The 57,671-nt window shown below is 67.8% G+C and carries 45 protein-coding genes and 3 pseudogenes (1 of these 48 running past the window's edge); 21 read left to right on the top strand and 27 right to left on the bottom strand.

All coding sequences use genetic code 11. The annotated features are described in order from the left end of the window. The 3 genes from CFB82_RS22405 to CFB82_RS22395 form a co-directional block, all read left to right on the top strand. A protein-coding gene (locus CFB82_RS22405; RefSeq protein WP_089485323.1) for a lysozyme inhibitor LprI family protein crosses the window boundary here: on the top strand, positions 1-165 show its 3' portion. Its footprint begins 225 nt before the window's first position; 165 of the gene's 390 nt are visible here — the last part of the coding sequence; its start codon lies off the left edge, out of view; the stop codon is at positions 163-165. A 93-nt stretch (positions 166-258) separates the two neighbouring features. Then, complete coding sequence (locus CFB82_RS22400; protein WP_089485322.1) at positions 259-837, top strand: hypothetical protein; 579 nt, start codon at positions 259-261, stop codon at positions 835-837. A gap of 50 nt (positions 838-887) precedes the next feature. Continuing rightward, a complete protein-coding gene (locus CFB82_RS22395; RefSeq protein ID WP_089485345.1) occupies positions 888-1,427 on the top strand; it encodes a GNAT family N-acetyltransferase in 540 nt (179 codons plus the stop codon). On the opposite strand, the gene CFB82_RS22390 is transcribed toward CFB82_RS22395, so the two are convergent. Beyond that, positions 1,422-2,342, bottom strand: a complete 921-nt coding sequence (locus tag CFB82_RS22390) for a LysR family transcriptional regulator (protein WP_089485346.1) — start codon at positions 2,340-2,342, stop codon at positions 1,422-1,424. The genes CFB82_RS22395 and CFB82_RS22390 overlap by 6 nt on opposite strands. A 153-nt stretch (positions 2,343-2,495) precedes the next feature. Here CFB82_RS22390 and CFB82_RS22385 point away from each other — a divergent pair, with 153 nt between their 5' ends. Then, positions 2,496-3,671, top strand: coding sequence for an FAD-dependent oxidoreductase (locus CFB82_RS22385; RefSeq protein WP_089485321.1), 1,176 nt, complete (start codon positions 2,496-2,498; stop codon positions 3,669-3,671). A 26-nt stretch (positions 3,672-3,697) separates the two neighbouring features. Here CFB82_RS22385 and CFB82_RS22380 read toward each other — a convergent pair whose 3' ends face one another. The 3 genes from CFB82_RS22380 to CFB82_RS22370 form a co-directional block, all read right to left on the bottom strand. Beyond that, positions 3,698-5,044, bottom strand: a complete 1,347-nt coding sequence (locus CFB82_RS22380; protein ID WP_089485320.1) for a glutamine synthetase family protein — start codon at positions 5,042-5,044, stop codon at positions 3,698-3,700. Positions 5,045-5,196: 152 nt separating this feature from the next. Continuing rightward, positions 5,197-5,754, bottom strand: a complete 558-nt coding sequence (locus CFB82_RS22375; protein ID WP_089485319.1) for a helix-turn-helix domain-containing protein — start codon at positions 5,752-5,754, stop codon at positions 5,197-5,199. 17 nt (positions 5,755-5,771) lie between these two features. Further along, positions 5,772-7,061, bottom strand: coding sequence for an NAD(P)/FAD-dependent oxidoreductase (locus tag CFB82_RS22370; RefSeq protein WP_089485318.1), 1,290 nt, complete (start codon positions 7,059-7,061; stop codon positions 5,772-5,774). Positions 7,062-7,345: 284 nt separating this feature from the next. Between CFB82_RS22370 and codB the strand changes: the two genes are divergently transcribed. The 3 genes from codB to CFB82_RS22355 are packed head-to-tail and all read left to right on the top strand — an operon-like array spanning position 7,346 to position 10,657. Beyond that, positions 7,346-8,641 carry a cytosine permease gene (gene codB / locus CFB82_RS22365; RefSeq protein ID WP_373558842.1) on the top strand — a complete coding sequence of 432 codons (1,296 nt, stop codon included), beginning with the start codon at positions 7,346-7,348 and terminating at the stop codon, positions 8,639-8,641. Positions 8,642-8,685: 44 nt separating this feature from the next. Next, positions 8,686-9,939, top strand: a complete 1,254-nt coding sequence (gene codA / locus CFB82_RS22360) for a cytosine deaminase (RefSeq protein WP_089485316.1) — start codon at positions 8,686-8,688, stop codon at positions 9,937-9,939. 40 nt (positions 9,940-9,979) lie between these two features. Further along, entirely contained in the window at positions 9,980-10,657 is a 678-nt protein-coding gene (locus CFB82_RS22355; protein WP_089485315.1) for a TetR/AcrR family transcriptional regulator, read from the top strand. Between the two features lie 72 nt (positions 10,658-10,729). Here CFB82_RS22355 and CFB82_RS22350 read toward each other — a convergent pair whose 3' ends face one another. Next, the gene (locus CFB82_RS22350; protein WP_089485314.1) at positions 10,730-11,152 is read right to left on the bottom strand and encodes a hypothetical protein; all 423 of its coding nucleotides are present in this window, start codon (positions 11,150-11,152) and stop codon (positions 10,730-10,732) included. Positions 11,153-11,390: 238 nt separating this feature from the next. Here CFB82_RS22350 and CFB82_RS22345 point away from each other — a divergent pair, with 238 nt between their 5' ends. Both CFB82_RS22345 and CFB82_RS22340 read left to right on the top strand, forming a co-directional pair. Beyond that, positions 11,391-11,618: a DUF2945 domain-containing protein gene (locus CFB82_RS22345; protein WP_089485313.1), complete on the top strand. Its 228-nt coding sequence runs from the start codon at positions 11,391-11,393 to the stop codon at positions 11,616-11,618. After that, the gene (locus CFB82_RS22340; protein ID WP_089485312.1) at positions 11,615-12,193 is read left to right on the top strand and encodes a DUF488 domain-containing protein; all 579 of its coding nucleotides are present in this window, start codon (positions 11,615-11,617) and stop codon (positions 12,191-12,193) included. Before CFB82_RS22345 ends, CFB82_RS22340 begins: the two co-directional genes overlap by 4 nt. Before the next feature lie 47 nt (positions 12,194-12,240). On the opposite strand, the gene CFB82_RS22335 is transcribed toward CFB82_RS22340, so the two are convergent. Continuing rightward, entirely contained in the window at positions 12,241-13,536 is a 1,296-nt protein-coding gene (locus CFB82_RS22335) for a right-handed parallel beta-helix repeat-containing protein (protein ID WP_089485311.1), read from the bottom strand. Between the two features lie 620 nt (positions 13,537-14,156). Between CFB82_RS22335 and CFB82_RS22330 the strand changes: the two genes are divergently transcribed. Together CFB82_RS22330 and CFB82_RS22320 are read left to right on the top strand one after the other, a co-directional pair. Further along, the gene (locus CFB82_RS22330) at positions 14,157-14,894 is read left to right on the top strand and encodes a sulfite exporter TauE/SafE family protein (protein ID WP_069252172.1); all 738 of its coding nucleotides are present in this window, start codon (positions 14,157-14,159) and stop codon (positions 14,892-14,894) included. A gap of 298 nt (positions 14,895-15,192) precedes the next feature. Beyond that, positions 15,193-16,572 (top strand): amino acid permease, encoded by a 1,380-nt coding sequence (locus CFB82_RS22320; RefSeq protein WP_089485310.1) that lies wholly within the window; start codon positions 15,193-15,195, stop codon positions 16,570-16,572. A 68-nt stretch (positions 16,573-16,640) separates the two neighbouring features. On the opposite strand, the gene CFB82_RS22315 is transcribed toward CFB82_RS22320, so the two are convergent. The 5 genes from CFB82_RS22315 to CFB82_RS22295 form a co-directional block, all read right to left on the bottom strand. Then, positions 16,641-17,219 carry an NnrU family protein gene (locus CFB82_RS22315; protein WP_069252174.1) on the bottom strand — a complete coding sequence of 193 codons (579 nt, stop codon included), beginning with the start codon at positions 17,217-17,219 and terminating at the stop codon, positions 16,641-16,643. Positions 17,220-17,528: 309 nt separating this feature from the next. Next, a complete protein-coding gene (locus tag CFB82_RS22310) occupies positions 17,529-18,311 on the bottom strand; it encodes a TfoX/Sxy family protein (RefSeq protein WP_256990427.1) in 783 nt (260 codons plus the stop codon). Then, positions 18,281-19,390 (bottom strand): malate/lactate/ureidoglycolate dehydrogenase, encoded by a 1,110-nt coding sequence (locus tag CFB82_RS22305; RefSeq protein WP_089485309.1) that lies wholly within the window; start codon positions 19,388-19,390, stop codon positions 18,281-18,283. The genes CFB82_RS22310 and CFB82_RS22305 overlap by 31 nt, the downstream gene beginning before the upstream one ends. 55 nt (positions 19,391-19,445) lie before the next feature. Beyond that, positions 19,446-20,900 carry a M20 family metallopeptidase gene (locus CFB82_RS22300; protein ID WP_046548379.1) on the bottom strand — a complete coding sequence of 485 codons (1,455 nt, stop codon included), beginning with the start codon at positions 20,898-20,900 and terminating at the stop codon, positions 19,446-19,448. Positions 20,901-20,980: 80 nt separating this feature from the next. Next, a complete protein-coding gene (locus CFB82_RS22295; protein ID WP_089485308.1) occupies positions 20,981-22,051 on the bottom strand; it encodes an NAD(P)H-dependent flavin oxidoreductase in 1,071 nt (356 codons plus the stop codon). A gap of 429 nt (positions 22,052-22,480) precedes the next feature. Here CFB82_RS22295 and adiC point away from each other — a divergent pair, with 429 nt between their 5' ends. Together adiC and CFB82_RS22285 are read left to right on the top strand one after the other, a co-directional pair. Further along, positions 22,481-24,013 carry an arginine/agmatine antiporter gene (adiC, locus tag CFB82_RS22290; protein ID WP_069252177.1) on the top strand — a complete coding sequence of 511 codons (1,533 nt, stop codon included), beginning with the start codon at positions 22,481-22,483 and terminating at the stop codon, positions 24,011-24,013. Positions 24,014-24,016: 3 nt separating this feature from the next. Beyond that, positions 24,017-26,356: an Orn/Lys/Arg decarboxylase N-terminal domain-containing protein gene (locus tag CFB82_RS22285; protein ID WP_089485307.1), complete on the top strand. Its 2,340-nt coding sequence runs from the start codon at positions 24,017-24,019 to the stop codon at positions 26,354-26,356. A 199-nt stretch (positions 26,357-26,555) separates the two neighbouring features. Here the strand turns inward: CFB82_RS22285 and CFB82_RS22280 are convergent, their stop codons facing one another. Together CFB82_RS22280 and ftrA are read right to left on the bottom strand one after the other, a co-directional pair. Continuing rightward, positions 26,556-28,982, bottom strand: coding sequence for a DKNYY domain-containing protein (locus tag CFB82_RS22280; RefSeq protein ID WP_089485306.1), 2,427 nt, complete (start codon positions 28,980-28,982; stop codon positions 26,556-26,558). 91 nt (positions 28,983-29,073) lie between these two features. Next, on the bottom strand, positions 29,074-30,048 hold the full coding sequence (ftrA, locus tag CFB82_RS22275) for a transcriptional regulator FtrA (RefSeq protein ID WP_089485305.1): 975 nt from the start codon (positions 30,046-30,048) through the stop codon (positions 29,074-29,076). A 110-nt stretch (positions 30,049-30,158) separates the two neighbouring features. On the opposite strand from ftrA, the gene CFB82_RS22270 reads away from it, so the two are divergent. Both CFB82_RS22270 and CFB82_RS22265 read left to right on the top strand, forming a co-directional pair. Further along, positions 30,159-30,578, top strand: a complete 420-nt coding sequence (locus CFB82_RS22270; protein ID WP_069252181.1) for a rhodanese-like domain-containing protein — start codon at positions 30,159-30,161, stop codon at positions 30,576-30,578. Positions 30,579-30,679: 101 nt separating this feature from the next. Continuing rightward, the gene (locus CFB82_RS22265; protein ID WP_011354384.1) at positions 30,680-31,006 is read left to right on the top strand and encodes a superinfection immunity protein; all 327 of its coding nucleotides are present in this window, start codon (positions 30,680-30,682) and stop codon (positions 31,004-31,006) included. Positions 31,007-31,021: 15 nt separating this feature from the next. On the opposite strand, the gene CFB82_RS22260 is transcribed toward CFB82_RS22265, so the two are convergent. From CFB82_RS22260 to CFB82_RS22230, 7 genes and pseudogenes are all read right to left on the bottom strand, one after another. Then, a complete protein-coding gene (locus tag CFB82_RS22260) occupies positions 31,022-32,197 on the bottom strand; it encodes a cytochrome P450 (RefSeq protein ID WP_089485304.1) in 1,176 nt (391 codons plus the stop codon). Positions 32,198-32,298: 101 nt separating this feature from the next. After that, complete coding sequence (locus CFB82_RS22255; protein ID WP_011354382.1) at positions 32,299-32,565, bottom strand: YodC family protein; 267 nt, start codon at positions 32,563-32,565, stop codon at positions 32,299-32,301. 337 nt (positions 32,566-32,902) lie between these two features. Further along, the gene (locus CFB82_RS22250; RefSeq protein WP_089485303.1) at positions 32,903-33,763 is read right to left on the bottom strand and encodes an isocitrate lyase/PEP mutase family protein; all 861 of its coding nucleotides are present in this window, start codon (positions 33,761-33,763) and stop codon (positions 32,903-32,905) included. A 175-nt stretch (positions 33,764-33,938) separates the two neighbouring features. Then, a pseudogene (locus CFB82_RS22245) lies at positions 33,939-35,605 on the bottom strand (ankyrin repeat domain-containing protein). A 198-nt stretch (positions 35,606-35,803) separates the two neighbouring features. Then, positions 35,804-36,229, bottom strand: a complete 426-nt coding sequence (locus CFB82_RS22240; protein ID WP_089485302.1) for a GNAT family N-acetyltransferase — start codon at positions 36,227-36,229, stop codon at positions 35,804-35,806. 52 nt (positions 36,230-36,281) lie between these two features. Further along, positions 36,282-37,142: a MurR/RpiR family transcriptional regulator gene (locus CFB82_RS22235; RefSeq protein ID WP_089485301.1), complete on the bottom strand. Its 861-nt coding sequence runs from the start codon at positions 37,140-37,142 to the stop codon at positions 36,282-36,284. Positions 37,143-37,197: 55 nt separating this feature from the next. Then, complete coding sequence (locus CFB82_RS22230) at positions 37,198-37,551, bottom strand: YgiW/YdeI family stress tolerance OB fold protein (RefSeq protein WP_039366549.1); 354 nt, start codon at positions 37,549-37,551, stop codon at positions 37,198-37,200. A gap of 231 nt (positions 37,552-37,782) precedes the next feature. Here CFB82_RS22230 and CFB82_RS22225 point away from each other — a divergent pair, with 231 nt between their 5' ends. Both CFB82_RS22225 and CFB82_RS22220 read left to right on the top strand, forming a co-directional pair. Next, positions 37,783-38,445 (top strand): response regulator, encoded by a 663-nt coding sequence (locus CFB82_RS22225; RefSeq protein ID WP_069252188.1) that lies wholly within the window; start codon positions 37,783-37,785, stop codon positions 38,443-38,445. Further along, positions 38,442-39,818 (top strand): ATP-binding protein, encoded by a 1,377-nt coding sequence (locus tag CFB82_RS22220; protein WP_089485300.1) that lies wholly within the window; start codon positions 38,442-38,444, stop codon positions 39,816-39,818. The genes CFB82_RS22225 and CFB82_RS22220 overlap by 4 nt, the downstream gene beginning before the upstream one ends. Positions 39,819-39,960: 142 nt before the next feature. Here CFB82_RS22220 and CFB82_RS22215 read toward each other — a convergent pair whose 3' ends face one another. Continuing rightward, positions 39,961-40,467 (bottom strand): hypothetical protein, encoded by a 507-nt coding sequence (locus CFB82_RS22215; RefSeq protein ID WP_089485299.1) that lies wholly within the window; start codon positions 40,465-40,467, stop codon positions 39,961-39,963. 176 nt (positions 40,468-40,643) lie between these two features. On the opposite strand from CFB82_RS22215, the gene CFB82_RS22210 reads away from it, so the two are divergent. The 3 genes from CFB82_RS22210 to CFB82_RS22200 all read left to right on the top strand — a co-directional run bounded on the left by CFB82_RS22210 (position 40,644) and on the right by CFB82_RS22200 (position 42,266). Beyond that, a complete protein-coding gene (locus CFB82_RS22210; RefSeq protein ID WP_089426978.1) occupies positions 40,644-41,090 on the top strand; it encodes a MarR family winged helix-turn-helix transcriptional regulator in 447 nt (148 codons plus the stop codon). 35 nt (positions 41,091-41,125) lie between these two features. After that, positions 41,126-41,494 carry an antibiotic biosynthesis monooxygenase family protein gene (locus CFB82_RS22205; protein WP_089426977.1) on the top strand — a complete coding sequence of 123 codons (369 nt, stop codon included), beginning with the start codon at positions 41,126-41,128 and terminating at the stop codon, positions 41,492-41,494. Between the two features lie 571 nt (positions 41,495-42,065). Then, positions 42,066-42,266, top strand: coding sequence for a membrane protein (locus CFB82_RS22200; RefSeq protein ID WP_046548390.1), 201 nt, complete (start codon positions 42,066-42,068; stop codon positions 42,264-42,266). A 479-nt stretch (positions 42,267-42,745) separates the two neighbouring features. Here the strand turns inward: CFB82_RS22200 and blaPEN-bcc are convergent, their stop codons facing one another. Beyond that, positions 42,746-43,684, bottom strand: a complete 939-nt coding sequence (gene blaPEN-bcc / locus CFB82_RS22195) for a PEN family class A beta-lactamase, Bcc-type (protein ID WP_089485298.1) — start codon at positions 43,682-43,684, stop codon at positions 42,746-42,748. A gap of 128 nt (positions 43,685-43,812) precedes the next feature. Here blaPEN-bcc and penR point away from each other — a divergent pair, with 128 nt between their 5' ends. Then, on the top strand, positions 43,813-44,703 hold the full coding sequence (gene penR, locus CFB82_RS22190) for a beta-lactamase transcriptional regulator PenR (protein WP_046548392.1): 891 nt from the start codon (positions 43,813-43,815) through the stop codon (positions 44,701-44,703). Between the two features lie 496 nt (positions 44,704-45,199). On the opposite strand, the gene CFB82_RS22185 is transcribed toward penR, so the two are convergent. From CFB82_RS22185 to CFB82_RS22170, 5 genes and pseudogenes are all read right to left on the bottom strand, one after another. Continuing rightward, positions 45,200-45,451 carry a hypothetical protein gene (locus CFB82_RS22185; protein WP_069252195.1) on the bottom strand — a complete coding sequence of 84 codons (252 nt, stop codon included), beginning with the start codon at positions 45,449-45,451 and terminating at the stop codon, positions 45,200-45,202. 96 nt (positions 45,452-45,547) lie between these two features. Beyond that, positions 45,548-47,770 (bottom strand): amylo-alpha-1,6-glucosidase, encoded by a 2,223-nt coding sequence (locus tag CFB82_RS22180; protein ID WP_089485297.1) that lies wholly within the window; start codon positions 47,768-47,770, stop codon positions 45,548-45,550. A gap of 155 nt (positions 47,771-47,925) precedes the next feature. Then, entirely contained in the window at positions 47,926-56,532 is an 8,607-nt protein-coding gene (locus tag CFB82_RS22175; protein WP_089485296.1) for an autotransporter-associated beta strand repeat-containing protein, read from the bottom strand. A 593-nt stretch (positions 56,533-57,125) separates the two neighbouring features. Then, positions 57,126-57,320 (bottom strand): annotated as a pseudogene (locus CFB82_RS42380) (YdcF family protein); the annotation flags it as partial. A 136-nt stretch (positions 57,321-57,456) separates the two neighbouring features. Continuing rightward, a pseudogene (locus CFB82_RS22170) lies at positions 57,457-57,671 on the bottom strand (transposase); the annotation flags it as partial.

Genomic DNA, 57,671 nt, shown 5'->3' with positions numbered 1-57,671 from the left:
TGGCTGAAGCAGCGCGACGCCCAGTGCAGCGAGACGCGCAACAACGGCTACCTCGTGGATCTCCAGTGCGCGACCGACATGACGCAGTCGCGCCTGTCGTTCCTGCGCGAGCGCGAACGCGAATGCTCGAGCACGGGTTGCGTGACGTCGAAGCTCGGCGACTAAGGGCGTCGTGCGTGCCGCGCCGCGAAGCGTTTCGCGACGCGGCGCTTCATGCGCTTGCCATCCCTGCGCTTCGGCACCACGAAAGGAGCAGCGATGCGACATGAATTCTCCGAAGTCCTTAACGATCTGGTCGACTACTTTCTCGTCGGCGATCTCCTGCTGCTGAAGCGCTTCAAGGAGCGGCACGGGCTGCCGGACGACGTCGCGACGGCGTTCACCACGAGCGACAGCGGCGACCGCGCCGTGCTGGAAGGGGTCGTCGTTCCGCTGGCCGGCATCGAGAACCATCCGTACACGGTCATCTTCACGCTGGATGGCGACACACCCGAATTGCTGAAGACGGGAAGCCGCCTGCAGCATCGGCGCGGCGGGTACGTGCTGCGCGTCGAACATGGTTCGATCATGCTCTACACGTGGCGGATTCTCGAACGCTTCAACGATGCAACGGTCAATGCGCTGCTCGCGCGTTACCGCGAACCGGGCCGGCCCGTGATCGAAATCGACAACGGCTGGTATGAGGTCGAGATCCTCGGCGGTGAAGTGCCGCGCGACGGCTGGTTCGAGCCTGCGTTTGAATTCGTGCTGAAGAAAACCGACGTGCCGGGCGATGGGTCACAGGTGGATATCAACTACCGTTTCGCGATAGAAGGCAGTCTGGATCCGGCGAATTGAATCCCGCGCGCGACGGCGCGGCATACGGCAACCGATCAGGCGGCGCACACATGACACCGAACACGACGAACATCGACATCCGCCCTGCCACGCCCGCCGATGCCCCCGCCATCGCCGCCATCCACGTCGCATCGTGGCAGGCCACCTACCCGGGCATCATGCCGGCCGCGTTCCTCGCGGGCCTGTCGGTCGAAAAGCGAACCGCTTCGTGGCGCCATGCGCTCGACGCAGGACGGCCGCGTGTCGCGCTCGCGTTTACGGAAGGCGAGCCGATCGGCTGGATCGCGTACGGTCCGACCCGCGACACCGACAAGGATCGCACGTGGGGCGAAATCGAAGCGATCTACCTGCATCCGGCGCATTGCAGGCGAGGCGTCGGCGCGGCGCTGGTCGACCATGCATGCCATGCGCTGCATGACATGGGTCACGAGTGGGTGTCACTCTGGGTGCTGTTCAAAAACCATCGTGCACGGGCGTTCTATGAACGCGAGGGTTTCGTTGCCGAAGACGACATCAAGACGTTCGAGATCGAAGGTACGCCGATCGAGGAACTGCGCTACTGGCGCTCGCTGCCGAAGCAGTCGTCATGACGGCATCGCTACCCACGACACCAAACGCGCCTGCATCAGCTGCAGCAACTCGCGGATCTTCGCGTTGACGGAATTGCGGCTCGAATAGGCGGCCAGCAGTTCGAGCGGCGCAGGCGTCATCTCCAGCGGCACGCGCACCAGCCGCCCGGCGGCCAGCTCGGCCGCGCATCCGCGCTCGACGAGAATCGCGAAGCCGATCCCGTTCACCGCCGCCAGCCCAGCCATCTCGCCGCTATTGACGCGATACCGGCTCGCGACCGGAATCTTGTGAATCCGCCCGTCGCCGTCGGCGAACTGCCACGGCTGCCCTTTCAGCGTGCTCAGCGTCGTGATGCACGGCAATTGCCTGAGCTGCTCCGTCCGGGTCGGCATGCCCGTGCGCTCGATCAGCGACGGCGCGGCCACGACGACGCTCGGCAAGCTCACGAGCGGCCTGACGACGAATGCGCTGTCGTCCAGCTTGCCGCGATTGACGATGATCGACAGGTCGATATCGTCGCGCAACGTCGAGACGCCTGCGAGACTCGTATCGCAATCGATTTCGACACGCGGATGGCGGCTCGCGAATTCCGCGACGATCGGCCCGAGCATACGCGGCCCGATTTCGCCGGGTACGCAAAGCTTCAGCACGCCGCGCAGCTCCGTTTGCTGCGAGGTCAGTTCGAATTCGGCAAGCGTCAGCGCATCGAGCATCGGCTTCGCGCGCTCGTGCAGCAGGCGCCCGGCCTCCGTCATCCGAAGGTGTCGCGTGCTGCGCTCCAGCAGACGCACGCCGAGCCTCGACTCCAGTTGCGCCACTTGGCGGCTCACGTTGGAACCGGGTATCGACAGCACGCGCGCAGCGCCGGCAAAGCTGCCTTCGTCGACGACCGACACGAACACGCGCACCGCGTTCAGATCCAGCTTGCTGCGCATCATTATCCCGTTTCAGGTATCAAAGCTCGCCGCTTTTCACGGCTTATCCCGTTCGGGACCGTAATTTACGATGCGGATCCAGTCAAGGCGTGGCCGCCGACGCGCGAACCCGCGCCGACTCGAGCACGCGCACGAACCTACGGGAGCATCAACATGGATATCGCCATTCTCGGCGCCGGCGTGGCCGGCATGAGCACCGCGCTTGCGCTTGGCCGGCAGGGGCACCGGATACGGCTCTACGAACGCAGGCCGTCCGAAACGACGATGGGCGCCGGCGTCGTGCTCTGGCCGAATGCCGGCTTCGTGCTCGAGCAACTCGGCCTGCTGCCTGACGTCGTAGCGGTGAGCGGCCACTTGCGCGCGATGCGGTGCATGGACCGGCACGGCACCCCGTTCAAGCGCGTCGATATCGGCGAACTCGACCGCCACATGGGTTTCCCGACGCGCTCGATCCTGCGGCGCGACCTGCAGGCCGTGCTGGCGCGTCACGTCGCCGCGCACGACATCGAAGTCTGCTTCGGCCACTGCGCGACGGCGATCGACACCGGCACCGATGGGCGCGCGGTCGTTCGCTTCGAAAACGGCGTGGCGATCACTCCGGAGCTCGTGATTGGCGCGGACGGCCGCATGAACTCCGTCGCGCGACGCTACGTGGTCGGCAATGCCACGCCCGTCTATCAGGGATTCGTCAACTGGATCGGCGTGGCGCACAGCGCCGTACCGCTGGTCGACGAAGTATCGATATTCGACTACTGGGGCCAGCGCGAACGATTCGGCATCGTCGCGCTGGACCGGCATCGCATGTACTGGGCGGCGGCATGCGCCGAGGCTGAAATCGACGATGGCGACGATGGGGCGCCAGACGATCCCGGCCCGCTGCTGGAACGGCTCTTCGACGGGTGGCCCGCGCCCATCGCGGATGTGATGCGCGCGACACCGCCGGGCACCATCGCGAAGATCCGCGTGCATGATCTCGATCCCGTCGACGTATGGCACCGCGGCAATGTGCTGCTGATCGGCGATGCCGCGCACGCGCCGCTCCCCACCTCCGGACAAGGCGCATGCCAGGCGCTCGAGGACGCATGGCATCTCGCCCGCTGCCTCGACGAGCATGGACAAAGCAACGACCTCGACGCAGCGCTCGCCGCGTTCACGCTGCGGCGCACCCGGAAAACCTCGGCGATCACGCTACGTGCACGCGAGTTCGCTCACCGGCTGTTCGGCAATGACACGCACGAAGCCGAGCGACAGGTCGATCCGGTCGCAGAAATCGAAGCGCTCGCGAACGCGTGGGGGGCGGGCCTGCCGATGATGCCGGCGCGGGACTGACAAGACGCGCAAGCGATGGCATTCGATCACAGAAACCACCGATACTCCCTCGCCCCGATCTCATTGCGGAAATCCAGCTCCTCCTGCCGCTTGTTCTCGCAATACACCATCACGAACTCGCGGCCGAGCCCCTCGCGCACGGCCGCGTGATCCTGCATCGACGCGACGGCCGACAGCATCTCCTTCGGAAAGTCGATCCCGCTGCCGCGATCCTCGTTGAGCGGCGCGATCGGCTCGAGCTTCGCGTCGAGCCCGTGCTCCATCCCGGTAAGAATCGCCGCGAGCACCAGGTACGGGTTCGCATCCGCGCTCGCGAGCCGGTGCTCGATCCGCAGGTTGCGCGCATCCGACTCGGGAATCCGGATGCATGCATCGCGATCCTCGAAGCCCCAGCTCGCGCGGCTCGCCGCATTCACCATCGATCCGTAACGCCGGAACGCATTGTGATTCGGTGCGAACACGGGCATGCAATGCGGCAGCAGCGCGAGGCAGCCGGCCACCGCGTGCCGCAGCGGCCGCTGCCCGTCCACCGCGAGCAGGTTGCGCCCCGCATCGTCGTAGAGGCTCACGTGCACGTGCATCCCGCTGCCCGGCGCATGCAGGTACGGCTTACCCATGAAGCTCGCGCGATAGCCGTGCTGTAATGCGACGCCGCGCGTGCTGCGGCAGAACATCGCCGACCAGTCGGCCGCGCGCAACCCGTCGTCGCAATGGCCGAAGTTGATCTCGAACTGGCCCGGCCCGAGCTCGGCGGTGATCACGGTCGCGTCGATTCCCTGCACGCACGCGACGTCGACCATCTCGTGCAGCACGTCGGAGAAGCGCGACAGGCGCTCGATATGCATGTTCGGCTGATCGTCGCGATCATCGGACAGGCGGTCGCGCGGATACTTCGGCATCCCCTCCTCGAGCTGCGCGGCAAACAGGTAGAACTCGAGCTCGAACGCGACGACCGGCCGGATGCCGCGCCGCGCGAGTCGCCTCAGCACGCGCGCGAGCACCTCGCGCGGCTCGAACTCGACCGGCGCATCGGTGCCGTCCGTCGTGATCAGCATCTGGCCGAGCGGCTGCTTCTCCCAGGTCACCGGCTTCAGCGTGCCGGGGATCAGCCGGCGCACGGCATCCGGATCGCCGTCGTTGAAACAGTAGTCGCCGATCTTGTAGAGCCCGCCCTGCGTGCCGAGCAGGATGCAGTTCTGCGGCAGTTTCAGCAGCGAGCCCGCCGCCACCTTCTCGAGCGCATCGATCGGGTAGCGCTTGCCGTAGAAATGCCCGGGCAGGTCGAGGCAGATCAGGTCGACATAACGGATCTCGGGATGCGCCTGCCGGAATGCGCGGACCTCGGCGACCAGCGCGGGAACGACGTCAGCCATGTCTCATCCTTTCCATGTCTTGTATTGCGGTGCCGCGATGCGGCGAACCGGATTCATGCGGCATGCTCGACAACGAATGCCGCATTTAAATCAGTACTGCAAACATGCTGCGTGGCGCGGTGGCCTGCATCACCGCGCGCCCCGCCGACCACTCAGGTGAATACCCAGATCACGCGCGTCGGCGCATCGGTCAAATTGGCATAACGAAAGCGCTTGTGCGCGGGAAGCTGGAATGCGTCGTTCGGGCCGAGCGTGACGGGTGTATCGTCGCCATCGACCCAGATCGTCAGTTCTCCTTCGAGCACGAAACCGCCCTGCTCGTCGCTGTCGTCGACGGGCCGCTCGCCGCTGCTCGCGCCCGGCGCGAGATGGCTTTCGAGGATCGAGAAGCGCGAGCGCATGTTCGGCGACACGAGGATGTCGGTAATGCCGGCCGCGTAATACACGGTGCGCCGCTCGTCGGACCGCGTGACCCACGGCACGCTGCGCGGCTTGCTCAGGCTGTAGAAATACGTGGTCGGCACGCCGAGCGCCTCGCCGATCGCGGTGAGATCCGCCACCGTCGGGCGCGACAGCCCGCGCTCGACCTGCGACAGAAAGCCGACCGAGCGGCCGATCCGTTCCGCGAGATCGTTGAGCGTGACCTTGCGATGCTTGCGCAGGTCGCGGATCAGGATCGCCAGGCTTTCTATCTCTTCCTGTTCATTCATGGTGGGTTCCGGTGCAGTCAGACGGTATCGCGCAGACGGTACCAGGCCTTGCCGATCGCTTCCAGCGGCGCGGCGAGCCGGTCGCCGCCGGGGAAGCGCGGATTGCGGATGCGCTGGTACTGCGCGAGCAGGCGTTCGTCGCCGAGCACCGCGTCGGCCACCGCGCGCGCACCGGCGAGCGTCGGCAGCACGCCGTGCCCCGAGAACCCCTGCAGCCAGAAACGCTGCCCGTGGCGGCCGATGTCCGGCGTGCGGCGCATGCTGATGTCGATATGGCCGCCCCACGCGTAATCGAGCGGCACGCCGGCCAGTTGCGGGAACACGCGTTCGAGGTGCGGGCGCGTGGCCGCCGCGATATCGGCCGGAATGCCGCCGAGATACGTGCAGCCGCCGCCGAACAGCAGCCGGTTGTCGGGGCTCAGGCGGAAATAGTCGGGCACGAACTGGTTGTCGATCACGCAACTGTTCTGCGGCAGCAGCGAACGGGCGACGTCGGGCGGGAGCGGCGCGGTGGCGACCTGGTACGTGCCGACCGGCAGCAGGCGGCGCGCGAGATCGCGATCGAGCCGGTCGACATACGCGTTGCAGGCCAGCACGAGCACGTCGGCGCGCACTTCGCCGCGTGCCGTGCGGGCGATGTGGCCGCCGGCCGTCTCGCGGCAGTCGAGCACGCGGCTCTGCTCGAAGATGCGGCCGCCCGTGCGCTCGATCGTCTGCGCGAGGCCGAGCGCGAGTTTCAGCGGATTCAGGTGGCCGGCCTCGGGATCGTGCAGCGCCGCAAGGTAACGCGTGCCGCCGATCCATTCGGGCATCTCGTCACGGCCGATCACGCGCAGCCGATCGTAGCCCCAGCGTTCGGCCGCCTCGTCACGCGCCTGCTCGAGCATCGCGACACGCCGCGGCCGCACGGCCGCCCACAGGCTGCCGGGCCGGTAGTCGATGTCGAAACCGTGCCGAACGGGCAGTTCGCGCACCTCGGCCGCGGCCCAGCGCATGCTGTCCCACAGCAGGCGCGCGCCGTCGCGGCCGAGCGAATCCTCGAGCGGCTGCATGTCGCACGACCAGCCGAGCAGCGCCTGCCCGCCGTTGCGGCCCGACGCGGCCCACGCGACGCGGCTCGCTTCGAGCACGACGACGCGCTTGCCGGCCAGCGCCAGGCGCAACGCCGTATGCAGCCCGCTGAAACCCGCGCCGACGACGAGCACGTCGGCGTCGATGCGTTCGTCCAGCTCCGGACGATGCGGGATCGGCGCCGGATAGGTGCCGGCGTAGTAGCTTGCGACGTGACGGTCGGACTGCACGAACATGCGGACTCCCGTGAAATTTACGCCGAGAAATTTCATGAAAAATTAGCACGGCAATTTCACGGAGGCAAGCGGGCAAAAAAACGCCGGATCGGCCGATACACGACACGCCTTGCGCGTGAACCGCGCCGGCCCGGTGCATGTTCCCGCCATCCACTCGGACGAAATTTTTACGGTTGTAAAAATTTTGGACTGAGAGAATGACGCGCTGAAACAGAGCGTCACCCATCCAAGCACGGCCCCCGTAACCCCATTCAGACCCACCCCAAGCGCTGACGGGAGACAAGATGCCCACGAACCGGGATGCAAGCCCGATGGACGAATCGGATCACGGCGAATTCTCGCTGAGCGAAGTCCCGCGCGAGAAACGCACCGGATTTCTGTCCATCACGATGGTGTTGTTGAGTTTCACGTTCTTCACGGGAACGATGTTTGCCGGCGGCAAGATCGGTGTCGCGTTCGACGTCGTCAGCACGATCCAGATCGCCGTCATCGGAAACCTGTTGCTCGCCGCCTATGCGGCGTCGCTTGCGTTGATTGCCGCCCGCAGCGGCCTGAACGCGGTACTGATGGGGCGATTCTGCTTCGGGGAAGTCGGCAGCAAGCTCTCCGATTTCCTGCTCGGCTTCGCCGAACTCGGCTGGTACGCATGGGGAACCGCGACGGTGGCGATCGTATTGGTCAAGCTGCTGGGTTGGCCGGCCTCCGTTACCACGCCGTTGATGATCCTCTTCGGCTTCGGATTTTCCATCACGGCCATCATCGGCTATCGCGGCATGGATATGCTGTCGCGCGTCTCCGTGCCGTTGATGTTCGTGCTCCTGATGACGTCGATGTGGATCGCCACCCGCGATATCGGCGGGTGGGCCGGCCTCACGCATATCGCGCCGTCTCATCCGATGCCGTTCTCGGCCGCCGTGACGATGGTCATCGGCACCTTTGCCAGCGGCGCGACCCAGGCCACCAACTGGACCCGCCTCGCACGCAGCGCGCGCAGCGCCGTCTGGGCCAGCATGATCGGATTCTTCGCGGGCAACGGCCTGATGATCATCGCGGGCGCATACTGCGCGATCGTCTATCAGCAAGCCGACATCGTCGAGGTGATGATGCTGCAGGGCCTGTCGATCGCGGCGGTCGTGATGCTGTGCCTCAATCTGTGGACCATCCAGGGGCCGACGATGTACAACGTGGCGGCCGCCGGATGCCATCTGCTGCGCACCGAACGGCGCCGCACGCTCGTACTCGTGGGCGCGGCGATCGGCATCGTGCTCGCGGTCGGCGGGATGTACGAGTTGCTGATTCCGTTCCTGGTGCTGCTCGGCTCGATCATTCCGCCGGTCGGCGGCGTGATCATGGCGGACTACTGGTACCGCCATCGCGGGCAATACCCGTCGCTCGCCACGGCCCGCCTTCCGCGCTTCAACGTGGTCGGCCTGGCCGCGTATGCCATCGGCACCGGACTCGCCTATACCTCGCCGTGGATCGCGCCGATCGTCGGCATCGCGGCGTCCGCCGCCGCCTACATCGTGCTGCTGCAGCTTGCCCGCGCGTTCATGCGCGAGCCGTCCGTTCAGGGTGAATGATTCCGCTGCCCCCTCTTCCGCTTCCCAGAACCACAGGAATCCTCATGAAAATCATCAACGCCAGGTTGCGCGGCCGTAGCGGCCTCTTCACGATCGACATCGATGCGGGCACGATTCGCGGCATCGACCTCCAGCCGTCGCCGCTGACGTCTCAAGGGGACGACGTCATCGATGCGGGCAGCAATCTCGTCATCCCGCCGCTGGTCGAGCCGCATATCCACCTGGATGCGACGCTGACCGCGGGCGAACCCGAGTGGAACATGAGCGGCACGCTGTTCGAAGGTATCGAGCGGTGGGGCCAGCGCAAGGCCACCATTACCCATGAGGATACGAAAGCCCGCGCCCACACCACGATCGGGATGTTGCGCGACAACGGCATCCAGCACGTGCGCACGCACGTGGACGTCACCGATCACACGCTTGCCGCGTTGAAGGCGATGCTCGAGGTCAGGGACGAAGCACGCGATCTCATCGATCTGCAGATCGTCGCCTTCCCGCAGGAAGGCATCGAGTCGTTCGAGAACGGACGTGCGCTGATGGAGCGCGCGATCGACATGGGGGCCGACGTCGTGGGCGGCATTCCGCATTTCGAGAACACGCGCGACCAGGGCGTGAGCTCCATCAAGTTCCTGATGGATCTCGCGGCGCGCAAGGACTGCCTGGTCGACGTTCATTGCGACGAAACCGACGATCCGCACTCGCGCTTCCTGGAAGTGCTTGCCGAGGAAGCGCGGGTTCGCGGGATGGGCACGCGCGTCACCGCCAGCCATACGACCGCGATGGGTTCCTACGACAACGCCTACTGCTCGAAGCTTTTCCGGTTGCTGAAGCGGTCGGAAATCCATTTTGTTTCGTGTCCGACCGAAAGCATCCACCTGCAGGGGCGTTTCGACACCTTCCCGAAACGACGCGGCATTACGCGTGTCGCGGAACTCGATCGCGCCGGCATCAACGTGTGCTTCGGACAGGATTCGATCAAGGATCCGTGGTATCCGATCGGCAACGGCAACATCCTGCGCATCCTCGACGTCGGCCTGCACGTGTGCCACATGCTCGGCTACGAAGACCTGCAGCGATGCCTCGACTTCGTGACGGAGCACAGCGCCCGTGCGATGTCCCTGGGCGATCGCTATGGCGTTGCTGTCGGGCGCCCGGCCAATCTGCTGATCCTCGACGCGGATTGCGACTATGAAGTGGTTCGCACGCAGGCCAAGGTGCGCTTGTCGCTCCGTGCCGGGAAGGTCATCATGCAGCGCACGCCTGAACGCATCACCTATCCTGAAGCAGGCACGCGTTGAGCGGGCGACGTCGCCGGTCCGACATGCCGGAGGAAGCATCGTGAGGCACCCGTCCGAGCCGACTGCGGGAACGCCCGGCCGGCCTCACGGCCGGCGCGAAGCGTTGCGCGACACGCTCGAGGCGACCATTCTCGCCGCCGCCGAGGAATCGTTTGCCATTGACGGATTCGAGGGCAGTTCCGTTGCGACTATCGCAGCGGCCGCCGGCCTGTCGAAGCAGAACCTGATGTACTACTTCCCCACGAAGCTGGCGCTCTACCAACGCGTGCTGGACGACGTATTGCGGGACTGGCTCGGCAGGATGCGGGAGTTTGCGGCGCCCGATCGCGAGCCCGCAGAAGCCATGTCGGCCTATATCCGGGCCAAACTCGAATTCTCCAGAAATCGCCCGCATGGATCGCGGGTGTTTGCGCTGGAGATCATCGGCGGGGCCAAGACCTACGGAAAGGAAATTCGCAAACAGCTGATTCCGGTGTTGCGCGACGACATCCGGGTGCTCGAACGCTGGATCGAGGAAGGCAAGGTCAGGCAGGTCGATGCCGAGCACCTGTTCTTCCTGATCTGGGCCGCCACGCAGGCATATGCGGATTTCGCCCCCCAGATGCTGCTGGTGCTCGGCAAGCGTGCGCTGGGAAACGACGATTTCGACGCGGCTTACCGCACGATCTCGGATCTGGTGCTCAACGCGCTGATCACCGGGGGCGGAAAGACGGATTGACCGCTTGACCGCCTCCGTCGCCCTTCATGCACGGCACCCCGGCGCCGTCGACACTCGCCGGGGAACCACCGGTCAGTCGTGCTTGTGGCGCTTCTTGTTGCCGTGGTGACGATCGTTGGAACGCGAGTTGTTGCGCGACACGTGGCCGCCCAGCGCCGCGCCCGCGCCGCCGCCCAAGCCGGCGCCGACGAGCCCGCCGGCCGTGCCGCCCATCGCGTTGCCCGCAGCGGCGCCTGCGCCGCCGCCCAGTGCGCCGCCGACGATCGCGCCCGTGCGTTCGTGTTTGTTCGACGTCACCGCACCGCCCGCGCCACCACCCACTGCCCCGCCGATCACGGTGCCCGTGCTGCCGCCAATCGCGTTACCGACCGCCGCACCGGCGACGCCACCCAGCGCGCCGCCCAGTGCGTTGTTCGTGTCGCCTGCCACGGCTGGCAGCGACGCCACCGCCGCCGCACCCGCCACCACGGCCATCCCTGCCAGTTTCTTCAGCATCTGTCTGCCCTCTCCGCCTTGCGAAATATCGATGGGCGAATCTAACACCTTTCCGAAAGGCCCATCGTAATGAAGCGTTAAATCGGGCATTGCCCTGGCCGGAGTGCGCGTTTAAGCGGACTGTGTCTTTTTCCGCGAACGGTCGCGGCCGATAATGAAAACACCGTTCCCCCCCGGCATGACGACACGCGCCGTGAGGATCGACGCACACCGCAACCGCCCAAGGAGGGTCTCCCGCATGACGACGCCGTTCAAGCTGGGCGACCACGTCCGGTGGAATTCGGAGGCCGGCTACGTGACCGGCACGATCATCGCGATCCACACCGCGGACTTCGACTACAAGGGCCACCGCCATCGCGCGTCGCCCGACGATCCGCAGTACGAGATCAAGAGCGACCGCACCGACCACATCGCCGCGCATCGCGGCCGCGTGCTCGAGCGCATCGCGGACAAGGACGACGCATGACGCTCCCGTTCTACACGATCGGCCACTCGAACCGCACGCTCGACGCGTTCGTCGGGATGCTCGACGCAGTCGATATCGCGCTGCTCGCGGATATCCGCAAGATGACGCGCTCGCGCGCCAATCCCCAGTTCAACGAAGCGACGCTGCCGGACGCGCTGGCCGCCGCCGATATCGCGTACGAACACATCGCCGCACTCGGCGGGCTGCGCGGCAAGTCGCGCGGCGTGCCCGGCGACGTCAACGACTTCTGGACCAACCCGAGCTTCCACCGCTATGCCGATTACGCACTGTCACCCGAATTTCGCGACGGCCTCGACCGGCTGATCGCGCAGGGGCATGCGCAGCGCTGCGCGATCATGTGCTCGGAAGCGGTGTGGTGGCGCTGCCACCGGCGGATCGTGTCCGACTACCTGATCGCACGCGGCGAAACGGTGCTGCACATCATGGGCCCCCACCGCGTGGAACCCGCGCACCTGACGGCCGGCGCGGTGATCCGGCCCGACGGCACGATCGTCTATCCGGACGCCGGGGACGACACCACGGCGCCGGGGGCAACCGCGCCCCCGAACGCATAGCGCGGCGCCCGTTCGACTGCACGGCCGGCGACGCGTCACGAACATCGTCAGTTCCGCGCCGATGCGGGCGCGCCATTCGCCTGCATCAGGCTCGTGCGCACCACCGGCATCCCCGACGTCACCGCGCCGCCGGCCGGAATCGTCCCGGATGGGGAAGCGCCAACCGGCGGTGCCAACGCCACGCCGCCCAGTGAATTGCCGTACGCGACGATATCGGCGGCCGGGCAGTTGTTCGTCAGCAGCGACACCGGCATGCCGGCGATCGACGCGAGCGTCGTGTCGGCCACCGCGAAATGGCAGACGTTCCCCAACGCCCGGAAGCCGGCATAGCCCGAGCCCGATACGCGGTTGCCCTTCACGACGACGTACGACACCGTCCCCGACCAGGTATCGAGTTCGATTGCGCCCTGCTGGGTAGGCGGCAGGCCGTTGTTCGCATTCGTGCCGTCCTGAATCGCGCCGACGACGTTGTTCTCGATCACCACGTCCGACACGCCGTAGGTCTTCCAGCTATCCTCCTGCGCGATCAGGATGCCGGCCGCCTTCTGAACGCCGCTGACGGTGTTGTTCGAAATCGTCACGGACCGCCCGCCGACCACGGCGATGCCGCGCCCCCAGTCGTTGCCGGACACCGTATTCCCGTCGATCAGCACGTTGGCGTTGAGACGGCCGTCGCCCTGATAGCTGACGACGGCGATCAGGTCGTCGCCGGTGTCCTTCACCGTGTTGCCGCGCACCAGCACGTTGGTCGAGCCGTAGGTGGTGTGGATGCCGTCGGCCAGCGTCGCCTGCACGGTGTTGCCCACGATCGCCACGTTGCTGCCGCCGAAGATGAAGATCCCGGCGCTGGCGCCACCCTGGATCGTCACGCCGAGCACCTGGACGCCGGTGCCCGTCACCTCGACCTTCGTCGATGCGGGCGTCGTCAGCCGCGTCGTACCCGTGCCGACCAGCGTGACGCCGACGAGCGTCGAACCGCTGCCGCTCATCATGATGGTCTGATTGGCCGGATCCGTCGCGACCAGCGTCGCACCATAGCCCGAGATCACGACGTTCGTTCCGGACACCGTCAGCGACCGGCCGACGGCATAGCGTCCCGGCGCGAGCACGAGGCGCTGGCCCGGCTGCAATGCATCGAACGCGGCCTGCAGCGCGTCGGCCTGGTCGCCGCCGTTCGCCATCGGCTGGACGGTCACGGTTGGAAGACCCTGCGCGCTGCGCGACGGATACGCGTGCCGCGGGCCGCCCGGCATGTAGGCGGCCGCCGGCGATGCGGCGAAACATGCGGTGCAGATCAGACAGACGGCCGTACTCGGACCGACCCCTCGAAACGACTTTGTCATGGTTGTTCTCTCTCGCCCGTTCGCCCGCGACGACCGGCCAACGGCTGACGGTCGCGAGGCGTTCGAGCAACGGCGATCGCACGGCGCGCAGCACACGCGCCGAACGATCCCGACTGCGACATTCATGTGCTCCGCCGATACGACGGAGCACCGGCAACGAAGCGCCGTCGCGTGGCCGCGATCGACACCCGGTCGCCTGTTCGCCCGCCGGCGCGCATGCGTGTCCCCCGAGAAAAGGCGGCCCGATTCCGGCGCGCCGGCACCGCGTGGCCGGAATCGAACCCGTCAACAGGAACTGCGTTCCCGAGCGCACCGGGCGCCGACTGCCCCCAACCCTGCCGGCTCTTTCCCACCGCTCATCTACCAGTCTATTTCGCGCGCGTCGTTCGACAATCCGACATTGGCCGCGCGATGTCGTAAGACCGCCCGTCCGGGCCATCCTCGACCTTGGTCGCGGGCGGTGTGGCATCGTCGCTTGCGCCGGCCAGGAAGGCCCGCGACGACACTGCGATCACACCAGTTCACGCCGCCCGCGGTCCTGCATTACCATCGTGCGTTCGCCGCGCCTGCCCGCTTCCGGCAGGTGAGCCCCGTCACCTTCCGCTCCCGCTCCCTCTCCGATGCTCGCTCTCGTCATCCTCGCCGGCCTGTGGGCCGGACTGCAGAACACCCTGGCCGGCGGCGGCTCGTTCGTCACGCTGCCCGCGCTGATCGTGTCGGGCATGTCGCCGCTCGCGGCGAACATCACGTCGACGGTCGCGCTGTTTCCCGCGCAGGTCACGACCGGCTGGGCGAGCCGCAAGATGGTGCGCGGCGTCGGCAGGCTGTCGTTTCGCGCGATGTTCTTCATCAGCGTGGTCGGCGGTGCGCTTGGCGGGCTGCTGTTGCTGAAAACACCGTCGTCGATCTTCTCGCGCCTCGTGCCGTGGCTCGTGCTGTTCGCGACAATCGTGTTCGCGTGGGGCAGCTTTTTCCGCAAGCCGAGCGAAGGCACGGCCCACCTCGGCACCGTCCCCGCCGCGCTCTCGCAGTTCATGATCGCGATCTACGGCGGCTACTTCGGCGGCGGGCTCGGCTTCCTGATGATGGCCGTGCTGACGATGGCCGGCCTGTCGCCGCGCCACGCGATGTCGACGAAGAACGCGCTCGCGGGCGTGATGAACGCATCGGCCGTCGTGCTGTTCCTGACGTCGCCGCACCTGCACTGGGGCAAGGCGCTCGCGCTCGGCGGCGGCGCGATCGTCGGCGGGCTGCTCGGCACGTGGGCGCTGCATCGCGTGAACGAACGCGTGCTGCGGATCGGGATCGTCTGTATCGGCGCGGCGCTGACCGTCGGGTTGTTCGTCAAGCCGATCTGACGCGCGCACACGCCTGCCGCCGCCGCGGCAATTGATGAGCAAACCGCAAGACGTCTTTCGCATATCTCGTTTGCCGTGACGGCGGTGTCCGCCCACAATCCGGGAGGTCGTCGTCATCGCCCGCTCGCGGGCACCGACCGGCACTTCGCGGCCGCCATTCCGATTCACCGCCGGCGGCCCGGCACATCGCGTCACACACGCTCCCTCGACATCGGCGCCCATGCGGCGGCAGAACGCTCGCCGCCGCGCTGCCCGATGCGCTCCCGGCCAGCGGGCCAACAATAACTAGAGGTAGGAGATGCAGGACAACTCGTTGAGGCAAAGCCTCAAGCAACGGCACATCACGATGATCGCGCTTGGTGGCGTGATCGGCGCGGGCCTGTTCGTCGGCTCCGGCGCCATCATCGCGACCGCCGGCCCCGCGGCGATCCTGTCGTACCTGATCGGCGGCGTGATCGTCACGCTGGTCATGTTCATGCTCGGCGAAATGGCGTCCCGCAACCCCGACAGCGGGTCGTTCTCCACCTACGCCAGCAGTTATCTCGGCGAATGGGCCGGCTTCGCGGTCGGCTGGCTGTACTGGTTCAAGTCGATGATGACGATCACCGTCGAGGCGATCCTGCTCGGTGCGATCCTCCATGATTTCCTGCCGTGGCTGCCCGTGTGGGGCGGCGCGCTATTCATGCTCGTCACGCTGATCGCGAGCAACGCGTACTCGGTGCGCTCGTTCGGCGAAGCGGAATACTGGCTGTCGTTCGCGAAGGTGACGACGATCATCATCTTCATGGCGCTCGGCGCATCGATCCTGCTCGGCTTCCAGCCGCGCATTCCCGCGCCGGGGCTCGTGAACCTGACCGATCACGGCGGCTTCATGCCGAACGGCATGTCGCCCGTGCTCGCCGGCGTGATGGTCGTGATCTTCTCGCTCGGCGGCAGCGAAATCGCGGCCGTTGCGGCGGGCGAATCCGAGAATCCGAGCAAGAACGTGATCCGTGCGATCAAGAGCGTGATCGTGCGCGTGATGGTGTTCTACGTCGGCTCGGTGTCGATCCTGATCCTGTGCATGCCGTGGACCGACAAGGCCAACCTGAAATCGCCGTACGTGTCGCTGTTCAGCATGGCGGGCTTCTCGGGCGCGGCCGTCGCGATGAAGATCGTGCTGTTCGTATCGTTCATGTCGGTAATGAACTCGTTCCTGTTCTCGAACTCACGCATGTTGTTCTCGCTCAGCCAGCGCGGCCACGCGCCCGCGCTGTTCGGCCGGACCAACGCGAAAGGCGTGCCGATGAACGCGCTCGTGCTGTGCCTCGCGATCTGCGTGTCGATCCTCGGCGTTCACTTCGTGAGCGGCGGCGACCTGTTCCTGATGCTCGCGAAGAGCAGCGGCGCGTTCGTGATGATCGTGTGGATCTTCATCATCGTCGCGCACTTCGCGATGCGCCGGCAGGAGAAGCACGCACCACGCGATCCGCAGGCGTTCCGCGCGTGGTTTTATCCGGTGTCGAACTGGATCGCGCTGCTGGCGCTGGTGGCCGTGCTCGGCTCGCAGGCGTTCAACCCGGATTCGCGCTTCCAGTTCTGGTTCACGGTATTGACGGCGCTGGCGATCGTCGCGGCCTATTTCCTGCGCCGCAAGCCGGTGCAACTCGGCGATACGGCCGGCGCGAAGGCGCGCTGACCATTGCCCCCGGGCGGGCGAGCGGCGCGCCGGTCGGCCGCCGCTCAGTCGCTCAACCTCTCGGCCAATCAGCCGAACGGCCGCACGCCGATCAGCCAGCCGTGCAGGAAGAACGCGAAGACGGCCCACACGACGAGCCCGGCCACGATTGCCACGACGTCGCCCGACAGCCTGCCCGCCGGATAGCGCACGCCTTCGCGGCGATCACGCGCGCGCCACACGACGAAATCGACCAGCGCCCACACGAAGAAGGCGCCGAACAGCACGACTGCGTGCAGCGTGCCGTTCGCGAGCAGGTGCGCGATGGCCCACACCGCCACGCCGGCCACCATCGGATGGCCGACGAGCGTCTTGATGCGGTTGCCGGGCACGTAGGAGGCGGCGATCAGCACGAAGGCGATCGCGGTCAGCATGCCGGTGAGGTGGCGCACGCCGACGGGCGACACCCACAGCAGCGTCGCGCCCTGGCGCGCGATGCCGTACCCCCAGATGATCAGCACGAAGCCGATGATCGACGCGATCGCATAGGGGCCCTTCCAGCGCTTCTCGCCGATCCGCTCGATCGTCGCTGACCGCCAGCCGTCCGCGACGATCCGGATCGAGTGCACACCGAGGAAGATCGCTAAACCGAGAATCAGGACGAGCATCGGCTGTCTCCGTCTGGAATGATGAGTGGGGAAGCGTCCCGCGCGGCGTGCGATGCGCCGTTCGCGGCGCCGGCGGCGAGACCGGCGCGGGTCGCGCCAGGCACGGGTGCAACCCGCGCCGATCATAAACGCCGGGGCCGCCGTTGTGAAGCATGGGGATGTGCGGTGCGCCACGCGCTTGACGCTTTCGTGACTGTGTCCCTCCCCGGCCGCCCTTGCGCCAGCCGGCGCATGTCGCGTGAATCGCCGGGCGACGGCCGGGCCGACAAAAAGGAAAAATCGCGCGGCTTTCGCTTCGCGCGACGGGCACTATGTTTGCTTGCGCTTCGCCGGGGATTTCGCCGCAGGTGTCGACGTCGGATTGGTGGTTCGCTTCGATGCGGGCTTGGATTCCTGGGCAGAAGCAGGCTTGGGCAACGCTTTCGATGCCGGTTTGGCCGCTCGCTTCGAGGTGGGCTTCGCTTCTTGAACCGGCGCCGCTTTCGGCAGTACCTTCGATACCGGCTTGGCGGTTCGCTTCGACGCCGGCGTAGCTTCCGTAACTCGCGCCGCTTTCGGTAACGCTTTCGATGCCGGCTTGCCGACTCGCTTCGATACCAGCTTGGCTTCCTGCGCAGGCGCCGCTTTCGGTGACACTTTCGATACCGGCTTGGCGGCCCGCTTCGACGCCGGTTTCGCTTCCTGTATCGGCTTCGCTTTCGGCACAGCCCTCGCCTTGCGCTTCGGCGGCCCCGCCAGCAGCGCCGCGCGATACGCGCTGCGGCACCAGTCGAACAGCGCGCCGGCATCCTCGAGCACGTCGGCCGGCGTTTCGTAATAGCCGTCGAGCGAAACCGTGCGCGTGGGCCGCTCGTACGAGAACGGCCCCATCCCCGCCGCGATGAACGCCGGGCGGTTCACGTCGTCCACACGCAGGAACAGCGACCCGCGCGACATGAAGCCGAACATCACGCCGTCGAGCCGCATCGCCGCACCGCTGAAGAAGCGCACGACCGTGACGTTGCCGAGCGGCGCGAGCTGATACGCGATCTCCTCGCCGTGCGCCTTTTCCGATTGCCAGCTCATGCGGATGCCGTGCAGCGCTGCGTCCACGCGTCGAGCTCAGCTTCGTCGAAGCCGACCGCCGCCGCGCTCTCGCGAATCTGCCGCCACGTCGCGCGGTCGACCGGAATGCCGCCGGCACCGCGCGCCGCACGGCTCGCTTCCTCCGGCTCGCGCGGCACTTGCACCGGCGCATCGCCGGCCTGCGGCGACGCCTTCGCCCACGCGACGAACGCATCGGCTTCGCGTTGCGCGTCGGCCGCATCGAACGCGTTCGGATCGATCAGCACCGACAGCATCCCGTTGACGATCGCGCTCGTCTTCTGCAGCGTGTCGCCGTAGGTCGTATGCCCGCCGACGAGCGCGCCGCCGAAAATCTCGCACATCGCCGCCAGCGCGTACCCCTTGTGCAGCCCGAACGGCAGCAGCGCGCCGAACGGCTGCTCGTGCATCACGGCCGGATCGTCGGTCGGCTGGCCGCGATGGTCGATCAGCGAGCCGGCCGGCACACGCTTGCCCTGGTTGTACGCGACGCGCGTCTTGCCGTACGCGATCGCGCTCGTCGCAAAATCGAGCAGCAGCGGCGGCCGGCCCGCACGCGGATAGGCGGCGCAGAACGGGTTCGTGCCGAAGCGCGGATCGGTGCCGTGCAGCGGCGCGACCAGCAGGTCGCCCGGCACGTTGACGAAATGGAACGACACGAGCCCCGAACGCGCGCACTGCTCGGCCCAGTGCCCGATGCGGCCGAGATGATGCACGTCGCGCAGCCCGATCGCGCAGATGCCCATGCGTCGGGCGCGGTCGATCCCTTCGACCATCGCCTCGAACGCGATCACCTGGCCGAAGCCGCGACCGCCGTCGATCGTCAGCACCGCACCGCCATCGCGGACGATCGACGCGTGCCCGTTCAACTGCAGCTGCCCTTCCCGCCACGACGCGACGTAGTTCGGGATCATTCCGATCCCGTGCGAATCGTGGCCCGCGAGATTCGCGCCGACCAGGTGATCGGCGACGAGCCTGGCCTCGCGCTCACTGCTGCCGGCCCGTTCCCAGAGTGCCGCGACGAATGCATGCAGCGGTTCGGCGCGCATGCGCAGCGGGTCGGTATCGGGCGTCGGCAGTGCGGTCATCGGCAAGGCTCCGTGAGGTTGGGTCGGACAGTTGTCACTGCTGAGCGCGAAGCAATCAGCGCGCGGTCGCGATCACGTCCGCGACCGCCGCCGTCAGCTTCTTCGCATACGGCACGTGCAGGAATTCGTTCGGGCCGTGCGCGTTCGACTTCGGCCCGAGCACGCCGCACACCATGAACTGCGCGGACGGGAACCCTTCCTGCAGCACGTTCATCAGCGGGATCGTGCCGCCGAGGCCCATGTACGCGCAATCGGCGCCGAAGTGGCGGCGCGACGCGGCATCGAGCGACGACGCGAGCCACGGCGCGAGATCCGGTGCGCTCCAGCCCGTCGCGGCGCCCGCGTCCGGCTTGAACGTGACCTTCGCGTTGTACGGCGGATCGAGTTCGAGCAATTCCTTCAGTTGCTGCACGGCCTGCGCGGCGTCGACGAGCGGCGGCAGGCGCAGCGACAGCTTGAACGCGGTGCGCGGACGCAGCACGTTGCCCGCGTCGGCGAGCGCCGGCAGGCCGGCCGCGCCGGTGACCGACAGCGACGGACGCCACGTCGAATTCAGCAGCGCCTCGCGCGGATCGGTCGTGGTCGGCAGCACCGGCTTGCCGTCCGCGCCGCACGCCCACGGCAGCCCCTTCCACACGGCGTCGCCGAGAATCGACGCGGCCGCTTCGGCTTCGCGCACGCGGCTGTCCGGAATCTCGCAATGGAACACGCCCGGCAGCAGGTTGCCGTTCTTCGCATCCTCGAGGCGCTCGAACAGCTGGCGCATCACGCGGAAGCTCGACGGCGCGATGCCGCCGAACACGCCCGAGTGCACGCCCTCCTCGAGCACCTCGACCTGCAGGTCGCCGGACACGAGCCCGCGCAGTGACGTGGTAAGCCACATCTGGTCGTAGTTGCCGGCGCCCGAATCGAGGCACACGACGAGCGACACCTGGCCGAGCCGGTCGCGCAGCGCGTCGACGTACGGCAGCAGGTCGTAGCTGCCCGATTCCTCGCAGGTCTCGATCAGGCCGACGCAGCGCGGCCGCTCGATGCCCTGCTCGTCGAGCGCGCCGAGCGCCGCGAGGCTCGCGTAGATCGCATAACCGTCGTCCGCGCCGCCGCGGCCGTACAGCTTGCCGTTCTCGTACTTCGGCGTCCACGGGCCGAGGTCCGCGCGCCAGCCGTCGAATTCGGGCTGCTTGTCGAGGTGGCCGTACAGCAGGATCGTGTCGGTGCTGCCGGAACGCGTGGCGGGCGATTCGAAGAAGATCACCGGCGTGCGGCCGGGCAGGCGCACGATTTCGAGCTTCAGGCCCTTCACGGGCTGGCGCTCGGCCCACTGCGCGGCATCGGTGACGACGCGCTCGAGATAGCCGCGCTTCGCCCAGTCGGGGTCGAATGCGGGGCTCTTCGCGGGGATCGCGATGTAGTCGGTCAGCGCGTGGAGGATTTCATCGTTCCACTTGCGCTCGATGAAGGTAACGAGCTTGTCATGGTCGAGGACGGGGGTAGTGTCGACGGAGGTCATGGTGGGGGTGCCTGGATCGGGCTGACGAAAACCCAGATGATACGCCGATGCTCCCGTACCGGCGCCCCCTTCCCGGTCGCTCAGACCGCCTGCGGGAACGCGTCGCGCAGCCCCGCCGCGCACGCCAGCGCGTCGCGCCACAGGCGTTGCGTCAGTTCGCCCGCATCCGCTTCACGCGCGAGCGCCGCGGCCTCGCCCGACCACAGCAGCGAGAAGTCGTCGCGGCCCTGCCGCTCGAACGCGCCGCGCAGCGGATCGACCGCGGCCGTCGCGAGCGGGAACGCCGGCGCGCGTGCGCTCATCGGCCCCTGCTCGCGCATGAAGCGCGTCAGCAGCCCGCGCGCGGGGCGGCCCGTGTACAGGTTGGTCATGCGCGTGCCGTCGTCGCGCGCGGCGCGCACCGCCGCACGATGCTGCGCCGAGCGGCCGGCCTGCGGCGTCAGCAGGTAGCCCGTGCCGATCTGCACCGCGCGCGCGCCGAGCGCGAACGCAGCCGCGATGCCGCGCCCGTCGGCGATCGCGCCGGCCGCGATCACCGGCACGCGCACCGCGTCGACGATCTGCGGCAGCAGCGCGAACAGGCCCGGTTGCGCATGGATGTCGTCGGTCAGGAACATCCCGCGATGGCCGCCGGCCTCCGCGCCCTGCGCGACGATCGCATCGACGCCGCGCGCATCGAGCCAGCGCGCTTCCTCGACGGTCGTCGCGGACGACACGACCCACGCGCCCGTACGCCGCACGCGCTCGAGCAACGCATCATCCGGCAACCCGAAATGGAAGCTGACGACGGCCGGGCGCAGTTCCTCGACGACCGCGCACATCGCATCGTCGAACGGCGCGCGGCCGGGGCCGCCCTTCACGGCGGCCGGATCGAGCCCGGCTTCCGCGTAATAACCGGCGAGCGCCGCACGCCAGCGTGCCTCGACCTCGGCGTCGGGGGCCGGCGGCGTATGGCAGAAGAAGTTCACGTTGAACGGTGCGCTTGTGCGCGCACGAATCGCCTCGATCTCGTCGCGCAGTTGCTGCGGGCCGAGCGCCGCGCACGCGAGCGAGCCGAGCCCGCCGGCTTCGCACACCGCGATCGCGAGCGGGCTCAGCGAACCGACCATCGGGGCCTGGACCAGCGGCAAACGGGAAGGCAGCGTCGTCATCGGAATCGTCGTCGGGGAAGAAGCAGTGGTCGCGCGCCGGCGGCGCGCGTTTGATGCGCTCGATATTAACCGACAAACCCGAACCCCGATTGCGGCGGCATTTACGTCACGAATTGATTTAACCGATTCGGGAAAAACGATTATCCACGACAGCTTCAGCAGCGTGATCCACCATCCATGGCCGAGACCAACGAAAACGCCCAGATCCTTGCTACACAGCCCGCCCACACCCAAACTCAAACACCGATTCACTGGTTTCAATGACATTCATCAATATTCAAGTTATTAAATACCGGCGTTTACCCTTATTAAAAACCACCAAGGCGATAACATGAAAACGTTAAATAAAACGACGATTCATGCCGGAATCGTCAACCGGCGCCACGCCGCGCCACTTCAACCGCAACACGTCTCGTCAAGGAGCGTCGCATGTCCGATGCCAGCTCGTCCTCCTCCCGCGCCGCCGCCCCGTCGGCCGCGGCTTCCGCGCCGAAAATCGGCGTCATTCCCGCCACGCTGATGGTCGCGGGCAACATGATGGGCTCCGGCGTCTTCATGCTGCCCGCGAACCTCGCCGCCACCGGCGGCATCGCGATCTTCGGCTGGCTGATCACCGTCGTCGGCGCCGTGTCGCTCGCGCTCGTGTTCGCGAAGCTCGCCGCGATCGACCCGGCCGCCGGCGGCCCGTACGCGTATGCGCGCAAGTCGTTCGGCCCGTACATGGGCTACCAGACCAACCTGATCTACTGGCTCGCGAACGTGCTCGGCAACGTCGGCCTCGCGGTCGCCGGCCTCGGCTACCTCACGCATTTCTTCCCGGTCCTGAAGGACCCGCTCGTGTTCGCGCTCGCGCAGATCTTCGTGATCTGGCTGTTCACGTACGCGAACATCCTCGGGCCGAACGTCGTCGGCCGCGTGCAGTCGGTCACGACGATCTTCGCGCTCGTGCCGATCCTCGGGATGGCCGTGTTCGGCTGGTTCTGGTTCAGCAAGGACGTGTATTTCGCCGGCTGGAACGTGTCGGGCACCAACAGCTTCAGCGCGATCGGCGCGACGCTGAACTTCACGCTGTGGGCGTTCATCGGCGTCGAGAGTGCGTCGGTATCGGCCGGTGTCGTCGAGAACCCGTCGCGCAACGTGCCGATCGCGACCGTCGGCGGCGTCGTGCTCGCGGCCGTCTGCTACGTGCTGAGCTCGACCGTGATCATGGGGATGATCCCGAACAAGGCGCTGCTCGCATCGAGCGCGCCGTTCGCGGATGCCGCGCGCCTCGCGCTCGGCGAGTCGGCCGCGAACGCGGTCGCGATCTGCGCGGCGCTCGGCTGCCTCGGCTCGCTCGCGGGCTGGACGCTGCTGGTCGGCCAGACCGCGAAGGCGGCCGCCGACGACGGCCTGTTCGCCGGCGTGTTCGCCCGCGTGAACTCGAAGAACGTGCCGTCGGCCGGCCTCGCGATCGTCGCGCTGATCATGTCGGTGCAGGTGCTCGCGACGATGTCGCCGAGCGCGAGCGAACAGTTCGGCAAGATCGCGTCGATCGCCGTGATCATGACGCTGCTGCCGTACATCTACTCGTGCATCGCGATCAAGGTGCTCGGCTACGGCAAGATGCCGTCGCACCAGTTCACGTTCTACACGATCGTCGGCCTGATCGGCGCCGTCTACGCGCTGTGGGCGATGGTCGGCTCCGACGGCCAGCAAACGCGCTGGTCGCTGATCTTCGTCGTCGCGACGATCGTCTTCTACGAGCTGTCGATCAACCGCCAGCGCGAGATCGAGGAAACCCATATCCATCCGGGCGGCCGCTCGCCGCGCTGGGTGCGCTATCTCGCACTCGGCGTGACCATCGCCGCGCTCGCCGCCACCTTCTGGATCTCCGTGGGCCGTCACCAGGCCGACACCCTTCACGCGCGCTCGCCGGCCGTTGCCGCGAGCGTCCAGGCAACCCAGCAAACGGGGGAATGACACATGACTGCTTCCTTGACCCAACCGGCCTTCCGCCGCCTCGGCATGAAGGCGCTGCTCGTGCAGCACGACATCGACGAACGCACGGCCACCGGGCGCGCCGCGACGGCGCTTGCCGAGGAACTGCGCACGCGGCTCGTCGACGTCGTGATCGCGACGTCCGCCGACGATGCGTGCGCGGTGGTCGCCGCCGATCCGGCGATCCAGTGCCTGCTGCTCAACTGGGAACTCGGCAACGACGCCGACCACGCACCCGCGCAGGCCGTGCTCGACGCGATGCGTGCACGCAACGCGACCGTGCCCGTGTTCCTGCTCGCGAGCCGCGCGAGCGCGTCCGCGATTCCGGTCGACGCGATGCGCAAGGCCGACGACTTCATCTGGATGCTGGAGGACACCACCGCATTCATCGGCGGCCGCATCGTGGCCGCGATCGAGCGCTACCGCGAAACCGTGCTGCCGCCGATGTTCCGCGCGCTCGCGCAGTTCTCGCGCGTGTACGAATACTCGTGGCACACGCCCGGCCACACGGGCGGCACCGCGTTCCTGAAATCGCCGGTCGGCCGTGCGTACTTCGAATTCTTCGGCGAATCGCTGTTCCGCTCCGACCTGTCGATCTCGGTCGGCGAACTCGGCTCGCTGCTCGATCACTCGGGCCCGATAGGTGAAAGCGAACGCTATGCGGCGCGCGTGTTCGGCGCGCATCGCACGTATCACGTGACGAACGGCTCGTCGATGTCGAACCGCGTGATCCTGATGGCGAGCGTCACGCGCAACCAGGTCGCGCTGTGCGACCGCAACTGCCACAAGTCGGCCGAGCACGCGATGACGATGTCGGGCGCGATTCCGACCTACCTGATTCCGTCGCGCAACCACTACGGGATCATCGGGCCGATCATGCCCGAGCGGCTGACGGCCGCCGCCGTGCGCCTCGCGATCGACGCGAACCCGCTCGTGCGCGGCCGCGACGGCATCGACCCGACGCCCGTGCATGCGCTGATCACGAACTCGACGTACGACGGCCTCTGCTACAACGTCGCGCGCGTCGAGGCACTGCTCGGCCAGAGCGTCGATCGATTGCATTTCGACGAGGCATGGTACGGCTACGCGCGCTTCAACCCGATCTATCGCGACCGTCACGCGATGCACGGCGATCCGTCGCAACACGACGCGAGCAAGCCGACCGTGTTCGCGACGCAATCGACGCACAAGCTGCTCGCCGCGCTGTCGCAGGCATCGTTCATTCATGTTCGCGACGGCCGCAACCCGATCGAGCACGCCCGCTTCAACGAGGCGTACATGATGCATGCGTCGACGTCGCCGAACTACGCGATCATCGCGTCGAACGACGTGAGCGCCGCGATGATGGACGGCCCCGGCGGCGAGGCGCTGACCACCGACGCGATCCGCGAGGCCGTCGCTTTCCGCCAGATGCTGGCGCGCCTGCATACGGAATGCGCGGAGAACAACGACTGGTTCTTCAACGGCTGGCAGCCCGACAGCGTCGTCGATCGCAAGACGGGCCGGCGCGTGCGCTTCCACGAAGCGGACGAGACGCTGCTCGCCACCGATCCGTCGTGCTGGGTGCTGCATCCGGGCGACACGTGGCACGGCTTCGGCGATATCGAGGAAGACTACTGCATGCTCGACCCGATCAAGGTGTCGATCGTCACGCCGGGCGTCGCCTCGCACGGCGGGCTGATGCCGGTCGGCATTCCGGCGTCGGTCGTCACCGCGTATCTCGACCGGCACGGGATCGTCGTCGAGAAAACGACCGACTTCACGATCCTGTTCCTGTTCTCGCTCGGCGTGACGAAGGGCAAGTGGGGCACGCTGGTCAACACGCTGCTCGACTTCAAGCGCGACTACGATGCGAACGCGCCGCTCGAACAGGCGCTGCCCGAACTCGTCGCGCGTTATCCGGAACGCTACGGCAAGCTCGGCCTGCGCGATCTGTGCGACCTGATGTTCAGCGCGATGAGCGACCTGAAGACGACCGAGATGATGTCGCGCGGCTTCTCGACGCTGCCGAAGCCCGACTACAGCCCGGCCGAGGCGTTCGAGCATCTGGTGCACAACGACATCGAGATGCTGGAGCTCGCGGAGATGGAAGGCCGCACCGTCGCGACGGGCGTCGTGCCCTATCCGCCCGGCATTCCGCTGCTGATGCCCGGCGAGAACGCGGGGCCGGCCGACGGCCCGCTGCTCGGCTACCTGAAGGCGCTCGAGCAGTACGACCTGCGCTTCCCCGGCTTCACGCACGACACGCACGGTGTCGAGGTCGAGGATGGCGTGTATCGCATCGCGTGCATCAAGCAGAAGGCGCACGATACCCGCACGCGCTGAGCATGCGCCGGCCGCGGTGCATGCGGCCGTTCGGTTCAGGCGGCCGGTTGCGCCGGTAACCGGCCGCCTGCGCTGCGCCGTCGTCGGGTTGGCCGATGCATGCGTCGTACCACGGCGCGATCGCGTCGGTTGCTCGCACCGGTTTCGGAATCGCCCGGCGCGCTTCCCGCGAACGACCTGCCGCAGCGCCGCGACCGTGTCAGCCCGCGTCCGGCTCGGGCACGCGTACCGCGGCCTCGATGCGAAACAGCAGCCGGTTGTCGAGCACATCCCAGATGTCGACCTCGCCCCGCCCGCCCATCGGCAGGCCGGCAAACACGAGGCGACCGCCGATCCAGCCGGCCTGGCTCTTGAACCACCTGCGCTCGCACCAGCCGCCACGATGCAACGCGAGCCGCTTGCCGCTGCCGACATCGAACTCACGCAACACGCATTTCGCGTCGCGCGCCAGCACGCGGGCACCATCGTCGGAAAACGCGCAGGGGAAGCCATTGTCCGCGCCCGGCAATTCGCAATCGGCTTCGCCATCCGTTCGCACCGTCAGCGCGGCATCCCGGGCGAATGCACGGCGACGCCGGCCCGCGCTCACCGCGAACGGCGCATCCTGAAAGCGCACGTCGGCCATGTCGTAATCGAGCACGTCGAGCGTGCCGCCGCCGGCGAGCGGCACACGGTAGAGCCGGTTGCGGATGCGCACCCACGCTTCGCGCGCGTCGGGCGACAGATGAACCCGCTCCAGATCGTCGTACCGGCTTTCGGCGCGCCAGCACACGTCCGCGGTACCGTTCGCGGCGTCGACCCGGTAAAGCGCCGTGTTGTCCCAGTACGCGACGATCAGCGTCGACAGCGCCGCATCGGCCGATGCGCTCACCGGCACGTTGCGCAGCCCGTCCGTGGCAGTCGCTTCCGCTTCGTCCGGCACGAATGGACGCGGCAGTTCGAACGACGCGACCACCCGTCGCCGCGCAAGATCCCAGATGTCGCAGAATCCTTCGCCGGCGACGACCAGGCGCACGTCGCCCGTGCCGTCGCGCGTCCATTCGAGCACACACGCACGACGGGCCGCAACCGCCCCGGCAAGCGGCGACTGCGACGCTTCATGCGCCGATACCGATTCAGGCACCGGCGCGGCTTCGGCCTGCGCGCCCGCTTCGGGCGCCACGTAATCCGGCGGCACGTAGTCGGGCATCGGCGTTCGATGCCGGGCGCGCCACGCAGCGAGCCACGCCTGATAGACATATCGACGGCTGCCGTCCGTGCCGACATCGGGCTGTTCGAGACGAAAGGCGGCCGGATCGACACCCGGCAGCGGCACGAGTTCGGCACCGTTGCAATAGACGTAGACCCGCGCACGATCGCGCGCGAAATACTCGGAAAGAAACGTGAGCGTCGCGCCATCGACACCGCGGCGACACGGCTGGTTGCCGTGCAGCAACCGCCCCTGCCCGTCGCGCAGGAAGCCGTGCCCGACGAATTCGGCGCTTGCGCCATCGAACCGCGCCTTCACTTCCTTGCCGAAATAGAACAGGCGGCCGCCGTCGCGCAGATAATGGTCGCCGATCGCTTCGACCCGGGCAGGATCGATGCCGCGCTTGCGTACCAGCATGCACAGCACGCCATGGCGATCCTTCGCATAGGTATCGTTCAGGACTTCGAAGGTGTTTCCGTCGACTTTCGCGGCTTCCGCATGACCGCGCCACTGCTTCAGATAGCAATGGTCGCCGGCCTGATACCACGGCCCGGCCACTTGTCGCCACTGGGCGGGATCGCCCGGCAGCGGGCCGCCGCGGAGAAAGCCGGTGTGGTAATCCGAGTACGAATAGAGTCGCGACCGGTCGGCGATGAACGAATCGCCCAGCCACCGGACCGTCGCCGCATCCGGTTCGAGCAGCGGCAGGTCGTGCAGATACACCTGGTTGCCGACTACCCGGTACCCGCCGCCAAGTTCTTTCTCCGGCGTGTCTGCCGCAGCCTGCCCGACCAGCGTGTGCCACCAGTAGCCTTGCAGTTCGGGGCGTGCGGCAAAAAACGGCGACCAGTCGCGTTCCCACTTCTCGCGCGGGCCAGGATCGATCGCGTGCCCGTATTGGTAAGGCCGCACTCGGTCGGTCGCGAGATCCTGCGCGACATCGGCCGCGCTGACGAAGCTCGCCGCATCGGCGCCTTCGAGCGCCCGTCCGCCATACCAGACCCGCTGCGCATCGACCAGATACGCGCCGACCCACCGCAGCGTCGCGGGATCCGCGCCGCGCATGCGCTTGCCGTAGTGATACAGGTAGCGGTCGTCGTGCCCCCATGCATCGTTCAGCAGCCGGAAGCTCGCGGGCGACGCGCCGGCAAGCTTGCGGTTCTGGAAGTAGACATGGTTCGCGTCAACGGCATGCGATTCGTCCAGCCGTCGAAACGTCGCGGCATCGACGTCGAGCACGGTGAAGCGCAACCACGTGAACGTGCACGCGTACGCACGCACGCCGTCCGTCGCCAGATACTGGGACAACGGCCGGAAGCCGTCGATCACGATGCCGTCGATGAGGTTGCCGGCACGGTCCCGCAACGGCTCGTCATGGCAGTACACGTGCGTGGCGTCGCGCGTGAAGCCGAATCCGAGGTTCTCTCTGAGTGTCATGTTGTTGGTCTATTCCGCTTTCGTCCGGAATGCCCCGGGCAGGCGATGCGCCGCCGGGTACGAAAGCCGCCACCGCGCGGATGCGCGGCGCTCAAGCGTCCTGCGATCTTACGCCACGACTCATCCCGCGCCGGTACGCGGCCGGGCTCGTCGCCGCGACGCGCCGGAAATGCCGGCGCAGCGATTCCTCGGAACCGAACCCCGCACGCGCCGCGACCTGCGCGAGCGACAGCGCGGGATGCGCTTCGAGCATGTCCTTCGCGACATTCACGCGTTCGCGGATCAGCCACGCGAGCGGCGACATCCCCGTCGCGTCCGCGAACTGACGCTGCAGCGTGCGCGTGCTCATCGCGGCCTGCGCGGCGAGCGACGCAAGCGTGTGCGGCTCGGCCGCGTGCGCGCGCATCCAGTCGATCAGCTTCGCGAGCCGGTCGGTGCCGCCCGGCGCGACCGGGCGCGGCACGAACTGCGCCTGCCCGCCGTCACGATGCGGCGGCAGCACGAGGCGCTGCGCGACCCGGTTCGCGATCGCGCCGCCATGATCGCGGCGCACGAGATGCAGCAGCATGTCGAGCCCCGCCGCCGATCCGGCCGATGTGATCACCTGCCCTTCGTCGACGTACAGCGCATCGGGATTCACGCGCAGCGCCGGATAGCGCGCCTGCAGTTTCTCCGCATAGCGCCAGTGGGTCGTCACCGTGAGGCCGTCGAGCACGCCGGCCGCGGCCAGCACGAACACGCCCGAACAGATCGAGCAGAGCCGTGCGCCACGGCGATGCGCGGCCCGCAGCTTCTTCAGCAACGGCTCCGGCGGCAGTTCGTCCGGATCGCGCCAGCCGGGGATCACGATGGTGTCGGCGCGATCGAGCGTCGCGAGCCGATACGGCGCGGCGACCGTGATGCCGCCCGCCGCGCGCACGGGCCCCGGCTCGCTCGCGCAGACCGCGAAGCGATACCAGTCGACCCCGAGCTCGGGGCGTTCGAGGGCGAACAGTTCGACCACGCAGCCGAATTCGAACGTGCAGAGTCGATCGTAGGCGAGCGCGACGACGAGATGATTGTGCATGGCGCGATGTTACCGGAACTTGTCGATCGCGCCACTGCCGCGAAACGCGCCGAACCGCGATACTGCCCCTCATTCCACCGCGTTCCGCGCAATCTTCAGGAGAACCTGCCATGTCCTACGTCACCGACGTGCCCGCCGCCGACAGCCCCGCCGCCCTCGCGCATTTCGAGGCATCGCTGCGCTTCGAGACCGATTGCTGGGACGTGCACGACGCGCTCGCATCGGGCACGCCCGATTTCGTGCTGCTCGACGTGCGCGGCCCCGATCAGTTCGCCGCCGGCCACGTGCCCGGCGCGCGCAACCTGCCGCGCCGCAAGATCATCGAGAGCAAGCTCGCCGGCTATCCTGCCGGCACGCTGTTCGTCGTCTACTGCGCGGGCCCGCACTGCAACGGCGCCGCGCGCGCGGCGATCCAGCTCGCGCGCCTCGGCCGGCCGGTCAAGCTGATGATCGGCGGTGTGACGGGCTGGCTCGACGAAGGTTTCGCGCTGAGCAACGAAGTGCAGCCGGCGGACGCCGAAGCCGGCTGATCGTCATTAAAAACGCAACAATCAATTGCTTGGCCACGGCCTGCACGCAAACGGAAAAAGCGCGACAATCAGTCCCATTGCAGTTCGGATGGAGCAGCAACATGCAGAACGCAGTCCTGATTCAAGTGGCCGGTTCGGTGGCCGCGATCGCGATCTATTTTCTGCCGGCGGTCATTGCCGACCGGCGTGGCCGGCACGACAAGCTGACGGTCGCGATGTTCAACGCGCTGTTCGGATGGACCGGCATCGGCTGGCTGATGACGCTGTATTGGGCCTGCCAGCCGAACCCGCGCACCGATGTCGCGCAGACGATCCTCGCGAAGCGCCGCGGCATCAGCATGCGGACCTTCTCGACCGGCCTCGTCGAACGCGTGCAGCGCCGCGTTGCCGCCCAGGAGCAATGGGCGGAGAAGCAAGGCTGCCGTTAAGTCCCTCTTTCCCCTTCAGCGTGGCGCGTCGAACTTCGGCATCCTGACGTTGGTCGACGCGCGGTAGTCCCACACCAGCCCTTCGTGCGGCGGTACGCCGCCCGCACGCAGCCACGCCCCGAACGCCCCCGCCGTCACCGCCCGCGCGATCCGCTCGCCCGGGCAACCGTGCGGCCCCGTGCCGAAGCCGAAATTCGGCCTGGCCGCGCGGTCAGGCATGAACCGCTGCGGGTCGCGATGCACGGCCGGGTCGCGGTTCGCGGCGGCGAGCACGACGAGAATCGCATCGCCGGCTTCGACGGCCACGCCTTCGATCGCCGTGCGCGATGCGACGAAGCGGCGCGTGTTCTGCACCGGTGAATCGAAGCGCCCGACTTCGGCAACGAATGCGTCGAGCGCGGCATCGTCCGGCGTGACGCGCGCGGCGCTCGCCCCCGCTTCCCCGTTCCACGCCACCAGCGTATTGCCGAGCCACGCGGCGGTCGCCTCGCAGGTCTGCGACAACAGCCCGACGAGATTCGCGACCAGCGCACCGCTCGCCTGCCAGCCCGACGCGCGGGCCGCCTGCTGCACGGCGGCGACGAGCGTGCCGTCGTGCGCATGCGTCTGTGCGACGTGCTCCGTCATCCGGTCGAGCAGCGCTCGCGCAGCGTCGCTCGCGCGGGCCAGTGCCACGGCATCCGACAAGGGCGACAGCGCGGCGACGAAATCGACGACCTGCGCCGCGATACCGTCGAGCTGTGCCTCGTCGAAGCCGAGCAGATCGGCAACCGCGCAAACGGGCACCGTCATGCACCACGCGTTCAGCGCGCCGGCATCGTCCGGCGCCGGCAAGCGCCGCGCGGCAATCCGCGCGGCACGGTCGCGCAGCGCCGCCGTGTCGATCGGCGCGAACGCCGTGCGCAGCGCCTGCTTCGGCACGTCGTGCCGCAACGCGCCGTCGTTCATGCGCACCAGCTCGCCGAACAGCGCGCCGGCCGTCGTGCCGCGCAACGCGGGCGGCACCGGGGCGTCCAGCGGGCGAACGCGGCAGGCCGGGTGGCCGAGCACGGCCGTCACGGCGGCCGCGCGGCTCGCGACCCACAGGCCGAGCGTGGCGTCGAACGCGAGCGGCGGCCCGTCGACGAGCGCCGCATAGTAGGGATAGGGATCGCGGTGCGTGACCGCTGCGATGGGATCGGTCGGGTTCATGCAGACAGTATCCGTGCAACGCACCGCCGCATGTTTCGGGCTGACGTGAAATGTCGCGGCGCGGAGACCGGGCGTGGCTGCCTTACGACGACAGATGATCGTCAGGCCGCCGACCGGTAGCGATGCGACTGCATGCGCATGCGGACGCGCCCGGCCGAAATCGCGCGCGGCTCGGGCACCACCGTGTCGTGCGGGAACATTTCCTGCCGGAATTCGCCGTTTTCGTCGAACCACTGGCAGATCAACCAGTCGCCGTCGTCGAATACGACCGGCCCGGCATAGGTGACGGTCATGCGCGGCCCGCCCGTCTTCAGCGTCACGACATCGCCGACGCGAAACCTGACGCGTTGATTTTCTCGGTTTGTCATCGCTCTCTCAGCATTTATATATATCGATATTCCCGGCGGACCACCCACTGTTCTTTCGAACGTGCCGCAGATTATCAATCAAATAATCAGCCGGCAACTCCCGCGTTCAAAAACATACTGACCGAGGAAATGCAACAATGCGCGGCATCGACGCGCACGGCGATCGCCCGATCCCCCGGTCCCGCGTGGTTTGTACGCCGGCGCCGGTCGAACGGCCGGGAATGCGGAGAATAGACGATGTATTTTGCGTCGTCAGCGACGTTTAATTGAGACGCGAAATCGGTTGATTATTGTCAATCAGCTTTCGATTGGAAACGATCCCACCATTTATCTGCGCTCATTCCCCGAACAAAACCGGCGAATTATCGGGTGACGCAAACCAGCGGTTGATATCGCGCCCGGGCACGGCAGCTTGCGTAAACGTAAACGTGCCGTCCTGCGCCATCTCCTTCGCCGCGCGCAGAAAGGCGCCGAGCGCGGCCCGCGCCAGCGCGCCGCCGACGCTCACGCGCTTCACGCCGAGCGCCGCCAGCGCGTCGAGGCTCAGCAATCCGCCCTGCAGCCCCATCACGACGTTCACGGGCGCGCCGACCGCCTGAGTCACCGCCGCGATGTCGCCCGCATCGGTGATGCCCGGCGCGTACAGCACGTCGGCGCCCGCGTCGCGATAGGCGACGAGCCGCGCGATCGTGTCGGCGAGGTCATGGCGGCCATGCAGGTAGTTTTCGCAGCGCGCCGTCAGCGTGAACGGGAACGGCAGCGCGCGTGCCGCGTCGACGGCCGCCGCGATACGCTCGATCGCCGCTTCGCGTGCGTAGATCGGCGCGTCGGCGCGGCCCGTCGCGTCCTCGATCGAGCCGCCCACCGCGCCGGCCTCCGCCGCGAGCCGGATCGTTTCGGCCACCGTGTCGGGCGCGTCGCCGAAGCCGTTCTCCAGATCGGCGCTGACGGGCAAACCGCCCGCGGTAACGATCTCGGCGATGTGATCGAGCATCGCGTCGCGGTCGATCGCGTTGTCAGGCTGCCCTTTCGAAAACGCGTAGCCGGCACTCGTGGTCGCGAGCGCCTCGAAGCCGGCCATCGCGAGCAGGCGCGCGGTGCCGGCGTCCCACGGGTTCGGGATGATGAAGGCGCCGGGACGCGCATGCAGTGCGCGGAAGGCTTCGGCTTGGCGGGCTTGCAGGTCGGAACGGGTCATCGCGGACTCCGGAAGGAAGTTGACGACCGAGCTTACGCCGGTCGTGCACGCGACGTTTCAGCGTTCGCCGAAATGTCGTCGCGCGATCGGGAAAACCCGGCACGCCGACTGTACGCCAGCCGCCGGCAACGAGCGGGCCGGCGCCGCCGCCTGCCCGTCGCCGGCCCACGGTCGTTCAGATCGAGGCGGTCGGCCCGCCGTCGATGCCGAGCAACACGTCGGTGACGGCGTCGGAGAAGCGCATCGCGCGGCCGTCGATCAGCACGTCGTCCGGATTCGACGGGTCCCGCGTGGCGTGCGGCACGCCGTGCGCGAGCAGCACCCGCGCGCAAGCCTCCCAGTCGGCAGCGCCGACCTGCTCCGGTTCGTTGACGGATGCCCACGACAACGTGCCGAGCGCGTCGCTGCCGAACCCGTGCAGGTCGCGCCAGTTCGCGCCGTGCGCGAGCAGGAACGCCAGCAAGTCCGCGTCGCCGCGGAACACCGCGTGATTCAGCGCGCTTGCGTCCCAGTCGCCGCCCCGCGCGGCGATCGGCCAACCCAGTTCGACCATGACCTTCACCGCGTCGCCCGAACCCCACGCGGCGGCGTCCGGCAGCAACCGCAGCCGTTCAGCGGGCAGCGCGCCGGGCAGTTCGGGACGCCGCGCTTGGATGCGCCGCGCCTCGTCGGCATCGGCGCGCGCGCAGGCCGCCACGAATGCGTCCGCCGCGTCGAGCGCCTCCTCCGCGCCGGCCGCACGCAACAAGGCCGCGACGTCGGACAGCCCGGTCTGCATCGCCAGCCGGTAGGCGCTGATACCTGTCGGCGTTTGCACGCCGGGATCGGCGCCGGCCGCCAGCAGCGCGGCGACGTGGCGCGCCGAGCAGCGCACGCCGATCGCCCGCAACAACGGTGCGCCCCAGGTCTGCGCGAGCCCCGCGCCGGGCGGCTCGTTCGGGTCGCCGCCATGCGCGAGAGCAGTTCGAGCGCATCCGCGTCGCGCATATCGAGCGCGCGCCGCAACGCATTCGTCCCGCCCACCCGCGCGCCGTGTTCGAGCAGCACCCGCGTACAGGCCGGATGCTCCACCGAGTGATACAGCGATTCGCCGTCGTTCGGGTCGGCGCCAGCTTCCAGCAGCATCGCGGTGAGAACCGGATCGCGATTGACGCCTGCCGCGCCGTACAGCGCCGACAGCGGCCCCGCTTCGTCGGGTTCGGCGAGCGAGGCCGGCGCAAACCGGTTGCCGATCCGCTGGTTCGGATCGGCGCCGGCATCGAGCAGAAGACGCGCGCAAGCGCGCAGCCTGGCGGCAAACTCGGGAAGCCGCCCGAGCCGCGAATGCGTGACGGCGACCAACGGCGGCAGCTTCAGCGCGCCGCCGGCACGCGCGATCCAGCCCGGATCGGCGGCCAGCGCCGCCTGCACGGCGTCGAGATCGCCGGCCGCGCACGCGACGGTCGAATCGACTGCGATAAGATCCGGATGGTCGAGCAGCAATTGCGCGGCGACGCGCGGCCGGGGCGCGCCGTCGCCGCCGGTCACGTCGCCCCCGTACGCCAGGTCGAGCCAGCGCCGGATCAGTTGCGAACGCTGTTGCCCCGCCAGCGCATGCGTTTCGACGAACGCGCCGAGATCAGCCCATGACGCAAAGCCGTACTCGCGCGCGATGCAGGATTGCGCGTCATGCAGCCGAAGCCCGAGCGCGAGCGCTTCGTCGTGCGTATGGTTCGCGGCGGCAGGAAGAAACCGGACAAAGCGCGCGACGGCATCGGCGTCACCTTGCCGGTACAGGCGCAACAATGCCTTGGCCTGCTTTTTCAGATGATCGGGATTGGCCTTGGGAGGCAGCTTTTTCATGCGAATCCTCGTGCAGTGAATGGCCGAAGGTCCGCAATACCGCCAGCACAAAGGACAGGGGGAAAGCTGAATTTGCTGCGACAGGTGGGTTCAACCCTTTCCGCGGACCCGGAAGCGACTTGCATCGCTGCCCGGTATCCTAGGCGACGGCCGGCGACGTCGTCAACCGCGCCGCGCCGCGCCCTGCGGCGGCGGCACTCAGCCCGCGAGCGTCTTCGTCAGGAAAATGCGCGAATGTCCGACCGGATAATCCGGCAACTCGCCGAAGCGGACATAGCCGCGTTTCTCGTAGAACGGCCGGGCCTGGAAGTCGAACGTGTCGAGCCACGCGCTATGGCAGCCGCGCGCGACGGCCTCCGCCTCGGCCAGATCCATGATGCGCGTACCCGCGCCCTGGCCGCGCGCGGCCTCGGGTACCACGAGCAGGTCGACATGCAGCCAGCCGTACGCCGTGCTGCCCCACAGGCCACCGACCACCGCACCCTCGCCATCGGTCACGACCACGGCCAGCGGCCGGGCATCGATCGGGCCGGCCCGGCTTTCGTTGAACCGGATGAGCGGCGCGACGATCTGCTTGCGAACGTTCGCGTCGCCTGCATCCGTCACCTCGTATGTGAACGTCATCGGTTGAATCCGCTTGAATCTTGAATGAGGAAGGGGCGCCGCGCGAACCGCGTCAAACGACGTAAGCGCCCTTCGCGTGCAGTTCCGCTTCCGTGCGCTCGAGCGCGGCGATCGCATCGCTGCCTTCGAGCGCCAGCAACTGCGCGACCAGCGCTTCGGCCATCGCATGCGCGGCGACCAGCGACGGGAAGAACGACGGGCTGTCGTGCGTGAAGATCAGTTGCGCATCCGCGTGCAGTGCGATCGGAGACACCGCGCTGTCGGTGATCGCGACGATCCGGCTGCCCTGCGCCTTCGCGGCCTGCGCGACGCGCGTCGCTTCCTGCGAATACGGCGCGAAGCTGACGACGATGGTCACGCTCTGCTTCGCGATCGTGCGCAGCTCCATCTCGAGCGAACCGGCGACGCCATTGAGCAGCGACACGGTCGGACGGAACAGCCGGTAGCCGTACACGAAGCCGAACGCGACCGGATAGCACGAGCGAAACCCCGCGACGTGCACGTGCGACGCCTTGCGGATCAGTTTCGCGGCATCGGCGAGCGCGTGCTCGTTCTGCGCGGCGGTGGCCGACAGGTTGTGCTGTTGCGCGGCGAGCAGGTCGTGCGCGAGCGACGCTCTCGCGTCGGGCCGCACGAGCGAGCGCGCCCGCTGCGTGAGCGGCTCGGGGCGCGTGCGCACGCGTGCCACGCACAGATCACGCAGCTCGTTCCAGCCGGGGAAGCCGAATTGCTGCGCGAGCCGCACAAGCGATGCAGGCTGCACCTGCGCGCGCTGGGCGACCTTGCGCATCGACGAGGTGGCGACTTCGTCGGGATGATCGAGCAGGAAGGCGGCACCCGCCTGGAATTGCGGGCTCAGCTCGGAAAATTGCGCCCGGATCCGGGACGCGAGTTCGTCGAAATTGGCGGCCATCTTGGTGGGAACGGGAACCGGTCGTCCATGGTATCACCGGCCCCGCGCGCACCGGTCAGCGCAGCACTTCGACGTGATCGGCGTCGACCTTCACGCTGCCCGACCATTTGCGCTCGAATTCGCCGGTCACCTTCACTTCGTTCTTGTCGCTGACGGGCTGGCCGGCCGCCCACAGCTTGTGGTCGATCTCGACGCGGATCGTGCCGGTCGCATCGGCGAATTCGTAATCCTCGCCGCCGACATGCTTGACGATGCGGCCCTGCAACTGCACGTGCTGGTCGTCCTTGCCGTTTGCGAGCAGTTCCTTCACGGTGGTCGTGGTCAGCGCGGAGGGCCCCGTGTATTGCGCGTAGACGGCGGCAGGCAGCGTGGCGAGCGCGACCGTCAGGATTCTGGCCAGGTGTTTCATGATCTCGTTCCTCTTCTTCGATGGGATGCCGCGCTCCGTTGAACGCGACGGCCCAGATTACGGACCGTAAGATTAAGCAAGCCTGAAGGTCGTGCCGAAGTGACACGGTGCCGCACCAGACACGTACGAAAGGCCGCCGCGCGCCGCCCGCATTTAAGGTCCGCCTAAGACGGGGGCGCTTATCATGGGAACCCCGGGTGCCACGGCGCCCCGTTGAAGAGACACCAATTCATGCGCGTATTGCTCGTCGAGGACGATCCGCTGATCGGCAGCGGGCTCGAACAGGGCCTCAAACAGGAAGGTTTCGCGGTCGACTGGGTGAAGGACGGCGACGCCGCGTCGCTCGCGCTGCGCGCGACCGGCTACGGCCTGCTGCTGCTCGATCTCGGGCTGCCGAACCGCGACGGCCTGTCGGTGCTCGCCGCGCTGCGCCGCCGCGACGAAACCCTCCCCGCGATCATCATCACCGCGCGCGACGGCGTGCCCGACCGCATCGCGGGCCTCGACAGCGGCGCCGACGACTATCTCGTCAAGCCGTTCGAGCTCGACGAATTGCTCGCCCGGATCCGCGCCGTGAACCGCCGCCATGCGGGCCGCGCGCAGACGACGCTCGTGATCGGCCCGCTGCGGCTCGACCCCGTCAAGCACCTCGTCTGGCTCAACGACGACGAAGTGCCGCTGTCGCCGAAGGAGTTCGTGCTGCTGCACGAGCTGATGCGCGACCCGGGCGCGGTGATTTCGCGCGAGCAGTTCGAGGAGCGCCTGTACAGCTGGGGCGAGGAAATCGAGAGCAACGCCGTGCAGGTGCATATCCACAACCTGCGCAAGAAGCTCGGCCACGACACGATCCGCACGGTGCGCGGCGTCGGCTACCGGATCGGTGACGGCGCATGACGCACATGCAACGGGCGATCGCGTGCTGGCGCAACGCGTCGCTGCGGCGGCGCCTGCTGACGTGGCTGCTGCCGGCCGCCTGCGTGATCGGCCTCGTCGCGAGCGCGGGCACCTACTGGGGCGCGCTGCGCGAGCTCGACGACCTGCTCGACGACCAGATGCGCAGCATGTCGAAGCAGATCGTCGTCGGCCCGAACGGCGAGCTGTCGTTCAGCAACCACGCCAACGGCAAGCACGGCTTCGAAGCGAGCGACCCCGACGCCGTGCTGCTGCAGGTCTGGCGCAACGGCACGCTCGTGTATTCGACCGACCGCGATTCGAAACTGCCGCCGCCCGAGCAGAAAGGCATCGCGAGCGTCGACGTCGGCGGCCAGCCGTGGCGCACCTATGTCACCGAGCGCGGCGGCACGACGATCCGGCTCGCGCAGGCACGCCACGCACGATGGGAAGCGATCGCGGGCATCGCCGTGCACCTGCTGTGGCCCGTGTTCTCGATGCTGCCGCTGCTCGCGATCGGCCTGTGGTTCGGCATCGGCGCGGGGTTGCGGCCGCTGCGCACGATCGCATCCGGCCTCAAACGTAGGAATGCGAACAATCTGGAACCGGTCGACGTCGGCGCGATGCCGAACGAAGTCCGACCGCTCGCCGAAGCGATCAACGACCTGCTCGCACGCCTCGACCGCTCGTTCACGCTGCAGCGCCACTTCATCGCCGATGCCGCGCACGAGTTGCGCACGCCGATCATGGGGCTGTCGATCCAGTCGCAGTTGCTGCGGCGCGCGGCGACTGCCGAAGAGCGCGAGCACATCCTCGCGCAGATCCATGCAGGCACGACACGCCTCGGCCACCTTGCCGAGCAGTTGCTGACGCTCGCGCGCCTCGAACCCGATGCGCAGGCGGCCGTCTCCGCGTCAGCCCCCGTCGATCTCGCCGCGCTGTGCCGGTCGGTGGTATCGGATCGCACGCGCGTCGCCGACGCGCACCGGATCGATCTCGGCGCGATCGTGTCGACACCGGTGATGACGTCGGGCAACGCGGACACGTTGCGCGTACTGCTGAACAACCTCGTCGACAACGCGATCCGCTATGCGGGCGACGGTGCGCGCGTCGATGTGTCCGCACGCATCGATGGCACGACGCCCGTGCTCGAAGTCGCCGACGACGGCCCCGGGATCCCGGAAGCCGAGCGCACCGACGTGTGGGAGCGCTTCTATCGCGGTGAAGGCGCGCAGGCCGTCACGTCGTCGGGCAGCGGGCTCGGGCTGTCGATCGTCAAGCGGATCGCCGAACAGCATCGCGCGACCGTCGCGCTCAGCACGACGCACGGCGGACGCGGGCTGACCGTGACGGTGCGCTTTCCGCTGCCGGCCTGACGCCGCGCGACGCACGGCTTTTCCACAGATTGTGTTGGCAAGCTTGTGGACAACCTTCCATTAACGACACCAAGCCCTTGATCCGAAAGGGTTTGCCGCTCGTGCGCGGCAAATGCGCCCGGCCGGGTCAGGTACACCCGACTCAGTTGTCGTCGACGATTCGCTCGATCCGCAGGCCGGTCGAGGTTTCGAGGATGCTGGCGTGATGCTCGACACGGCAATACAGTCGCCCCTTCGGATAGTCGTCCGGCCTGGGGCGCGTGCGATCCTCGACATGAACGACGACGGTGCCTCCGCTCGGATACGCACCGACTCGCTCGCCCATGTAATAGAGCTGGCCGTTCAACTGGTAATAGCCGTGCCCGAGATACCAGAACGAGTCCTTCTCCGTCGCGATCGGCTGGTTGCCGAGGTAGATCGCGTTGCCCTTTCTGACGATCGGATAGAACAGCAAGCCGATTTGCGGCTCGATGACGGTGTAGTGATTGGCACGGATGTCGTCGAGCACCTTGTCGCGAATTTGTTCGCTCAGGTAGGCGCGCTCGCCGAAATACTCGGTGTGACGGTAGGCCGGCTGACAGGCATGCGCACTCGTGCCGCATACCGCCGCCATCAACGGCACGGCGATCGATTTCCAGATCGTCCTCACTGATTTCTCTCCAGGTTCTTTATTGTTGGCCTGCCATCCGGCGCGGCAAATGTTACCGGTGCCGGATCGCATCGCCAGTTTACCTACCCCGCCTCGCTCCGTGACGGTCAATCGCCAAATTGACAACCGGTTGTCCAATACGTAAAGTAGTTGTCAATTCATCCTGCGTATCGAACATGACGAAATCCGCGAAGTTGACCACCGTCGCGCTGTCCGTATTCCGGTTGAACGGCCTGCTGATCGAATGGGGCAACACCTTTGCCGGACCGCACGGCCTGACCAGTGCGCGCTGGCAGGTGCTGGGCGCCATCTCGCTGGCGCCGGAAGCCCCGAACATCCCGCAGATCGCCGACGCGATGGGCATCACGCGGCAGGCGGTGCTGAAACAGATCAACGTGCTGACCGACGAAGGGCTGGTTGAGTCGCTACCCAATCCGGCACACAAGCGTTCCCCTTTGTATGCGCTGACGCCACGCGGCGAGGCGGCCTATCAGGCCGTGGTCGGGCAGTGGCAACAGCATGTCCGCGACATCGCCGGCGATTTCAGTTCGGCTGACCTGGATGCGGCGATCCGCGTGCTGTCGGCGATGTCCCGTGCACATGGCGCCGATGCATCGACGTGAACGTTCAATCACCCCGCTCACCCACAGGAGTTCCCATGCCTCATTTCAAACCGATGGATCCGGCCTTTCCGATCCAGCAACAGATCGCCATCGACGCGGAGCCGGTCGTCCTCGTCAACGTGTTCACGCTGGCCGCCGCCGACGAAGCGGACTTTCTCGCCGTGTGGAAGGACGACGCCGAATTCATGAAGCGGCAGCCGGGATTCATCTCGACCCAGTTGCATCGCGCGCTGGGCGACAGTCCAACTTACCTGAACTACGCGATCTGGGAATCGACCGCGGCGTTTCGCGCGGCGTTCACGCATCCGGCGTTCGTCGCCAAGCTGTCGGCCTATCCGTCGTCCGCCGTCGCGAGCCCGCACCTGTTCCAGAAAGTCGGCGTGGCCGGTATCTGCACCGCGTGAGTGCACACGGGAATCGGGGCAACGCGTGGCATTGGCGGGCGTGTCGCGCGTCGCTCGCGCACCCGGACTTCTCCACAGAAAATGTTGGCAAGCTTGTGGATATCCTGCGCACCGCAACGCTAAGCCCTTGATCCGACGGACTTTGGCACGCGTGATGCAGACGAGGCCCCGGTGACGGCCATTGCATACACCGCTTCGCCGCACTTCGCATCACGACGCCACGACGATGCGCGCCGCAGTCGGCGCACACGTGCCCGCCATGCGCGGCGCCACTTACCCACAGATTTTGTTGGCAAGCTTGTGGATATCCTGCGCAAGCCTGCGCTAACCCGTTGATCGCACGACGTTTCATGCACGGCGTCACGGTTGCGGCACCCTACGGCCCCGGCCTGCGCGCAAGCGCACGATCCCGCGCGAAAGCAGCGCCTCACCGTCACCTTGACGCTCGCGCACGCCACGCGTCAAGATCACGCGAGCCGCCGCGGCCGCGCATCATCGGCTTCGCGCGACGGCTCAACGGGCCGGCCGTTCCGCCGGCGCCGCACCACGACACCTCACTCCGAGGAAGACCATGGAACACTTCACCGCGTGGCAGCTGGTCGTCTCACTCGTGCTGGTCGCCGTCGTCATCTATCCGTACGTCCGCATCGTTCGGCGCACCGGGCATTCGGGCTGGTGGATCCTGACGATGTTCGTCCCGGTCCTGAACTTCATCATGTTGTGGGTGTTCGCGTTCGCGCGCTGGCCCACCGTCGACGATCGGCAGCCCTGACTGTCGCCACCGCGGCCGCATGGCTTGTCCACAGATTGTGTTGGCAAGCATGTGGATAGCCTGCGCATACCGCGACCAAGCGCTTGATCCGAAAGACTTTGTCCGCGCCGCTTCAAATGCGGCACGCGGCCGGGAAAGTGCCGCCCGCACGCCCATTCGCCGCATGACCGAGCGCCATCCGTGCGTGCGGACCGGCTTGTCCACAGATTGTGTTGGCAAGCGTGTGGATAGCCTGCGCATACCAAGGCCAAGCGCTTGATCCGTAAGACTTTGTCCGTGCCGCCTCAAACGCGGCACGGCGGCCCGCGCCACGCCGGATGCGGCCGCGCGCGGGCTTGTCCACAATTTTTGTTGGCAAGCATGTGGATATCCTGAGCATGCATGACCTAAGTCGTTGATCGCACAACGTTTGATCACGCGGGTCACGGTTGCGGCACGGCATGCACGCGGATCGCGTCACGCACGTCGTGCCGCCCGCCTCAACCGAATGCCCGGACCACGATGCGTGCGACCGACGCGATCACGTCGTCCTTCGCGCGCGCATCGGCACGCGCCTGCGTGTAGTACACGGCCAGCGCGACCGGCGCACCCGACGGCGACCACATGACACCCGCGTCGTTGGTCGTCCCGTAGTCGCCGGTGCCCGTCTTGTCGCCGACCGTCCACCCGGCCGGCACGCCCGCACGGATCCGCTTGTCGCCGACCTTGTTGCCGCGCATCCACGCGACGAGCTGCGCACGCTGCGCGGCCGGCAGCGCCTCGCCGACCATCAGCACGCGCATGCTCGCGGCCATCGCGGCCGGCGTCGTCGTGTCGCGCGGGTCGCCCGGCAGCGCGGTATTCAGTTCGGTCTCCCATCGATCGAGCCGGAACGTGTCGTCGCCGATCGAGCGCGCATAGGCCGTCACCGCCGACGGGCCGCCGAGCAGCTTCATCAGCAGGTTCGCGGCCGAGTTGTCGCTGTACTGGATCGTGGCCTCGCACAGCGCGGCGACCGTCATGCCGTCGTCGACATGCTTGCCCGACACCGGCGAATAGTTGACGAGGTCGGCCTTGGTGTACGTCACGCGCTGTTGCAGCAACGCCGGTCGATCGACGCTCTGCGCCAGCACCGCCGCGCTCAGCATCGCCTTGAACGTGCTGCAGAACGGGAAGCGCTCGTTCTGGCGATGCTCCACGCGCCGGCCGCTCGCGATGTCGATCGCGCACACGCCGAGGCGGCCGCCCGCGCTGCGTTCGAGCTCGGCCAGCATCTGCCCGGCGGCAGCGGGCGTCACGGCCGCCGCCGCAGCCGCGGCTGCGGCACTTGCCTCGTCCGGCGCCATGACCTGCCGCGACGCGCACGCGGCGACGGTCAATGCGAGCGGCGCCGTCGCGGCGGCCAGCAACAGGGTTCGACGTTTCGATGAGTAGGTCATGTCGGTTGTCTCGTGGTGGAATGTGAGCGAAAGGGTGTTGAACGCGCCCGGCCGGCGAGACAGCACTATCGGGACTTTACGGTTGCCTGACAAGCAACGATAATTGAGCGCTGACAAAAGAAATTCTTATGACCAAGCTCCGCCCTCATCTTCCGCTCAATGCGCTGCGCGCGTTCGAATCGTCGGCGCGCCACCTGAACTTCACCCGCGCCGGCCTGGAGCTGAGCGTGACCCAGGCCGCGGTCAGCCAGCAGGTGCGCTCGCTGGAAGAACGGCTCGGCTGCACGCTGTTCACACGGCTGCCGCGCGGCCTCGGGCTCACCGACGAGGGGCGCGCGCTGCTGCCGGTGCTCAGCGACGCGTTCAGCCGCATCGAGACCGTGCTCAAGCAGTTCGACGGCGGGCGCTTCCACGAGGTGCTGACGCTCGGTGTCGTGGGCACGTTTGCCCTAGGCTGGCTAATGCCGCGCTTGAAGCAGTTCGGCGACACGCATCCGTTCGTCGAGCTGCGGATGCGGACCAACAACAACGTCGTCGACCTGGCCGCAGAGGGCCTCGACTTCGCGATCCGCTTCGGGGAAGGCAACTGGCCGACCACGCGCAACGAGCGCCTGCTCGACGCGCCGCTCACCGCGCTGTGCGCGCCGGACATCGCGCGGCGCCTCGCGCAACCGGCCGATCTCGCGAACGAAACGCTGCTGCGCTCGTACCGCACCGACGAATGGCACGGCTGGTTCGATGCCGCGCAGCTTGCGCCGTGGGCGGTCAACGGGCCCGTGTTCGATTCGTCGCGGCTGATGGTCGAGGCTGCGATGCAGGGCGCGGGCGTCGCGCTCGCACCGGCCTGCATGTTCGCGCGCGAACTGCAGCTCGGCCTGCTCGTGCGGCCGCTCGACATCGACGTGCGCGCCGGCGGCTACTGGCTCACTTCGTTGAAGTCGAAACCGCTCACGCCGGCAATGACGCTCTTTCGCGACTGGATCGTGGCCGAGGCGGCTGCGACGGCGCAGGCCGAATGACGCGGCCCGGCTTGTCCACAGAAAGTGTTGGCAAGGATGTGGATATCCTGGGTACCCGGGGCCTAAGCCCTTGATCGCGCACGAATTAGCGTGCCGACGCAGACATCGGGCAGCCTCTGTTCACGGGCGTCGCGAGCCGGCCCCGGGCAGGCCGATCCTCAACTGTCACGACGCAATCGATTGCGAGTTGTCCACAGAATTTGTTGGCAAGCCTGTGGATATCCTTCCAATGCGGCGCGTAACATCCTGATACAAAAGGGGATTCAATACACGGACCTTGCGAGGTCAACCCTGTGGCAGCGCCGGCGCTTTCGCACGGCCCGCGCCGCACCCCGGCTCGGGGCCGGACGGTTCTCCACAGATTGTGTTGGCAAGCTTGTGGATATCCTGCGCACCGGCCACCTAACTCCTTGAGCGCACGGGGTTTTGTGCTTCGTCTGCAGAATCGGGCAGCCCCGGCGCAGCCCGTGCGGCAAGCGCCGGGGCCATCCGGGCATCAATGCCGGTCGAGCCCGCCGCGCAATTCGCTCGCCTTGTCGCGCAGCGCCTCGTAACCCGAGCGCGCATGCTCGGGAAGGTCGGGATCGCCGATCAGCGCACCGAGCGTTTCGATCAGGCTGAACAGGATGCCCTTCGCCGCGCCGACCGCGATGCTCTGCGATTCGATCGACTTGTGCAGGTGGTCGACCGCCGCTTCCAGATTCTCGAGCTTGTGTTCGTTGTCGTCGGGCCGGTTGTCGGTCGTCATCGTCTACCTCCGCCATCGTTCAAGGGTCATGTCACGATTCTATGCCGCTGCACGCGAACGTGGCGCGACATCGCGCAACGTTCGCGCGGCGCCCCGCTACAGCACCGCGACCACCTTCACGCGGCCCGGCTGCTCCGCCGACGCGACGACCTGGCCGTCGACACGGCGGAACGTGAGCGACACGGTTTCGTCACCGACGCGCAACGCGTCGATCCGCAGCCAGTCGACGCCTTCCGGCAGCGTCGGGCGCTCGACGCGCACCTCGTGGCGCGATGCGTCGATGCTCACGCCGAGGCAGGCCTGCAGCATCATGAACGGCGCACCGGCCGCCCACGCCTGCGGCAGGCAGGCCACCGGATACGCGGTCGGCGGTTCGCCGCGCCGGCGCGGGAACCCGCAGAACAGTTCAGGCAGACGCATCTCGAAGCTCACCGCCGCCTCGAACAGCGCGCGCAGCAGGTTCACCGCGGCGGTCTTGTCACCGTAGCGCGCCAGCCCGCGCGCGATCAGCGCATTGTCGTGCGGCCACACCGAACCATTGTGATACGCCATCGGGTTGAAGCGCGGCTGGCCGGCCGCGAGCGTGCGGATGCCCCACCCCGTCTGGAACAGCGCCGAGCCGAGCACGCCGGCGACCGCCGCGCCGCGCTCGGCGTCGGGCAGCCCGAATGCAAGCAGGTGGCCCGCGTTCGACGCGAACACGCGGCACAGGTCGCCATGACCATCGAGCGCGATACCGTAGAAATCGCCTTCCGGCATCCAGAACAGCGCGTCGACCTGCTCGCGCAGCGTCTTCGCGCGCAACGCATAGCGTGTGGCATCGGCCGCGTGGCCGCGCCGGTGCGAGCACATCGACATCGCATCGAGCGCCGCGCACGCATACGCCTGCACCTCGACGAGCGCGATCGGCCCGTCCGGGAAACGGCCGTCCGCGTGGAACACCGAGTCGTGGCTGTCTTTCCAGCCCTGGTTCGCGAGGCCGCGCTCCGACGTGCGCTGGTAATCGAGCAGTCCGTAAGGATTGCGGTCGCACTTGTCGATCACCCATTGCGCGGCGCGCTCGAGCGCGGGCCACAGCTCGTCGATCAACGCATCGTCGCCGGTGCGTTCGACATAGGCGCCCGCGAGCACGATGAACAGCGGCGTCGTATCGACCCCGCCGTAGTACAGCGCGAACGGCACCTCGCCCGTCGCGGCCATCTCGCTGCGGCGGAACTCGTGCATGATCTTGCCGGGCTCCGCGTCGCGGAATGCGGACGTTTCGCGCGCCTGGTGCTCGGCCAGGAACCGTAGCACGCCGCGCGCGAGCGACGGCTGCAGCCACAGCATCTGCAGCGACGTGATCACCGCGTCGCGGCCGAACGGCGTCGAGAACCACGGAATGCCCGCGTACGGGTACGGCCCCGTGTCGAGCTGCGTCGTGAGCAGCCCGAGATCCGCGAGCGAGCGGTCGAGCCACGCATCGAACAGCGGATTGCCGGTGTTCACGCGCGCCATCGATTCGCGCCGCGCGCGCATCTCGCGGTGCACGCCGACGAGCGCGGTGCGCAGCGCGACGCGGCCGCATCCCGGCCCTTCCGCATGCACCGGGCCGAGCGTCGCGTCGACGGTCAGGTAGATTGACACGCAGGCCTGCGCGGCGATCGTCAGCGTGTAGTCGGCACGATCGACCGACAGCGCATCGGGCGCCGGCGAGAAATGCACGGTCACGTTGCGCTCGACGCTGTCGAGGCCGTCATAGCGCAGCCGCACCGCGCCCGCGTCGACGCGCGGCGCCGCCACGGCACCGCGCTTCGGGCGCTGCGTGCCGCGCACCTCGAACATGTCCTTGAAATCGGCCGCGAACGACAGCGACAGCGGCACCTCGGCTTCGATCGCGCCGTAGTTCGTCAGCGTCAGCGCTTCGTAAAGCACGTCGCCCGCGAGCACGCGCATCCGCTCGATGTGGATCACGCCCTCGGGCGTCTCGTGGCCCCCGAGCGGCGGCAGCGGACGGTTCGTCAGGTGGGCGGTGAACGACGCGTTGTCGGCACTCGTCGCACCCGACAGCAGCGACGGCGCGCGGCCGCCGAAGGTCAGGCGCCACTTCGACAGCACGCGCATGTCGTCCACGAACAGGCCGTCGTCGTGACCGCCGATGTCGCCGAGCGCGTCGCTGACCACGAACGCGTCGCCGGATTTCAGCACGTACTGGTTGTTGCGCGCCAGTGCCTGCGGATCGGCTTCGGGCGCGATGAACGCGGGGCCCGTCGGTGAGATCGGGGCAACAGGCGCGACTTGCGGCGCCTGGGTCGTCGTGGCTTCAGCGTGATTCGGCATCGATGCTCCTGTGTCGGGTCCGCAACGCGCGGCGCGTCGCGTGTTTCGCACAGGATAGGACAGAACGGGGAACGTGCGCAGCGAGGAAAAAGCCGCGACGCCGTGCGACGTTGCCGTCGCCGCAGGGCGTCGCGTTCAGGCACATCAGTAATCGTTCAGAACTTCCACAGGATGTTGCCGAGTATCGCGTTGTCGCGCACGCCGCTGCCGTACTGGCCACTGTACGTGAGACCGAGCGTCAGGCGCTTCGTGATGTTCGCGTCGATGCCGGCCTCGAGCACGGCGCTGTCGCGAGCAATCGGCACGCCCGATACCTGGAACGACGTGCCGCCGTTCGCGAACGTGAACGCCGACGACGGCGTCACGTTGCCGAACGCATGCCGCCAGCCGACCGTCCCGCGCGCGGTGAACGTGCCGCTCGCGATCGAGCCGAGCTGCGACGCCGCGCGCACGCCGAGGGTCGAGAAGCCGACGTGCGTCGTCTCGCCGCCGGCGCGCAGCGCGGCCGCGCCACCGGTTTCCGTATAGCCGTCGGTATGCAGGTTCACATACGCGAGGCCCGCGAACGGTTCGATCGCCACGGGCCCGACCGGCAGCGCGTAGCCGACTTCGCCGAATACCTGCGCCGAATTCGCGTCGTAGCCGGCCGAATCGTGATCGGAGAAGCCCGCGAAGCCCGGCGAACGGTCGCTGTTGATGCGGTACCACGTGTACGACGCGCCGCCGCGCACGCCGAGCGCGCCGTACTGCGCGCCGCCGTACAGCGACAGGTAGTAGCTGTTCACCGACGCCGACGAACTCTGGTCGTTGTCGAGCGAGCTGTGCGTGACGCCTGCGGCCAGGCCCGCACGCCATTTGTCGTTGAGCGCCATGTCGGCACCGGCGATGAAGCCCGTCATGCTGCGGTTGATCGTCGACGCGTTGCCGTCGCCGGTGAGCCGGCTGCGGCCGCCGAACGCCTGCCCCCAGACGACCGGCTGGTAAGGCGTGCCGCCGTAGCAGCCGTCGCGCGAGCCGATCCGGCGTTCCGGCGGCAGCGTCGGGTCGACCGCGCCGGCCGTGTTGTCGCCGCACAAGGCCGCGCCACCCGACGATAGCGCCGCGAGCGGGCCCGATCCCGGCGCGAGGCCCTGGCGGACACGATCCGTCACCGCGTCGCGCACATAGCGGCTGTCGAGCAGCAGCATGCTCTTCAGGCTCGCCTGCAGTTCGCCGTCGAGCAGCCCGTAGGCGCGGCGTGCGGTCGTCGCGTCGGTCGTCACCACGGCGTCGTACAGCGGATTGCCGGCGCCGAGCCCGCCGAGCGCGGCCGCGACCGAGCGCTGGTTCGGCGTCGTCGCGACATCGGGAAACGCGGTACCGTTCGAGACCAGCCGCAGGTACACGTGATCCGGATCGTAGCTGAGCGTCGGCGCGAGGAACGCGTAGTTCGCATTCACCTGGCTGAACGTGCCCTGCACGCCCGACCCTGCGGAGAGGATCGTATAGGTCGTGCTCGGCTGGTAGCCGCTCTGGTTCGCGAGCACCTGCACGGTGCCGCCGTTCAGCGTCGCCGTGCCTCTTGCCGCGAGACTGCCGCTTTGCTGCGGCGAGGCCGCGACCTGGAACGTCGAGCCCGGCTGGAACGTGACGTTGCCGCCCACGTTCAGCGCCGCGCCCGGCTGCGACGCGGCCGCCGTCGCGCCACTCTGCACCACGAGGCCGCCGATCGTGCCGGTGCCCGTGACCGTCGCACCGTTCTGCACGGTCACGGTCGACTGGCCGAGCGACCCGTTGACGGCAAGCGTGCCCGCGCTGACCGTGGTCGGGCCGCTCAGCGTGCTGGTGCCCGTCAACGTCAGTTGCCCGCTGCCGGCCTGCGTGAGCGAACCCGCACCGGACAGTACGCTTGCGATCGTCACGTCGCCGGATTGATTGACGATCAGCGCGCCGTTGTCGACGACATTGCCGGCGATGCTGCCCGACGTGCCGCCGTTGCCCAGTTGCAGCGCGCCGCCGGCCGCGATCGTGGTGCCGCCCGTGTACGTGTTCGCGCCCGTCAGCGTCTGGATGCCGGTGCCGGCGATCGTCACGCCGCCCGTGCCGCCGATCGTCCCGCCGAACGTGCCGTTGCCGCTCCCGTTCAACGTCAGCGCATTGGCGCCGAGATTGACGGTCGCGCCGGCCGCGCCGTTCAACGTGCCGATCGTCTGCGCGCCCGTCGCGCCGCTCGCATCGAACGTCGCACCGGCGCCCGCGAGGTTCACCGCGCCGGTCGACGCGAGGCTGCCGCCCGCGCCGAGCGCCAGCGTGCTGCCGCCGTTGATCGTCGTGCCGCCCGTGTAGGTGTTCGCGCCCGTCAACGTCTGCGTGCCCGTGCCCGCGAACGTCACGCCGCCCGTGCCGCCGATCGCGCCGCCGAACGTGCCGTTGCTGCTGCCGTTCAGCGTGAGCGCATTCGTGCCGAGGTTCACGTTCGTGCCGGCGCCGCCGCTCAACGCACCGATCGTCTGTGCACCCGTCGCGCCGCTCACGTTGAACGTCGCCCCCGTGCCGGCGAGCGTCACCGCGCTGCCCGACGCGAGACTGCCACCCGCACCGAGCGCCAACGTGCTGCCGCCATTGATGGTCGTGCCGCCCGTGTACGTATTGGCGCCCGTCAGCGTCTGCGTGCCGGTACCCGCGAACGTCACGCCGCCCGTACCGCCGATCACGCCGCCGAACGTGTTGTTGCCGGCGCCGTTCAGCGTGAGCGCATTCGCACCCAGGTTCACGTTCGTGCCAGTGCCGCCGGACAGCGTGCCGAGCGTCTGCGGGCCCGATGCGCCGCTCAGGTTGAACGTCGCACCCGTGCCGGCGAGATTCACTGCACTGCCCGATGCGAGGCTGCCGCCCGCGCCCAGCGCCAACGTGCTGCCGCCGTTGATGGTCGTGCCGCCCGTGTAGGTGTTCGCGCCCGTCAGCGTCTGTGTGTCGGCGCCCGCGAACGTCACGCCGCCCGTGCCGCCGATCGTGCCGCCGAACGTCCCGCCGCTTCCGTTCAACGTCAGTGCGTTGCCGCCGAGGTTCACGTTCGTGCCGCCCGCGCCGTTCAACGCGCCGAGTGTCTGCGCGCCCGTCGCGCCGCTCACGTCGAACGTCGCACCCGTGCCGGCCAGATTCACCGTGCTGCCCGATGCGAGGCTGCCGCCCGCACTCAACGCCAGCGTGCTGCCGCCGTTGATCGTCGTACCGCCCGTGTAGGTGTTCGCGCCCGTCAGCGTCTGCGTGCCGGCGCCCGCGAACGTCACGCTACCGGTGCCGCCGATCGCGCCGCCGAACGTGTTGTTGCCGCTGCCGCTCAGCGTGAGCCCATTCGCGCCGAGATTCACGTTCGTGCCTGCGCCGCCGGACAGCGTGCCGAGCGTCTGCGAGCCCGATGCGCCGCTCAGGTTGAACGTCGCACCCGTGCCGGCGAGATTCACCGCGCTGCCCGACGCGAGGCTGCCGCCCGCGCCAAGCGCCAGCGTGCTGCCGCCGTTGATCGTCGTGCCGCCCGTGTACGTATTGGCGCCCGTCAGCGTCTGCGTGCCGGTACCCGCGAACGTCACGCTGCCGGTGCCGCCGATCACGCCGCCGAACGTGCCGTTGGTGCTGCCGTTCAACGTGAGCGCATTCGCACCCAGGTTCACGTTCGTGCCGCCGATGCCGCTCAGCGTGCCGAGTATCTGCGGGCCCGATGCGCCGCTCAGGTTGAACGTCGCCCCCGTGCCGGCGAGATTCACCGTGCTGCCCGATGCGAGGCTGCCGCCCGCGCCCAACGCAAGCGTGCTGCCGGCGTCGATCGTCGTGCCGCCCGTATACGTATTCGCACCTGTCAGCGTCTGCGTCCCGGTGCCTGCGAACGTCACGCCCCCGGTGCCGCCGATCGCACCACCGAACGTGCCGCTGGCGGTCCCGCTCAACGTCAGCCCGTTCGCGCCGAGGTTCACGTTCGTATTGGCCGCGCCGTTCAACGCGCCGATCGTCTGCGAGCCCGATGCGCCGCTCAGGTTGAACGTCGCGCCCGCGCCGGCGAGATTCACCGCGCTGCCCGACGCGAGACTGCCGCCCGCGCCGAGCGCCAGCGTGCTGCCGCCATTGATGGTCGTGCCGCCCGTGTACGTATTGGCGCCCGTCAGCGTCTGCGTGCCCGTGCCCGCGAACGTCACGCCGCCCGTACCGCCGATCACGCCGCCGAACGTGCCGTTGGTGCTGCCGTTCAGCGTCAGCGCATTCGCGCCCAGGTTCACGCTCGTGCCGTCGATACCGCTCAGCGTGCCGAGTATCTGCGGGCCCGATGCGCCGCTCAGGTTGAACGTCGCGCCCGTGCCGGCCAGGTTCACAGCGCTACCCGACGCGAGGCTGCCGCCCGCGCCCAACGCGAGCGTGCTGCCGGCGTCGATCGTCGTGCCGCCTGTATACGTATTCGCACCTGTCAGCGTCTGCGTACCGGTGCCCGCGAACGTCACGCCGCCCGTACCGCCGATCGCGCCGCCGAACGTGCCGCTGGCAGTGCCACTCAGCGTCAGCCCGTTCGCGCCCAGATCCACGTTCGTATTGGCCGCGCCGTTCAACGCGCCGATCGTCTGCGAGCCCGATGCGCCGCTCAGGTTGAACGTCGCGCCCGCGCCGGCAAGATTCACCGCACCCGTTGCGGCCAGGCTGCCGCCCGCCCCGAGCGCCAGCGTGCCGCCGGCGCCGACCGTCGTGCCGCCCGTGTACGTGTTCGCCCCCGTCAGCGTTTGCGTGCCCGTGCCCGCGAACGTCACGCCACCGGTGCCGCCGATTGCACCGCCGAACGTGTTGTTGCCGTTGCCGCTCAACGTCAGCGCATTCGCGCCGAGATTCACGTTCGTGCCGGCCACCCCGGTCAGCGCGCCGAGCGTCTGCGCACCCGAAGCACCACCGAGGTCGAACGTCGCGCCCGTGCCGGCGAGGTTCACGGTGCCGGTCGACGCGAGACTGCCGCCCGCGCCGAGCGCCAGCGTGCTGCCGCCATTGATGGTCGTGCCGCCCGTATACGTGTTCGTGCCGGACAGCGTTTGCGTGCCCGTGCCGGACACGGTCAGGCCGCCGGTGCCGCCGATCGTGCCGCCGAAATTGCCGCTGGCGGTCCCGCTTACCGTCAGGCCGTTCGCGCCGAGGCTCACGGCCGAACCGGCGACGCCGCTCAGTGCGCCGATCGTCTGTGCGCCCGTCGCGCCGCTCAGGTCGAGTGTCGCGCCCACGCCGGCCACGTTCACCGCGCCCGTCGCCGCCAGGCTGCCGCCGGCACCGAGCGCCAGCGTGCCCGCGTTGATCGTCGTGCCGCCCGTGTAGTTGGCCGCGCTCGTCAGCGTCGTCGTCGCCGCGCCGTTCTTCACGAGGGCACCCGCGCCGGTGATGCCGCCGTTCAATGTCAGCGCGTTGCTGCCGCCGAGCGTCAGCGTCGCGCCGGTGCCGAGATCGACCGCGTTGTTGACCGACAGGCTCGCGCTCGTGTCGAGCGTCGCCGCGCCGCCGACGTTCAGCGCGCCGCCGCCGAGCGCCCCGTTGTTGCCGAGCACCAGGCCGCCGCTGTTCAGGTTCGTGCCGCCCGTATAGACGTTCGCGCCGTTCAGCGTCTGCGTGCCGGTGCCGGCCAGCGTCAGGCTGCCCGCCCCGCCGATCACGCCGCTGAAGGTGCCGCTGGCGGTCCCGCCCAGCGTCAGCCCGTTGCCGCCCATGTTGACTGTCGTCCCCGCGACACCCGACAGCGCACCGATCGTCTGGGCGCTAGTCGCCGCGCCCAGGTCGAGCGCCGCGCCCGCGCCTGCCAGGTTCACCGCGCCCGTCGCCGCCAGGCTGCCGCCCGCGCCCACCGCCAGCGTGCCCGCGTTGATCGTCGTGCCGCCCGTGTAGGTGTTCGCGCCCGTCAGCGTCGTGGTCGCCGGGCCGTTCTTCACGAGACCGCCCGCGCCGGCAATGCCGCCACTCAACGCGAGCGCATTGCTACCGCCCAGCGTCAGCGTCGAACCGTTCGCGAGATTGACCGCGTTGACGACCGACAGGCTCGTGTTGGTGTCGAGCGTCGCGGTGCCTGCGACGTTCACCGTGCCACTGCCGAGCGCACCGTTGTTGCCGAGCACCACGCTGCTGCCGCTGTTCAGGTTCGTGCCGCCCGTATAGGTGCTCGCGCCGTTCAGCGTCTGCGTGCCGGTGCCCGCCAGCGTCAGGCTGCCGGTGCCGCCGATCGCGCCGCCGAAGGTGCCGCTGGCGGTCCCGCCCAGCGTCAGCCCGTTGCCGCCGAGGTTCACGGCCGAGCCGGCGACACCGGACAGCGCACCGATCGACTGTGCACCGGTCGCGGCGCTGACGTCGAGCGTCGCACCCGCGCCGGCCAGGTTCATCGCGCCGGTCGCCGCGAGGCTGCCGCCCCCGCTGATCGCCAGCGTACCCGCGTTGATCGTCGTGCCGCCCGTGTAGGTGTTCGCGGCCGTCAACGTCGTCGTCGCCGCGCCGTCCTTCACGAGACCGCCCGCGCCGGCGATGCCGCCGTTCAGCGTGAGGGCATTGCTGCCGCCCAGTGTCAGCGTCGAACCGGTGTTGAGGTTGACTGCGTTGTTGACCGACAGGTTCGTGTTCGTATCGAGCGTCGCCGCGCCGCCGACGGTCAGCGCGCCCGTGCCGAGCGCCGCATTGTTGCCGAGCACCAGGCCGCCTGCGTTCAGGGTCGTGCCGCCGGCGTAGTTGTTCGCACCGGACAGCGTCACGGTCGCCGCGCCGTTCTTCACGAGACCGCCGCCACCCGACACCGTGCCGTTCAGGCCGAGATTCGTGCTGCCGCCGAGTGTCAGCGTCGTGCCGGTGGCGATGTTGACGGCGTTCGCGAGCGACACGTTGGTGGTCGCGTCGAGCGTCGACGAGCCGTTCACGTTCACCGCGCCGAGGCCGAGCGCCGTATTGCTGCCGACGACGAGGTTGCCGCCGTTCAGGTTCGTCCCGCCCGTGTACACGTTGGTGCCGGTCAACGCCTGCGTGCCCGTACCCGTGAGCGTGACACCGCCCGAGCCGCCGATCGTACCCGCGTACGTCGCATTGCCGTTGCCGTTCAACGTCAGCGAATTGCCGCCGAGGTTCACGTTGGTGCCCGCCGCGCCCGCCAGCGCGCCGACCGTCTGCGTGCCCGATGCGCCGCTCAGGTCGAACGTCGCGCCCGCGCCACTCAGGTTCACCGTACCGCTCGCCGCGAGGCTGCCGCCCGCGCCCAGCGCGAGCGTACCGCTGTTGATCGTCGTGCCGCCCGTGTAGGTGTTCGCGCCCGTCAGCGTCGTGGTCGCCGCACCGTTCTTCACGAGGCCGCCGTTGCCGTTGATGCTGCCGGCCAGCCCGAGATTGTTGCTGCCGCCGACCGTCAGCGTCGTGCCCGTGGCGAGATTGACGGTGTTGTTGAGCGTCGCGTTCGTACTCGAGTCGAGTGTGGCCGAGCCGTTGACGTTCAGTGCACCGGTGCCGAGCGCCGAATTATTGCCGACCACGAGACCGCCCGCGTTCAGGTTCGTGCCGCCCGTGTAGTTGTTCGCGCCGGACAGCGTCAGCGTGCCGCTGTCGTTCTTCGTCAGCGCGCCGCCGCCCGATACCGTGCCCGACAGCGTGAGCCCGGTCGAACCCTGCACCGTCAGGCCGCCCGCGCCGAGGCTCACGTTGTTGCTGACGTTGAGCCCGACCGCACCCGCCTGCAGAGCACCGCCGGTGGCCGTGATGGTGCCGGTGCCGAGCGACGCGTTGTTGTTGATGATCGCCACGCCGCCCGCGAGCGTCGCGTCCTGCGCGGTCGACGCGCCGTTGATCGTCCAGTTGCCGCTCTGGACATCGACGTGATTGAAGTTGATGTAGTTGTTGACCGCGATCGTGCCGTTCGCGCCCGCCCCCTGTTGCAGCTTGAGCGTGTTGTCACCGCCCGCGCCGCCGTCGACCGTGCCCGTCGCCGCGACACCGAGCGTGATCGGGCCGACCGTGATGTTCAGTGCGCCCCCGGTGCCGCCCGCCGTGTTGACCGACGAGCCCGTCACGGCGGTGAACGCGTTCGTGCTGTTCGCGCCCATCGACACGCTGCCGTTGATCGTGCCCGAGTTGACGAACGTATTGCCCGCCCCGGGCGTGCCGTTCGAACCGAGCGACACGCGGCCGGTGATCGTCCCGCTGTTCGTCATGTTGACCGTGGCGCCGCCGTATGCGGCGACCACGGGCGCATCCGCGCCGGTGAGGGTCGCGCCAACCAGCGGGTTCGAGCCGATCGTGCCGGTGTTGTTGATCGTCGACGTGCCGCCCGTGCCGTTCTGGACCGACAGCGCCATGCCCGTCACGCCGCTGATCGCCACGCCGGTCGAGCCGTTCATCGTGCCGTTGTTGATGACGGTGGTGCCGGCGCTCGCCGCCGCGTTGCCGATCACCGTGCCGCTCGACAGCACGCCGAGGCCGGAGCCGAGCGCCGACGGGTCGATCGTGCCGTTGTTGGTCAGTTGGGTATTGTTGCCCGTCAGCGACATCGCGGTGCCACCGACGCCGAGCAGCACGCCGACGCTCGCTCCGGGGTTGACGGTCGCGTGGATATTGTTCGCGCTGTTCGAATAGCTCGGCGCAAGCGGATTGGCGACGCCGGAGCAGGTCACCGTCGTGCCCGCCGTGCTACAGGTCGCATAGGCGGGCACGATACCGGCGCCGGACAGCGCCAGAAAAACACCCGTCGGCAACAGCAATTTCGGAAACGGTTCGCCGGATTTTTTCGAACGCGCAAGATTCATGCTTTCCCTCGTTATGTTTTTGGAATTGGCATTACCGTGAAATCGAACAGCCGGCCGCAGAAAATCGCGGACAAAAGCGTGCCCCCCGGCTGTCGCGATGCGACGTCGGCTAATTCATGGACAAATCTTTTATTGGCCCTGGCAGGCAGGCGTGAAACTAGTCGAATGACATGTCGGTGGCCCCTGTTTTGTCTGCAGCGATTTTCTGGTTGATTTGATTACCGCCCTGCTTTTTGTCAGACAAGGCTATATCAAAAAAACAGGCTTTTCCAGTCGATCTTTTACCCTTTCATTTCGGGGGTGCAGTGAGCGCGCATTTTTTACTTATCGGAGCGCTTCAGACAGGTAATTTCGGATGCCGCCTGTCAACCGGTTTGATATTTCTCAAAAAATACGGGAATCATCGCATCGGTGAAAATACCGATATCGGCGTGATTATCAAGACGATTTATTGCAACGCAATATCGGCACACCCGGAAAATATCGACACGAGATAATCCCCACGCCGCTATTCGTCAGACGAAATAAAGCAAATCCGGCACTTGGCCGATCCGTTCGATTTCCGTCGCGTATCGATCGAACACCATCCCCCGTTACGAAAACAGGCTCATCAGATAAAGCATCGGCCGGAACGAAACCGGCCGTGCATCGGGGTTCACCCACAGCCGCACCGCATACACCGCGTACGCCGGCACTTCGCGCCAGCTGGAGTAGTCGGACATGCGAAATTCAGGCGGTCGTTTCGAGCTGCGCGCAACGCGACCTCGTCGCGAGTTGAATCGCGCGCGTCAACACCGCCGCCCATCGAAATGGCAAGTGCATGGGTACGCCAACCCGTAATTGCCGGGTTATGGTGAGGAAATAATGCGCGAAAGCCGCGCTTTTGACGTGCCGAAGCAAGCGCAACGAGACTGGCCCGATGCCCAGTCGGGCAATCGCGCGCAGCAACCAGCGCAGGTTGAAGCCCGTCGCGCACAGCACCGCATGCAACGCATCGCCGGTGGCACCCTTCAGCCAGCAGCGCCGCAGTCCGTGATCCTGTTTGACGTGGCCGATGATCGGTTCGACCGCCTGACGTCGCTTGAGCCACTTGCGCTGCTTCTCGCTCAGTGTCTTGTACTTGCCGCGGTGAATCAGTT

The organism is Burkholderia sp. HI2714, from assembly GCF_002223085.1.
Taxonomy (GTDB): Bacteria; Pseudomonadota; Gammaproteobacteria; order Burkholderiales; family Burkholderiaceae; genus Burkholderia; species Burkholderia lata_D.
The sequence above is the reverse complement of the archived record's forward strand: the minus strand, read 5'-3'. Positions and strand labels throughout refer to the sequence as shown.

What these genes read in the sequence shown, in the direction of transcription:
- CFB82_RS22400 (WP_089485322.1), top strand. Translation starts at nt 259, where the DNA reads ATGCGACATGAATTCTCCGAAGTCCTTAACGATCTGGTCGACTACTTT.
- CFB82_RS22395 (WP_089485345.1), top strand. Translation starts at nt 888, where the DNA reads ATGACACCGAACACGACGAACATCGACATCCGCCCTGCCACGCCCGCC.
- CFB82_RS22390 (WP_089485346.1), bottom strand. Translation starts at nt 2,342, where the DNA reads ATGCGCAGCAAGCTGGATCTGAACGCGGTGCGCGTGTTCGTGTCGGTC.
- CFB82_RS22385 (WP_089485321.1), top strand. Translation starts at nt 2,496, where the DNA reads ATGGATATCGCCATTCTCGGCGCCGGCGTGGCCGGCATGAGCACCGCG.
- CFB82_RS22380 (WP_089485320.1), bottom strand. Translation starts at nt 5,044, where the DNA reads ATGGCTGACGTCGTTCCCGCGCTGGTCGCCGAGGTCCGCGCATTCCGG.
- CFB82_RS22375 (WP_089485319.1), bottom strand. Translation starts at nt 5,754, where the DNA reads ATGAATGAACAGGAAGAGATAGAAAGCCTGGCGATCCTGATCCGCGAC.
- CFB82_RS22370 (WP_089485318.1), bottom strand. Translation starts at nt 7,061, where the DNA reads ATGTTCGTGCAGTCCGACCGTCACGTCGCAAGCTACTACGCCGGCACC.
- codB (WP_373558842.1), top strand. Translation starts at nt 7,346, where the DNA reads ATGCCCACGAACCGGGATGCAAGCCCGATGGACGAATCGGATCACGGC.
- codA (WP_089485316.1), top strand. Translation starts at nt 8,686, where the DNA reads ATGAAAATCATCAACGCCAGGTTGCGCGGCCGTAGCGGCCTCTTCACG.
- CFB82_RS22350 (WP_089485314.1), bottom strand. Translation starts at nt 11,152, where the DNA reads ATGCTGAAGAAACTGGCAGGGATGGCCGTGGTGGCGGGTGCGGCGGCG.
- CFB82_RS22345 (WP_089485313.1), top strand. Translation starts at nt 11,391, where the DNA reads ATGACGACGCCGTTCAAGCTGGGCGACCACGTCCGGTGGAATTCGGAG.
- CFB82_RS22340 (WP_089485312.1), top strand. Translation starts at nt 11,615, where the DNA reads ATGACGCTCCCGTTCTACACGATCGGCCACTCGAACCGCACGCTCGAC.
- CFB82_RS22335 (WP_089485311.1), bottom strand. Translation starts at nt 13,536, where the DNA reads ATGACAAAGTCGTTTCGAGGGGTCGGTCCGAGTACGGCCGTCTGTCTG.
- CFB82_RS22330 (WP_069252172.1), top strand. Translation starts at nt 14,157, where the DNA reads ATGCTCGCTCTCGTCATCCTCGCCGGCCTGTGGGCCGGACTGCAGAAC.
- CFB82_RS22320 (WP_089485310.1), top strand. Translation starts at nt 15,193, where the DNA reads ATGCAGGACAACTCGTTGAGGCAAAGCCTCAAGCAACGGCACATCACG.
- CFB82_RS22315 (WP_069252174.1), bottom strand. Translation starts at nt 17,219, where the DNA reads ATGCTCGTCCTGATTCTCGGTTTAGCGATCTTCCTCGGTGTGCACTCG.
- CFB82_RS22305 (WP_089485309.1), bottom strand. Translation starts at nt 19,390, where the DNA reads ATGACCGCACTGCCGACGCCCGATACCGACCCGCTGCGCATGCGCGCC.
- CFB82_RS22300 (WP_046548379.1), bottom strand. Translation starts at nt 20,900, where the DNA reads ATGACCTCCGTCGACACTACCCCCGTCCTCGACCATGACAAGCTCGTT.
- CFB82_RS22295 (WP_089485308.1), bottom strand. Translation starts at nt 22,051, where the DNA reads ATGACGACGCTGCCTTCCCGTTTGCCGCTGGTCCAGGCCCCGATGGTC.
- adiC (WP_069252177.1), top strand. Translation starts at nt 22,481, where the DNA reads ATGTCCGATGCCAGCTCGTCCTCCTCCCGCGCCGCCGCCCCGTCGGCC.
- CFB82_RS22285 (WP_089485307.1), top strand. Translation starts at nt 24,017, where the DNA reads ATGACTGCTTCCTTGACCCAACCGGCCTTCCGCCGCCTCGGCATGAAG.
- CFB82_RS22280 (WP_089485306.1), bottom strand. Translation starts at nt 28,982, where the DNA reads ATGACACTCAGAGAGAACCTCGGATTCGGCTTCACGCGCGACGCCACG.
- ftrA (WP_089485305.1), bottom strand. Translation starts at nt 30,048, where the DNA reads ATGCACAATCATCTCGTCGTCGCGCTCGCCTACGATCGACTCTGCACG.
- CFB82_RS22270 (WP_069252181.1), top strand. Translation starts at nt 30,159, where the DNA reads ATGTCCTACGTCACCGACGTGCCCGCCGCCGACAGCCCCGCCGCCCTC.
- CFB82_RS22265 (WP_011354384.1), top strand. Translation starts at nt 30,680, where the DNA reads ATGCAGAACGCAGTCCTGATTCAAGTGGCCGGTTCGGTGGCCGCGATC.
- CFB82_RS22260 (WP_089485304.1), bottom strand. Translation starts at nt 32,197, where the DNA reads ATGAACCCGACCGATCCCATCGCAGCGGTCACGCACCGCGATCCCTAT.
- CFB82_RS22255 (WP_011354382.1), bottom strand. Translation starts at nt 32,565, where the DNA reads ATGACAAACCGAGAAAATCAACGCGTCAGGTTTCGCGTCGGCGATGTC.
- CFB82_RS22250 (WP_089485303.1), bottom strand. Translation starts at nt 33,763, where the DNA reads ATGACCCGTTCCGACCTGCAAGCCCGCCAAGCCGAAGCCTTCCGCGCA.
- CFB82_RS22240 (WP_089485302.1), bottom strand. Translation starts at nt 36,229, where the DNA reads ATGACGTTCACATACGAGGTGACGGATGCAGGCGACGCGAACGTTCGC.
- CFB82_RS22235 (WP_089485301.1), bottom strand. Translation starts at nt 37,142, where the DNA reads ATGGCCGCCAATTTCGACGAACTCGCGTCCCGGATCCGGGCGCAATTT.
- CFB82_RS22230 (WP_039366549.1), bottom strand. Translation starts at nt 37,551, where the DNA reads ATGAAACACCTGGCCAGAATCCTGACGGTCGCGCTCGCCACGCTGCCT.
- CFB82_RS22225 (WP_069252188.1), top strand. Translation starts at nt 37,783, where the DNA reads ATGCGCGTATTGCTCGTCGAGGACGATCCGCTGATCGGCAGCGGGCTC.
- CFB82_RS22220 (WP_089485300.1), top strand. Translation starts at nt 38,442, where the DNA reads ATGACGCACATGCAACGGGCGATCGCGTGCTGGCGCAACGCGTCGCTG.
- CFB82_RS22210 (WP_089426978.1), top strand. Translation starts at nt 40,644, where the DNA reads ATGACGAAATCCGCGAAGTTGACCACCGTCGCGCTGTCCGTATTCCGG.
- CFB82_RS22205 (WP_089426977.1), top strand. Translation starts at nt 41,126, where the DNA reads ATGCCTCATTTCAAACCGATGGATCCGGCCTTTCCGATCCAGCAACAG.
- CFB82_RS22200 (WP_046548390.1), top strand. Translation starts at nt 42,066, where the DNA reads ATGGAACACTTCACCGCGTGGCAGCTGGTCGTCTCACTCGTGCTGGTC.
- blaPEN-bcc (WP_089485298.1), bottom strand. Translation starts at nt 43,684, where the DNA reads ATGACCTACTCATCGAAACGTCGAACCCTGTTGCTGGCCGCCGCGACG.
- penR (WP_046548392.1), top strand. Translation starts at nt 43,813, where the DNA reads ATGACCAAGCTCCGCCCTCATCTTCCGCTCAATGCGCTGCGCGCGTTC.
- CFB82_RS22185 (WP_069252195.1), bottom strand. Translation starts at nt 45,451, where the DNA reads ATGACGACCGACAACCGGCCCGACGACAACGAACACAAGCTCGAGAAT.
- CFB82_RS22180 (WP_089485297.1), bottom strand. Translation starts at nt 47,770, where the DNA reads ATGCCGAATCACGCTGAAGCCACGACGACCCAGGCGCCGCAAGTCGCG.
- CFB82_RS22175 (WP_089485296.1), bottom strand. Translation starts at nt 56,532, where the DNA reads ATGAATCTTGCGCGTTCGAAAAAATCCGGCGAACCGTTTCCGAAATTG.